At 71.3% G+C, this 57,671-nt stretch carries 46 protein-coding genes and 1 pseudogene; 29 read left to right on the top strand and 18 right to left on the bottom strand.

Features of this window, described 5'->3' with window-relative positions:
• The first annotated feature begins 54 nt into the window (after nt 1-54).
• Nucleotides 55-1,143 (top strand): redox-regulated ATPase YchF, encoded by a 1,089-nt coding sequence (gene ychF / locus ACJ6WD_RS03825; RefSeq protein WP_020929592.1) that lies wholly within the window; start codon nt 55-57, stop codon nt 1,141-1,143.
• 367 nt (nt 1,144-1,510) lie between these two features.
• Nucleotides 1,511-3,187, top strand: a complete 1,677-nt coding sequence (locus ACJ6WD_RS03820; protein ID WP_407615136.1) for an SWIM zinc finger domain-containing protein — start codon at nt 1,511-1,513, stop codon at nt 3,185-3,187.
• A gap of 24 nt (nt 3,188-3,211) precedes the next feature.
• Here ACJ6WD_RS03820 and ACJ6WD_RS03815 read toward each other — a convergent pair whose 3' ends face one another.
• Both ACJ6WD_RS03815 and ACJ6WD_RS03810 read right to left on the bottom strand, forming a co-directional pair.
• Nucleotides 3,212-4,258, bottom strand: a complete 1,047-nt coding sequence (locus ACJ6WD_RS03815; RefSeq protein WP_407615135.1) for a hypothetical protein — start codon at nt 4,256-4,258, stop codon at nt 3,212-3,214.
• Between the two features lie 113 nt (nt 4,259-4,371).
• Nucleotides 4,372-5,133 carry a PIG-L deacetylase family protein gene (locus ACJ6WD_RS03810; protein ID WP_376442463.1) on the bottom strand — a complete coding sequence of 254 codons (762 nt, stop codon included), beginning with the start codon at nt 5,131-5,133 and terminating at the stop codon, nt 4,372-4,374.
• 203 nt (nt 5,134-5,336) lie between these two features.
• Between ACJ6WD_RS03810 and ACJ6WD_RS03805 the strand changes: the two genes are divergently transcribed.
• The 6 genes from ACJ6WD_RS03805 to ACJ6WD_RS03780 all read left to right on the top strand — a co-directional run bounded on the left by ACJ6WD_RS03805 (nt 5,337) and on the right by ACJ6WD_RS03780 (nt 12,484).
• Complete coding sequence (locus ACJ6WD_RS03805; protein WP_233656921.1) at nt 5,337-6,086, top strand: GntR family transcriptional regulator; 750 nt, start codon at nt 5,337-5,339, stop codon at nt 6,084-6,086.
• A 271-nt stretch (nt 6,087-6,357) separates the two neighbouring features.
• The gene (locus ACJ6WD_RS03800; RefSeq protein ID WP_233656920.1) at nt 6,358-8,037 is read left to right on the top strand and encodes an APC family permease; all 1,680 of its coding nucleotides are present in this window, start codon (nt 6,358-6,360) and stop codon (nt 8,035-8,037) included.
• Nucleotides 8,038-8,280: 243 nt separating this feature from the next.
• On the top strand, nt 8,281-8,460 hold the full coding sequence (locus tag ACJ6WD_RS03795) for an SPOR domain-containing protein (protein ID WP_016572758.1): 180 nt from the start codon (nt 8,281-8,283) through the stop codon (nt 8,458-8,460).
• A gap of 63 nt (nt 8,461-8,523) precedes the next feature.
• Entirely contained in the window at nt 8,524-8,952 is a 429-nt protein-coding gene (locus ACJ6WD_RS03790) for a (deoxy)nucleoside triphosphate pyrophosphohydrolase (RefSeq protein WP_233656919.1), read from the top strand.
• 241 nt (nt 8,953-9,193) lie between these two features.
• A complete protein-coding gene (locus ACJ6WD_RS03785; protein WP_016572756.1) occupies nt 9,194-9,655 on the top strand; it encodes an ATP-binding protein in 462 nt (153 codons plus the stop codon).
• Nucleotides 9,656-9,934: 279 nt separating this feature from the next.
• Complete coding sequence (locus ACJ6WD_RS03780) at nt 9,935-12,484, top strand: SpoIIE family protein phosphatase (protein ID WP_233656918.1); 2,550 nt, start codon at nt 9,935-9,937, stop codon at nt 12,482-12,484.
• A gap of 72 nt (nt 12,485-12,556) precedes the next feature.
• On the opposite strand, the gene ACJ6WD_RS03775 is transcribed toward ACJ6WD_RS03780, so the two are convergent.
• The 5 genes from ACJ6WD_RS03775 to ACJ6WD_RS03755 all read right to left on the bottom strand — a co-directional run bounded on the left by ACJ6WD_RS03775 (nt 12,557) and on the right by ACJ6WD_RS03755 (nt 18,022).
• Nucleotides 12,557-13,954, bottom strand: coding sequence for an amidohydrolase family protein (locus ACJ6WD_RS03775; RefSeq protein WP_407615134.1), 1,398 nt, complete (start codon nt 13,952-13,954; stop codon nt 12,557-12,559).
• A 120-nt stretch (nt 13,955-14,074) separates the two neighbouring features.
• The gene (locus tag ACJ6WD_RS03770) at nt 14,075-14,872 is read right to left on the bottom strand and encodes a succinate dehydrogenase/fumarate reductase iron-sulfur subunit (RefSeq protein ID WP_233656916.1); all 798 of its coding nucleotides are present in this window, start codon (nt 14,870-14,872) and stop codon (nt 14,075-14,077) included.
• Complete coding sequence (locus ACJ6WD_RS03765) at nt 14,869-16,791, bottom strand: fumarate reductase/succinate dehydrogenase flavoprotein subunit (protein WP_233656915.1); 1,923 nt, start codon at nt 16,789-16,791, stop codon at nt 14,869-14,871. The genes ACJ6WD_RS03770 and ACJ6WD_RS03765 overlap by 4 nt, the downstream gene beginning before the upstream one ends.
• Nucleotides 16,792-16,878: 87 nt before the next feature.
• Entirely contained in the window at nt 16,879-17,706 is an 828-nt protein-coding gene (locus ACJ6WD_RS03760; protein WP_407615133.1) for a hypothetical protein, read from the bottom strand.
• Nucleotides 17,707-17,722: 16 nt separating this feature from the next.
• Entirely contained in the window at nt 17,723-18,022 is a 300-nt protein-coding gene (locus ACJ6WD_RS03755; protein WP_016572749.1) for a hypothetical protein, read from the bottom strand.
• A 388-nt stretch (nt 18,023-18,410) separates the two neighbouring features.
• On the opposite strand from ACJ6WD_RS03755, the gene ACJ6WD_RS03750 reads away from it, so the two are divergent.
• From ACJ6WD_RS03750 to ACJ6WD_RS03715, 8 genes are all read left to right on the top strand, one after another.
• Complete coding sequence (locus tag ACJ6WD_RS03750) at nt 18,411-20,771, top strand: ABC transporter family substrate-binding protein (protein ID WP_331248535.1); 2,361 nt, start codon at nt 18,411-18,413, stop codon at nt 20,769-20,771.
• Between the two features lie 184 nt (nt 20,772-20,955).
• Nucleotides 20,956-22,866, top strand: coding sequence for a translational GTPase TypA (gene typA / locus ACJ6WD_RS03745; RefSeq protein ID WP_233656913.1), 1,911 nt, complete (start codon nt 20,956-20,958; stop codon nt 22,864-22,866).
• Nucleotides 22,867-23,101: 235 nt separating this feature from the next.
• Nucleotides 23,102-24,724 (top strand): ABC transporter substrate-binding protein, encoded by a 1,623-nt coding sequence (locus ACJ6WD_RS03740; protein WP_233656912.1) that lies wholly within the window; start codon nt 23,102-23,104, stop codon nt 24,722-24,724.
• 18 nt (nt 24,725-24,742) lie between these two features.
• Nucleotides 24,743-25,666 carry an ABC transporter permease gene (locus tag ACJ6WD_RS03735; protein ID WP_233656911.1) on the top strand — a complete coding sequence of 308 codons (924 nt, stop codon included), beginning with the start codon at nt 24,743-24,745 and terminating at the stop codon, nt 25,664-25,666.
• Entirely contained in the window at nt 25,659-26,642 is a 984-nt protein-coding gene (locus ACJ6WD_RS03730; protein WP_016572744.1) for an ABC transporter permease, read from the top strand. Before ACJ6WD_RS03735 ends, ACJ6WD_RS03730 begins: the two co-directional genes overlap by 8 nt.
• Nucleotides 26,643-26,653: 11 nt before the next feature.
• Entirely contained in the window at nt 26,654-27,664 is a 1,011-nt protein-coding gene (locus tag ACJ6WD_RS03725; protein ID WP_233656910.1) for an ABC transporter ATP-binding protein, read from the top strand.
• Nucleotides 27,651-28,685 (top strand): ABC transporter ATP-binding protein, encoded by a 1,035-nt coding sequence (locus ACJ6WD_RS03720; protein ID WP_016572742.1) that lies wholly within the window; start codon nt 27,651-27,653, stop codon nt 28,683-28,685. The genes ACJ6WD_RS03725 and ACJ6WD_RS03720 overlap by 14 nt, the downstream gene beginning before the upstream one ends.
• Before the next feature lie 374 nt (nt 28,686-29,059).
• Nucleotides 29,060-29,533 (top strand): hypothetical protein, encoded by a 474-nt coding sequence (locus ACJ6WD_RS03715; RefSeq protein WP_376442456.1) that lies wholly within the window; start codon nt 29,060-29,062, stop codon nt 29,531-29,533.
• A gap of 84 nt (nt 29,534-29,617) precedes the next feature.
• On the opposite strand, the pseudogene ACJ6WD_RS03710 reads toward ACJ6WD_RS03715, so the two are convergent.
• The 7 genes and pseudogenes from ACJ6WD_RS03710 to ACJ6WD_RS03680 all read right to left on the bottom strand — a co-directional run bounded on the left by ACJ6WD_RS03710 (nt 29,618) and on the right by ACJ6WD_RS03680 (nt 40,201).
• Nucleotides 29,618-30,697 (bottom strand): annotated as a pseudogene (locus tag ACJ6WD_RS03710) (IS30 family transposase).
• Between the two features lie 235 nt (nt 30,698-30,932).
• Complete coding sequence (locus ACJ6WD_RS03705; protein ID WP_407615132.1) at nt 30,933-32,081, bottom strand: ABC transporter ATP-binding protein; 1,149 nt, start codon at nt 32,079-32,081, stop codon at nt 30,933-30,935.
• 12 nt (nt 32,082-32,093) lie between these two features.
• Nucleotides 32,094-33,161 carry an ABC transporter ATP-binding protein gene (locus tag ACJ6WD_RS03700; protein ID WP_376442450.1) on the bottom strand — a complete coding sequence of 356 codons (1,068 nt, stop codon included), beginning with the start codon at nt 33,159-33,161 and terminating at the stop codon, nt 32,094-32,096.
• An 11-nt stretch (nt 33,162-33,172) separates the two neighbouring features.
• On the bottom strand, nt 33,173-34,144 hold the full coding sequence (locus tag ACJ6WD_RS03695; protein ID WP_055582933.1) for an ABC transporter permease: 972 nt from the start codon (nt 34,142-34,144) through the stop codon (nt 33,173-33,175).
• 119 nt (nt 34,145-34,263) lie between these two features.
• On the bottom strand, nt 34,264-36,063 hold the full coding sequence (locus ACJ6WD_RS03690; RefSeq protein ID WP_376442447.1) for an ABC transporter substrate-binding protein: 1,800 nt from the start codon (nt 36,061-36,063) through the stop codon (nt 34,264-34,266).
• A 104-nt stretch (nt 36,064-36,167) separates the two neighbouring features.
• The gene (locus tag ACJ6WD_RS03685; RefSeq protein WP_055582935.1) at nt 36,168-37,202 is read right to left on the bottom strand and encodes an ABC transporter permease; all 1,035 of its coding nucleotides are present in this window, start codon (nt 37,200-37,202) and stop codon (nt 36,168-36,170) included.
• An 845-nt stretch (nt 37,203-38,047) separates the two neighbouring features.
• Nucleotides 38,048-40,201, bottom strand: a complete 2,154-nt coding sequence (locus ACJ6WD_RS03680; protein WP_331248545.1) for a prolyl oligopeptidase family serine peptidase — start codon at nt 40,199-40,201, stop codon at nt 38,048-38,050.
• A 233-nt stretch (nt 40,202-40,434) separates the two neighbouring features.
• Here ACJ6WD_RS03680 and ACJ6WD_RS03675 point away from each other — a divergent pair, with 233 nt between their 5' ends.
• From ACJ6WD_RS03675 to ACJ6WD_RS03635, 9 genes are all read left to right on the top strand, one after another.
• The gene (locus ACJ6WD_RS03675; RefSeq protein ID WP_016572735.1) at nt 40,435-40,629 is read left to right on the top strand and encodes a hypothetical protein; all 195 of its coding nucleotides are present in this window, start codon (nt 40,435-40,437) and stop codon (nt 40,627-40,629) included.
• 120 nt (nt 40,630-40,749) lie between these two features.
• The gene (mshB, locus tag ACJ6WD_RS03670; RefSeq protein ID WP_233656905.1) at nt 40,750-41,742 is read left to right on the top strand and encodes an N-acetyl-1-D-myo-inositol-2-amino-2-deoxy-alpha-D-glucopyranoside deacetylase; all 993 of its coding nucleotides are present in this window, start codon (nt 40,750-40,752) and stop codon (nt 41,740-41,742) included.
• Nucleotides 41,739-42,269: a DUF6113 family protein gene (locus tag ACJ6WD_RS03665; protein WP_407615131.1), complete on the top strand. Its 531-nt coding sequence runs from the start codon at nt 41,739-41,741 to the stop codon at nt 42,267-42,269. The genes mshB and ACJ6WD_RS03665 overlap by 4 nt, the downstream gene beginning before the upstream one ends.
• A 464-nt stretch (nt 42,270-42,733) precedes the next feature.
• Complete coding sequence (locus ACJ6WD_RS03660; RefSeq protein ID WP_407615130.1) at nt 42,734-44,797, top strand: hypothetical protein; 2,064 nt, start codon at nt 42,734-42,736, stop codon at nt 44,795-44,797.
• A gap of 175 nt (nt 44,798-44,972) precedes the next feature.
• Entirely contained in the window at nt 44,973-45,932 is a 960-nt protein-coding gene (locus tag ACJ6WD_RS03655) for an ABC transporter ATP-binding protein (RefSeq protein WP_233656902.1), read from the top strand.
• The gene (locus ACJ6WD_RS03650; RefSeq protein ID WP_016572730.1) at nt 45,929-46,666 is read left to right on the top strand and encodes an ABC transporter permease; all 738 of its coding nucleotides are present in this window, start codon (nt 45,929-45,931) and stop codon (nt 46,664-46,666) included. The genes ACJ6WD_RS03655 and ACJ6WD_RS03650 overlap by 4 nt, the downstream gene beginning before the upstream one ends.
• Entirely contained in the window at nt 46,663-47,928 is a 1,266-nt protein-coding gene (locus ACJ6WD_RS03645) for a sensor histidine kinase (protein ID WP_331248548.1), read from the top strand. Before ACJ6WD_RS03650 ends, ACJ6WD_RS03645 begins: the two co-directional genes overlap by 4 nt.
• A 98-nt stretch (nt 47,929-48,026) precedes the next feature.
• The gene (locus ACJ6WD_RS03640) at nt 48,027-48,632 is read left to right on the top strand and encodes a response regulator transcription factor (RefSeq protein WP_233656900.1); all 606 of its coding nucleotides are present in this window, start codon (nt 48,027-48,029) and stop codon (nt 48,630-48,632) included.
• 142 nt (nt 48,633-48,774) lie between these two features.
• Nucleotides 48,775-49,896, top strand: a complete 1,122-nt coding sequence (locus ACJ6WD_RS03635; RefSeq protein ID WP_233656899.1) for a PP2C family protein-serine/threonine phosphatase — start codon at nt 48,775-48,777, stop codon at nt 49,894-49,896.
• A 20-nt stretch (nt 49,897-49,916) separates the two neighbouring features.
• On the opposite strand, the gene ACJ6WD_RS03630 is transcribed toward ACJ6WD_RS03635, so the two are convergent.
• Nucleotides 49,917-50,813 carry a transglutaminase-like domain-containing protein gene (locus ACJ6WD_RS03630; RefSeq protein WP_233656898.1) on the bottom strand — a complete coding sequence of 299 codons (897 nt, stop codon included), beginning with the start codon at nt 50,811-50,813 and terminating at the stop codon, nt 49,917-49,919.
• Nucleotides 50,814-50,829: 16 nt separating this feature from the next.
• The gene (locus tag ACJ6WD_RS03625; RefSeq protein ID WP_331248549.1) at nt 50,830-51,885 is read right to left on the bottom strand and encodes a GNAT family N-acetyltransferase; all 1,056 of its coding nucleotides are present in this window, start codon (nt 51,883-51,885) and stop codon (nt 50,830-50,832) included.
• A 142-nt stretch (nt 51,886-52,027) separates the two neighbouring features.
• Between ACJ6WD_RS03625 and fdxA the strand changes: the two genes are divergently transcribed.
• Together fdxA and dapC are read left to right on the top strand one after the other, a co-directional pair.
• Nucleotides 52,028-52,354: a ferredoxin gene (fdxA, locus tag ACJ6WD_RS03620; RefSeq protein ID WP_233656896.1), complete on the top strand. Its 327-nt coding sequence runs from the start codon at nt 52,028-52,030 to the stop codon at nt 52,352-52,354.
• A 193-nt stretch (nt 52,355-52,547) separates the two neighbouring features.
• Nucleotides 52,548-53,675 carry a succinyldiaminopimelate transaminase gene (gene dapC, locus ACJ6WD_RS03615; protein ID WP_233656895.1) on the top strand — a complete coding sequence of 376 codons (1,128 nt, stop codon included), beginning with the start codon at nt 52,548-52,550 and terminating at the stop codon, nt 53,673-53,675.
• 84 nt (nt 53,676-53,759) lie between these two features.
• On the opposite strand, the gene ACJ6WD_RS03610 is transcribed toward dapC, so the two are convergent.
• On the bottom strand, nt 53,760-54,218 hold the full coding sequence (locus ACJ6WD_RS03610; protein ID WP_016573352.1) for a hypothetical protein: 459 nt from the start codon (nt 54,216-54,218) through the stop codon (nt 53,760-53,762).
• 318 nt (nt 54,219-54,536) lie between these two features.
• The gene (locus tag ACJ6WD_RS03605; RefSeq protein WP_331248551.1) at nt 54,537-55,469 is read right to left on the bottom strand and encodes a heavy metal transporter; all 933 of its coding nucleotides are present in this window, start codon (nt 55,467-55,469) and stop codon (nt 54,537-54,539) included.
• A 41-nt stretch (nt 55,470-55,510) separates the two neighbouring features.
• Here ACJ6WD_RS03605 and dapE point away from each other — a divergent pair, with 41 nt between their 5' ends.
• Complete coding sequence (dapE, locus tag ACJ6WD_RS03600) at nt 55,511-56,599, top strand: succinyl-diaminopimelate desuccinylase (RefSeq protein ID WP_331248552.1); 1,089 nt, start codon at nt 55,511-55,513, stop codon at nt 56,597-56,599.
• 146 nt (nt 56,600-56,745) lie between these two features.
• Nucleotides 56,746-57,498 carry a TIGR00730 family Rossman fold protein gene (locus ACJ6WD_RS03595; RefSeq protein WP_016573349.1) on the top strand — a complete coding sequence of 251 codons (753 nt, stop codon included), beginning with the start codon at nt 56,746-56,748 and terminating at the stop codon, nt 57,496-57,498.
• Nucleotides 57,499-57,671 lie beyond the last annotated feature (173 nt).

Raw genomic sequence — 57,671 nt, 5'->3', positions numbered from 1 at the left:
GCCCCGGGGAGCGGCCCGCCCTTCGCCCACCTCCAGCTCCGGGAAGTCGCCACCGTGTCGCTCACGATCGGAATCGTCGGTCTGCCCAATGTCGGCAAGTCGACCCTGTTCAACGCCCTGACCAAGAACGACGTGCTGGCGGCCAACTACCCGTTCGCCACCATCGAGCCGAACGTCGGCGTGGTCGGCGTCCCCGACCCCCGCCTCGCCAAGCTCGCCGAGATCTTCGGCTCCGCGCGGGTGCTGCCCGCCACCGTCGACTTCGTCGACATCGCCGGCATCGTCCGGGGCGCCTCCGAGGGCGAGGGCCTGGGCAACAAGTTCCTCGCCAACATCCGCGAGTCGGACGCGATCTGCCAGGTCATCCGCGCCTTCAAGGACGAGAACGTCGTCCACGTCGACGGCAAGGTCTCGCCCAAGAACGACATCGAGACCATCAACACCGAGCTGATCCTCGCCGACCTCCAGACCATCGAGAAGGTCCTGCCCCGCCTCCAGAAGGAGTCGCGGATCAAGAAGGACGTCGCCCCGAAGGTCAAGGCCGTCGAGGAGGTCAAGGCCATCCTGGAGGAGGGCCGCACCCTCTTCGCCGCCGGCTTCGTCCAGGGCACCGAGAAGACCGAGCTGCTCCACGACCTCCACCTCCTCACCACCAAGCCCTTCCTCTACGTCTTCAACGTCGACGAGGAAGAGCTCACCGACGAGGACTTCAAGAACGAGCAGCGCGCCCTGGTCGCCCCGGCCGAGGCGATCTTCCTCAACGCCAAGCTGGAGGCCGACCTCGCCGAGCTGGACGACGCCGAAGCCCTGGAGCTCCTGCAGTCAGTCGGCCAGGAGGAGCCCGGCCTCGCCACCCTCGCCCACGTCGGCTTCGACACCCTCGGCCTGCAGACCTACCTGACCGCCGGCCCCAAGGAGACCCGGGCCTGGACGATCAAGAAGGGCGCCACCGCCCCCGAAGCCGCCGGCGTCATCCACACCGACTTCCAAAAGGGCTTCATCAAGGCCGAGGTAATCTCCTTCGCCGACCTGGTCGAAACCGGCTCGGTGGCCGACGCCCGCTCCGCCGGCAAGGCCCGCATGGAGGGCAAGGAGTACGTGATGCAGGACGGGGATGTGGTGGAGTTCCGGTTCAACGTATGACGATCGCCGCCACATCGGCGTAGCGATCCGGCACATACGCAGGTCAATCGGGGTCAGCCTCTTCTGAGGCCGGCCCCGTTGTCGTGCCGGGGGCCGGATCGGTGCGGGATGTTCTGGAGGTCTATTCGTCACCTGTCGTCATCCGGGGCGTCCGGACCGGCCTCCGGATTCTGGGTTGCTGGGGGAGAGGCGGGTGTAGTCGTTGCCCGCAGTGCGTGCAGGGCCGTGCAAAATCCGTGCCCGGCGTGCAGTGCGCGGTACGGAGCGCAGCGATGGGGACGTTGTCTCGGATTGACGGATCGGTCTGTCCGGTGGTCATAGGCTGGCGGCTGTGGTGGACAGGGGCAGGGGCAGAGTGAAGGACGGCATGCGCGGCCTCACCGAGGCGGACCTCAAGGCGTTGGCCGGTGCCCGTTCCTTCGAGCGGGGGCGCGGGTACGTGGACGCGGTGTCCGGGGTCGAGGTCGGTGACGGCTGGATCGGCGCGAGCGTCCGCGGCACGGAGCGGTATGAGGTGGAGTTGGTCCTGGACGGGCCCGGCGGGCTGTCCGGCGAGTGCGACTGCCCGTACGGCCTTGAGGGCAACTTCTGCAAGCACCTGGTCGCCCTCGGCCTGACGGTGCTCGCCCGGCAGGAGAGCCTGCCGCGGCAGCGGAAGGCGGCACGGGACCGGGCGCAGGACCTCGACGGGTGGCTGTCGGCCCGTTCCAAGGGCGAGTTGCTTGCTCTGGTGCGGGAACTGCTCGGCGAGGACCGGCAGTTGCGCCACCGCTTGGAACTGCGGGCCGCGAGCGTCCGCGGGGACCTGGCCGTGGTCCGGGCCCGTATCCGTGACCTGCTCGGCATCGGCCCGTTCGCACAGTACGGGTACGTCGAGTACGCCGATGCCCGCGCGTACGCGGATCAGGCCGGGCAGGCGGTGTCGGCCATCGGCGCGCTCACCGGCTCCGGACGGGCGGCGGACGCGATCGTCCTGGCGCGGGAGGCGATGGAGCTGCTGGCACAGGCGGTGGAGTGCATCGACGACTCCGACGGGTGGCTCGGCCAGGTGGGAGCCGGTCTCGTCGACGCCCACCTCGACGCGTGCCGTGCGGCGCGCCCGGACCCGGGAGAGCTCGCGCGCTGGCTCATCGGCCATGCGCTCGGCGGGTTGGGCGACGGCCTCACCGACATCGATCCGCTCGACTACGAGGACGTTCTCGGTGCGGAGGGGACGGCTCTCCTGCGACAGCTGGCGGTCGAGGCGTGGCGGGGCAACCGCCGCGGCTGGGCGGAGAAGTACCTGATGGAGCGTCTGGCCAAGGCGGGCGGCGACGTCGACGCGGTGATCGCCGTGCACGGGGCCGACCTCGCGCCGAACGGCCACACGCACCTGGTCATCGCCCGGGAACTGGACACCGCCCGGCGCCCCGACGAGGCTCTGGGCTGGGCGGAACGCGGTATGCGGGAGGCTCGGGACCTCGCTGACGTCGACACCGCCCTGGTCGACTACCTCGGTGACCGCTACGCGCAAGCGGATCGGCTCGTGGACGCCGTCGCCCTGCGCCGCGACCACTTCGGTGCCCGCCGCACCCTGCTCACGTACCAGCAGTTGCGGGCCGCCGCCCGGGCCGCGGACCGCTGGCCGGCCGAGCGCGAGGGTGCGCTGGCCCTGTTGAGGGCCGACGCGGGGCAGCGGAAACGGGGCGGATACGGCAGTTCGGTCCTGGTCGACGTCCTGCTCGACGACAAGGACGTCGACGCCGCCTGGCAGGCCGCCACCGAGGCCGGCGCCCACGACCGGCAGTGGCTCTCCCTGGCCGACCAGGCCCGTGCCACCCGCCCCGCCGACGCGCTCGGCGTCTACCTGCGCCTGGCGGAGCCGTTGACCCAGCGGACCGGCAACCACGTCTACGAGGAGCTCGTCAGCCTGCTGCTGAGCATCCGGGACTGCCACCGCCGCCTGGGCTCGCCGGAGGAGTTCACCGGGTACGTGACCGCCCTGCGCACCGCCCAGAAACGCAAGCGGAACCTGATGCGCCTGATGGACGAGCACGGTCTGTGAGTCGGGCGATGAACGACGCCCCCCTCAACACCCCAACCGCCCCCCGCCGAGAATCGTGCATTCGTGGACGAAGGGGCCGTAGGAGCGGACCTCGAAGGCCTGTTGGGGGTGGGCGGAGAGGCCGTGGACGGTGAAGTCCTCGCCGTTGTTGGTGATGTCCTGGGTGTGCTCGCCGTTCGCGTCGACGTAGTGGGTCTCGAACGCCTTCCAGGAGCAGTCCTGGGTGCCGGAGGTGACCTGGACGCGGAGTCCTTCGGGGGCCGCGCCGTTGCCGAGGTCGATCTTCTTGTACTTGAAGAACGGCTCTCCGTAGTGCTGTTCCTCGTCCCCGGTGATGAGCGGGGTGGAGGGGGAGCGGGCCAGGTCGAAGAACATGCCCTCGTAGCTGCCGCCCGCCTGTCCGCGTACCGAGATGACCGTGGTGGCCTTGGCGGGGGTGCAGGTGAGGCCCTTGATGCGCAGGTCCGTGATGACCAGGCTCGCCTTCCGGTCGCTGAGGAGGTCCATGAGCCACTCCTCCGAGTACCCGGGCGAGACGACCTTCATGGCCGGGTGGTGGACGTCGGTGAACGAGACGGCCCGGGCGTGGTGTGCCGCGTAGAAGGGGGTGAGCGGGTCGCCCTTGGGCTGCATCGCGAGGAGGGTCTTCTTGTCCTGGGGGGAGAACGGCGCGTCGAAGATCCGGGCCTCGGGGTACTGGGTGTCCAGGCGCACGGACGCCGAGAACGCCGGGCCGGCGCGGTCGGCCTTGTCGTCGGCTTCGCTGGTGACCCGTGCGTCGTGCTCGGAGGTCAGCCAGTCGGCGCCCTTCGTCGCGACGAGCGCGACGAGTGCGGCCAGGACCGTCCAGGAAAGCCTGATGAGCACCTTGCGGTTCCGGCGACGGCGGTCGGGGTCCGCGGCTTCCGGCATCACGCCGTCGACCAGGTCGTCGAGGAGCGAGGGGGTGGGCGGACGGTGCTGGTCCCGCCTGGCCGGCGCGGGGTCGTGGCCCGAGGGGCCGGTCTGTCCGCCGTCCCCCGACGGGGGCGTGGGCGGCGGGGACGCAGGGGGTGTCCCGCTTCCTGTCATGGGAACCGCCTTACGGTGATAAGTGACCGTCGGAGACGGGGTGTTGATGGTACGACATGGGTGCCCGGCAGGCCGGGTGAGCTGAGGGGGCGGGATCGGTGCGGGTGGCCCGCCTACTGCGGGAACACCTCGAACAGGGTGGCCGGGCGGCCGCGGTGGTGGGTGGCGCCGGTGCGCAGCGAGCGGTCGATGAAGGCGCGGGCGTAGGCGTGGGGGTCCTGGTCGGGGGCGGTGAGGGCCCGGATGTAGGTGGTGTGGGCGGCGAGCGAGGCGACGGCGCGCGGGATGCCGGGGCCCACCTCGACGGCGTGGGTGGGGCGGGGCGAGCCGGCCACGGCGGTCCAGCGGACGCCGGACCAGGGGGCCAGGCCCTCGGCGTCGGCGAGTTCGGGGAAGATCCAGCGGTTGGCGGCGTCGCCCGCGGCGTCGAGGACGGCGCGGCCCACCACCCGGTGGTCGGGGGTGTTCCACTGGGTGCCGAACCAGGTGTCGCGGTGGTTGAGGGTGATCAGGAGTTCGGGGCGGTGCCGGCGGACCGCCGCGGCCAGGTCGCGGCGGAGCGGCAGGCCGGCCTCGATGACGCCGTCCCGGTGGCCGGTCAGGAACTCGACGGTGCGGACGCCGACGTGGGCCGCGGAGGCGCGCTGTTCGGCCTCGCGGACGGCGGCGCACGCGGGCGGCGCGAGGCCGTCGATGCCGGCCTCTCCGCGGGTGACCAGCAGGTAGCGGACGTCCCGGCCGGCCTCGGTCCATTCGGCGATGGCCGCCGCGGCGCCGTATTCGAGGTCGTCGGGGTGGGCCACGACGGCCAGCGCCCGCTGCCAGTCGTCGGGCATCGGGCGGAGGGAGCTGACGGCGGCGTTCTCGGTCGGCATCGCGGCCCCTTTCTGCTCGGTGACGATCGTGACACGGACGGACACGGAACGTGGTGGAACGCTTGTTTCAGTGCGGTCACTGCGTGGCGCGGATGGTGGCTGAACTGCGTTCATTACTTTGGGTGAAACTCAGGTCTTGGGTTGCGGTCAGCAACACGCGGTTGTCACGCTGTTGCTGACTGTCAAGCTGTTGGGAGGGGCACGTGCCTTTCGGTGAGCAGCCCGCGTACCTCCGCGTCGCCGGCGACCTGCGCCAGAAGATCGTCGACGGGGTGCTGGCCCCGCACACCCGCCTCCCTTCCCAGGCCCGCATCCGCGAGGAGTACGGCGTCTCGGACACCGTCGCGCTGGAGGCGCGCAAGGTCCTGATGGCCGAGGGCCTGGTGGAGGGCCGGTCCGGGTCGGGGACGTACGTGCGGGAGCAGCCGGTGCCGCGCCGGATCGCCCGCGGCGGCTTCCAGACCCGCGGCTGCACGCCGTTCCGTCAGGAGCAGACGGACGAGCGCGTGCGGGGCACCTGGGAGTCCAACAGTGAGCAGGAGCCGGCCGGTTCGGTGGTGGCGGCGCGGCTGCGCATCCCGGTGGGTGCCCGCGTGATGCGCACGCGCTACGTCTTCCGCGCCGAGGGCGAGCCGTCGATGCTCTCCACCTCCTGGGAGCCGCTGGAGATCACCGGGCGGACGCCGGTGATGCTGCCGGAGGAGGGCCCGCTGGCCGGGCGCGGGGTGGTCGAGCGGATGGCCGCCATCGACGTGGTGGTGGACAACGTCGTCGAGGAGGTCGGGGCGCGCCCCGGACTGGCGGAAGAGGCGATGGCGCTGGGCGGGGTGCCGGGGCACGCGGTGCTGGTCATCTCGCGGACGTACTTCGCGGGCGGCCGGCCGGTCGAGACGGCGGACGTGATCGCGCTCGCGGCGCGGCACCGTATCGCCTACCACCTTCCGGTGAAGTAGGGGTGTCGCGAACTCCCCGTGCTCGCCAAGTCGACGCCGCGTAGGGGGATCCTGCGGGATTCGTAGGGTCCGGTGGTGCGAATTTCGGCCGAGATGCGCGTCCCATTTAGGCCGGTTTCGTTACCTATGTCGTCCGGATATCGGTGTTGGAAACCTCACAGAGGCTCAACTGGGCGGGATTTTTTGGCCGGTGTGGGAACCGGATCTTCGGATTCGCTCATACGATGGCGAAGTTTGTGCACGGCACGGGGGAAGACCAGGAGACCAGCACGTGAGCACGACGAAGACAACGAGTGCGGAGCAGGGTTCGCATTCGAATTACCGTCGGTCCCTCGGGACCATCGCCCTGACCGCCACTGGTCTCGGGTCGATCATTGGTTCCGGCTGGCTGTTCGGTGCCGAGCGGGCCGCCGCCATCGCCGGTCCGGCCGCGATCCTCGCCTGGGTCATCGGCGCGGTCGTCGCGCTGACCATCGCGCTGACCTACACCGAGCTCGGCTCGATGTTCCCCAAGGCCGGCGGCATGGTCCGCTACGGCCAGTACTCGCACGGCTCACTCGCCGGCTACCTGGCGGCCTGGGCCAACTGGATCGCCATCGTCTCGGTGATCCCGGGTGAGGCCACCGCCTCCGTCCAGTACATGAGCAGCTGGGACTTCAGCTGGGCCAAGGCGCTCTTCGACGGCAAGGAGCTCACCGGCTCCGGCGTCGCGATCGCCAGCGTCCTGCTGGTCTTCTACTTCTTCATGAACTGGTTCGCGGTCTCGTTGTTCGCCAAGACCAACACCGCGATCACGGTCTTCAAGGTCGTCGTGCCGATCCTCACCGCGGGCGCGCTGATCCTGTCCCACTTCGACACCGGCAACATCGAGCGCGCGGGCGGCTTCGCCCCGAACGGCTGGAGCGCGGTCCTCAGCTGTGTGGCGCTCTCCGGCATCGTGTGGGCCTACAACGGCTTCCAGTCGCCGCTGAACCTCGCCGGCGAGGCGCGCAACCCGGGCCGTTCGCTGCCCAAGGCCGTCGCCTTCTCGATCGTCATCGCGCTGGTCATCTACCTCGCGCTGCAGGTCGCCTTCCTCTTCGCGGTGCCCGGCGGGGACCTGAGCAAGGGCTGGGGCGGCCTCTCCTACCACTCCCCGCTCGCCGAGCTGGGGCTCGCCTGGGGCCTGAACTGGCTGGCGCTGCTGCTGTACGCGGACGCGTTCGTCTCGCCGTCCGGCACGGGCATGATCTACGCCGCGACCACCTCGCGCATGATCCAGGGCGTCCAGGAGAACGGCCACCTGCCGGGCATCTTCGGCAAGGTGGACGCCAAGACCGGCATCCCGCGTCCGGCGCTGGTGCTCAACCTCGGCGTCGCGTTCCTGTTCCTCGCGGTCTTCCGCGGCTGGGGCTCGCTCGCCGAGGTCGTCTCGGTCGCGACGGTCATCTCGTACATCACCGGCCCGGTCGCCGTGATGGGCCTGCGCCGGCTGTCGCCGCAGATGAAGCGGCCGGTGAAGCTGCGCGCCATGCCGGTGATCGCCCCGATCGCGATGATCTTCGGCTCGCTGGTCCTGTACTGGGGCAAGTGGCCGCTGACCGGCAAGGTCATCCTGATCATGGCCGTCGGGCTGCCGGTCTGGGCGTGGTACGAGATCGGCCGGCCGTGGAAGCAGGGCCGCAGCCCGCTGCGGGAGCTGCTGCCGCACCTGAAGGCCGGTGCCTGGATGGTGATCTACCTGCTCGTCATGGCGACCGTCTCCTACCTCGGCGGCAAGGAGTTCGGCGGCAAGGGCTACCTGCCGCCGGGCCTCGACCTCGTGGTGGTCGCCGCGATCGCCCTGGCCTTCTACTTCTGGGGCGTGCGCAGCGCCTGGCGCAACCCCTCGCTGGTCGCGGTCGAGGCCGAGATGGCGGCGGCCGAGGCCGGCGGCGAGGCGACCGGCGAGAAGGCTCCCACCGGCGCCTGAGCGACCGTTCGCGGCCCCTGCCGCCCCGTACGACCGCCCGAGTTCCTCGGGCCGAACCGGCCACTCGCGGGCCGAACCTGGTCTTCCAGGTTCCCGCGGGTGGCCGGTTCGGTGTCTCTTTGTGTAAATCCATATCCGGTGCGTAAAGGTCGGGCGTAGGCTCGGGCATATGCGGATTGCGATTTCGGCATCAGCACAGGAGGGGCGCGCCGCGGCGCGCTGCACGGCGGACGGAGGGGCGCAATGACGGAGAACGAGACCGCCTTGCCCTGGCTCGTCATCCGCCAGGACGAAGGCGGCAACCGCTATCGCGTCGGTCGCTATGCCACCCGAGCGGAGGCGGAGCGGGTCGCCGACCGCCTCGACACCCGCGGCAATCAGCGGCTCTACGCGGTGGAGCGGGTCGGCCAGGGCGCGGTGTGAGGAGGTCGGTGACGGGAGCGGAGCGGGGAGCGGGAGGCGAGCGGGGGACGTAGGCTGCCGCGCATGACGACGGTGCGCGTAGTGGTGGGCGGTGCGGTGTGCGAGCGGGGCCGGTTGCTGGCCGCCCGGCGGAGCGCGCCGCCCGCGCTGGCCGGCCGCTGGGAACTGCCCGGTGGCAAGGTGGAGGACGGCGAGACGCCGGAGCAGGCGTTGGTCCGGGAGCTGCACGAGGAGCTGGGGGTCGACGCCGCGCCCGTGGAGCGGATCCCGGGCGAGTGGGTGCTGCGTCCCGGCTATGTGCTCCAGGTGTGGACCGCCCGGCTGGTCTCCGGCCGGCCGGAGCCGCTCCAGGACCACGACGAGCTGCGGTGGCTGCGCCCGGGTGAGGAGCGCGAGGTCGACTGGCTCGACCAGGACCGCCCGGCGGTCGCCGAGGTGATGCGGCGGTTGGGCTCCAAGCCGGCGGTCGGGATCCCGGGCGCGCGGCTGTGAGGGCGGGGCCCGGCGGTCGGTGTGCGCCCCTGGTGGGCGCGGGTGGCGCATTCGCGCCCAGCGGTCGCTCATGTCCGCCCGCTCGCCGGGTGTGCCCACCCTTCCTGGGTATTGCTCCGAGATGCGCCATTTGTTCCACAGTGCACGGTTGAAGGCGGTACTTGCCGCTCGATATCGGGTATGTCCTGATTGGCCCTATTCGATGGGGCCGGGTACGACGGGGGACCCCTCGGCCTGGGAAGTGATCGGCGTGAGCGACAGCGCAGCGGCAGAGGTCCCGGAGCCCGGTCCCCCCGATGTCCGCAGGCGCGGCAAGACGTCCGGTGCACCGAGCGCCGAATGGAGCTTTCCGGCGGACCCCGGTGCGGTGCGCACCGCCCGCACCATGGTCCGTCAGGTGCTCGCCGACTGGGGGTTGAACGGCGCCGCCGACGTCGCCGTGCTGCTGGTCAGCGAGCTCGTCACCAACTCCCTGCGGTACGCCAGCGGTCCCATCGGCGTGCGCATGGTGCTGTTGGGTGCCGGGGCGCTGCTCGTCGAGGTCTCCGATCCGCTGCCCGATCCGCCGCGGACACGCACCGCCACCCCCGATGACGAGGGCGGACGCGGACTCCAACTCGTCGCGCACACCTCGCGGCGCTGGGGGACCCGGCAGGGAAAGAGCGGCAAGACAGTGTGGTTCGAGCTGTCGGTGGCTGGTTAAGAGTCATGTGGGGGCCTGATCGTTGCCATTTCATCGACATTTTGTAGATGGCCTGCGATCGAGACTGTGCTGTGATCGTGAAGACCGTGTTCCGGATAGCCGAGGTGCTGGAATACTCGGCAGGTCCGGTCCGGGCACGATGAGCTGGAGGGGACGGGGCTCGTGAGCGAGAAGTCATCTGGCGGGGTGGTACCTGCGCAGAACGGTGGCCGGGGCGGCACGTACGGTCCGGTGGAGCGGAGCGGCCATCGCCATGCCCGCGAGCCGGAAGGCACGCCCGTGTGGCAGAGCAGTCGGCCCGGATCGATCTACGACTACATCAAGGTCGCCTCCTTCTCGCTCGGCCCCGACGGGCGCATCGACCAGTGGAGCGAGCGCGCCGAGCAGATGCTCGGCATCCCCGCCCGCCACGCCCTCGGCAAGGACCCCGTCGAGGCGTTCGTCCCCCGGGAGTTCCGCGAGACCGGCCGCCGCAAGGTGTCCGAGATCCTCGACGGGCGGGAGTGGACGGGGCTGGTGCCCTACCGCCGGGAGACGGACGGCGCGGTGGACGGGCTCGCCGAGATCTACGTGATGCCGGCCGAGAACGAGGACGGCGAACGCGGCGCGGTCTGTCTGGTCGTCGACGTCCGGGCGCTGCGCGGGATCGAGACCGACCTCGCCGCCGCGCAGGCCGTTTTCGGTCAATCCCCCATGGGCTTCACCCTGTTCGGCACCGACCTGAAGCTGCTGCGGGTCAACGAGCGCTTCGCCACCGTCTTCGGCGGCCCGCCCAGCAAGTACCGGGGCGGCACCCCGCACGACTTCCTGCCCCGCCCCGAGGCCGAGCGGATGACCGCCGCGCTGCGCCGCGTCCTGGAGACCGGCGAACCGGTCAGCGAACTGCAACTGGTCGGCCACGTCCCCGGCGAGGGGGACCGCCGCCGCTGGTCGATCTCGCTCTACCGGCTGCACGGCGCCAGCGGCCGCCCCATCGGCGTCGCCGCGCTCGCCTCCGACGTCACCGGCCGCCGCCGCGCCGAACGCGAGGCCGCCAACGCCCGCCGCAACCTCGCGCTGCTCAACGAGGCCGGTGCCCGGATAGGCAACTCCCTGGACTTGGAGACCACCGCCCGCACCCTGCTCGACGTCGCCGTCCCGCAGTTCTGCGACCTGGCGTCGGTCGACCTCTACCAGGGACTGCTGGCCGGCGACGAGGAGCAGCCGGGGATGAGCGACGGCAGCGCTGAGCTGCGGCGGGTCGCCTTCGCCAGCGCGGTCTCCGACGTGCCGCTGCCCGGCGGCGCTCCCGAGGAGGACCCGGTCACCGTCGGCGCGGTCCACCGCTACCCCTTCAACTCCCCGTGCGCGGCCGCCCTGCGGACCGCCCAGGCGCAGATCGTCCCCGGTCGGGAGGGCGACGAGGGCCCGGAGCTGGGCGCGGTGGTGCACTCCACCCTCGCGGTGCCGATGGTCGCCCGGGACACCGTCGTCGGCCTGGTGCGGTTCTCCCGCACGAAGGGCAGCGAACCGTTCGGCGAGCGGGACACCGCGCTGGCGGTGGAGCTCGCCGCCCGGGCCGCGGTCTGCATCGACAACGCCCGCCTGTACCGCCGGGAGCACGAGCGCGCGCTGATACTGCAGCGCAGCCTGCTGCCGCCCGGCGACCCGGAGGCGGCCGGCCTCGACATCGCCTGTCGCTACCTGCCCGGCACCACCGCGACCGAGGTCGGCGGCGACTGGTTCGACGTGATCGAACTCCCCGGACACCGCACCGCGTTGGTGGTCGGCGACGTCATGGGCCGGGGACTGCGCGCCGCGGTGGCGATGGGCGAACTGCGCACCGCGGTGCGCACGTTGGCGCTGCTGGACCTGGAGCCGGCCGAGGTCCTGGGCGCACTGGACGAGATCGCCCGGGGGCTGGGCGGCAGCGGCGACCGGGGGGCCATGGCGCGCACCGCCCGCAGCCGCTCGGGCGCCCCGGCCGGCGGGCCCCAGAACCGTTCGGCCCGCACCGCCGACCTCTCCGAGGTCTACCTCGCCACCTGCGTCTACGCCGTCTACGACCCGATCACCCGGGTGTGCACCTTCGCCAACGCGGGCCACCTGCCGCCGGTGCTGGTCGAGGAGGGCGAGGAGGCGCTGCTGCTGGACGTCCCGCCGGGGATGCCGCTGGGCGTCGGCGGCGAGCCGTTCGAGGAGATCGAGGTCGAGGTGCCGGACGGCGCGCTGCTCGCGCTGTACACCGACGGCCTGGTGGAGTCCCGGCACCATCCGCTGGACGAGGGGCTGCAGGCGTTCCGCCGTGCGCTCTCGGACGCCGACCGGCCGCTGGAGGACGTCTGCGACCACGTCCTGTCCGCCCTGGACACCTCGCACGGCGAGGACGACATCGCGCTGCTGATGGCCCGGGTGCACGGGTTGCCCAAGGACGCGGTGGGCGACTGGAGCCTGGCTCCGGAGCCGCGTTCGGTGGCCCGGGCCCGGGAGCTGGCCCGCGACCAGCTGACCGACTGGGGACTACAGGCCCTGGTCGACACCACCGAGTTGCTGGTCAGCGAGTTGGTGACGAACGCCCTGCGGCACGGGCACGGGGAGATCCGGCTGCGGCTGCTGCTGGACCGGACGCTGGTCTGCGAGGTCTGGGACGCCGATCTGGCCCAGCCGCGGCGGCGACGGGCCCGGGACACCGACGAGGGCGGCCGCGGCCTGCAACTCGTCGGCCTGCTGAGCGAGCGCTGGGGGAGCCGGCGCACCCCGCGCGGCAAGACCGTCTGGTACGAACTCGCGCTGCCGGACGGCGATGCGGCGCCGGTGGACCCGGCGGAGGCCTTGCTGAGCCTGTTCTGAGGGGCGTGGCCCGGGGTGCGCGGCGGGCGGCCCCGGGGACCCGGGTGGACGGACCCGGGTGTGGTGGTGCGGTCAGGCGTCGCGGAGGTGCGCGGCGGCCAGTTCGGCCTCGCGGACGATGCGTGCGGTGTCGACGTGCAGCAGTTCGCCCTGCGACTTGCGCAGGTGGCCGTCGACGAAGACCTCGCTGACGTTCGGCGGCTGGCCGTTGAGGACGATCTGGCTGGTCCAGTCGAAGCGCGGGGCGAAGTTGAGCGTGCCGGGGTCGAGGACGACGACGTCGGCCCGCTTGCCCGGGGTCAGCGAACCGACCCGGTCCGCCATGCCGATGGCCTCCGCGCCGCCCAGCGTCGCCATCCGGAGCACCGCCGGGAGCGTCGGGTGGATCGCGGCGTCCTCATGGCGGGCCCGCTGGAGTCCGACGGCCGCCTTCATCACGTTGAACATGTCCGAGGTGTCGTTGGTCCCGCCGTCGTGGCCGAGGCCGGCCTTGACGCCCTGCTGGTGGAACGCCGGCAGCGGGCAGATCCCGGACGCCAGCCGCATGTTGCTCAGCGGGCAGTGGGCGATCCGCACGTCGTGCTCGCCGGTCAGTGCGATCTCCTCGTCGGTGAGGTGGATCGCGTGGTTCATCAGCAGGTTCGGGCCGAACGCGGCGATCTCGCGCAGTGAGCGGATCGGGTCGTCGGCGCGGTCGCCCTTGTTCTCCAGGACGTGCGAGTTGAACATCACGCCCAGGTCGCGGGCGACCTCGTACAGCGCGCGCAGCTCCTTGATCTGGCCCATCCCGGCGTGCGCGGAGACCTGGACGGAGGCCAGCGGCAGCGGGTCCAGGAAATCCTTCTTGATCTTCGGGATGAGGTGGGCGTCGGCGGCGCTCTGCGTCGAGGCGTAGACGAAGCGCAGCCCGGAGTCGTCCAGCGCCTTGATGTAGCGCGCGCTGGTGTCGTACGGGATCGGGTGCACCCAGTCGACGAGGGTGGTGACGCCCGCCTGGAGGGCGTCGAGCGCGGCCAGGTGGACGAAGCGGTACATGTCCTGCGGGCCGATCTTGGGGAGCGTGACGCGGTTGCAGTCGCTCAGCCAGCCGTAGAGGTCCTCGTTCGAACAGCCGCCGCGGATGCTGGACTGCCACAGGTGGTTGTGCAGGTCGACGAAGCCGGGCAGCACGATCTTGCCGCGGGTGTCGAGCACCCGGGCGCCGGCCGGCGCGGTCAGGCCGTGGCCCACGGCGGCGACGGTCCCGTCCTTCAGCAGCACGTCGACGCCGTTCTCCAGCTGCCCGAGTGTGCCCTTGCCCAGGTGGGGGTCCATGGTGAGGACCAGGTCCGCGCCGCGCAGCAGGGTGGTGCGACGGTCGCCGGGGGCCTCGGTCGGTCGGGCGGGGCGGTCCTGGGCCAGCGCGGGGAAGCCGGCCGCGGCGGCCAGCGGGACGGTGCCCAGGCCGGCCAGGACCCGCCGTCGGTTCATTTTCGGAAGATTCATTCCGCTCTTATACCGCGGCTGTTCGAATCCACCGTAAGGAGGTTTCCAGCCATGTGATGTGGCATCAGAAATGCTGCATCCAGGGCCAGTTGGGCGTCAGGCGGGTCATTCCGTCCGCCGTCGGATCTTGTTCCCGAGCCACACCAGAGGGTCGTACTTGCGGTCCGCCGCGCGCTCCTTCAGCGGGATCAGCGCATTGTCGGTGATCTTGATGTTCTCGGGGCAGACCTCCGTGCAGCACTTGGTGATGTTGCAGTAGCCGAGCCCGTGCTCGTCCTGCGCGCTGACCTTGCGGTCCAGTCCGCGGGCCGGCGCGGCGTCCAGCGGGTGCATGTCCAGCTCGGCGATCCGCATCAGGAACCGCGGGCCGGCGAAGGCCGCCTTGTTCTCCTCGTGGTCCCGGACGACGTGGCAGGTGTTCTGGCACAGGAAGCACTCGATGCACTTGCGGAACTCCTGCGACCGGTTCACGTCCTCCTGTCGCATCCGGTACTCGCCCGGCCCCAGTTCGGCGGGCGGGACGAACGACGGCACCTGGCGCGCCTTGGTGTAGTTGAAGGAGACGTCGGTGACCAGGTCGCGCAGGACCGGGAAGGTCCGCATCGGGGTGACGGTGAGGGTCTCGGTGCGGGCGAAGACCGACATCCGGGTCATGCACATCAGCCGCGGTCGACCGTTGATCTCCGCGCTGCACGAACCGCACTTGCCGGCCTTGCAGTTCCAACGGACCGCGAGGTCCGGCGCCTGGGTCGCCTGGAGGCGGTGGATGATGTCGAGCACCACCTCGCCCTCGTTCACCTCCACCCGGAAGTCCTCCAGCGCGCCGCCGTCCGCGTCGCCCCGCCACACCCGGAAGTGCGCCTGGTAGGCGCCGGAACGCTGTTCCGCCTGCCGCTCGCTCACCGGCTCAGCTCCTCGTCCGTCAGGTACTTCACCAGCTCGTCCTTGTCGAAGAGTTCCAACAGGTCGCGGCGGATCGGCGGGGTCTCGCGGCGGGAGAGTCGGATCTGCCCCAGCGCCGGGTCCGGATCGCCCGCCGCGTCCCGGTCGTCGGCGAGTCGGCAGACCAGGTTGACGTTGCGCCAGCGCCGGTCCATCTGCGGATGGTCGTCCCGGGTGTGCCCGCCCCGGCTCTCCGTGCGCTCCAGCGCCGCCCGCGCCACGCACTCGCTGACCAGCAGCATGTTGCGCAGGTCGAGGGAGAGGTGCCAGCCCGGGTTGTACTGCCGGTGGCCCTCCACGCCCGCCCGGCGGGCCCGCACCCGCAGCTTCGCCAACCGCTCCAGGGCCTCGGCCATCTCGCCCTCCCGGCGGATGATGCCGACCAGGTCGTTCATCGACTGCTGGAGCTCCTGGTGCAGGGTGTACGGGTTCTCGGCCGGGCCGCCGCCCTCCTCGGCGCTGAACGGGCGCAGCGCCTCCGCCTCGGCGGCGTCGATCCCGCGCGGTTCGGGGATCGGCCGGGTGTGCAGCCCGCCGACGTACTCGGCCGCGTACAGCCCCGCGCGGCGCCCGAAGACCAACAGGTCGGACAGGGAGTTGCCGCCCAGCCGGTTCGAACCGTGCATGCCGCCGGCCACCTCGCCGGCGGCGAACAGGCCCGGCACCCCGGTCGCGGCGGCGGTGTCCGGGTCCACCTCCACCCCGCCCATCACGTAGTGGCAGGTCGGGCCGACCTCCATCGGTTCGGCGGTGATGTCCACGTCCGCCAGCTCCTTGAACTGATGGTGCATGGACGGCAGTCGACGGGTGATGACCTCGGCCGGCATGCGCGTCGAGACGTCCAGGAAGACCCCGCCGTGCGGGGAGCCGCGGCCCGCCTTGACCTCGGCGTTGATGGCCCGCGCCACCTCGTCGCGGGGCAGCAGCTCGGGCGGGCGGCGGTTGCGGTCGGGGTCCTCGTACCAGCGGTCGCCCTCGGCCTCGGACTCGGCGTACTTCTCCTTGAAGACGTCCGGGACGTAGTCGAACATGAACCGCTTGCCGTCGCTGTTGCGCAGCACCCCGCCGTCGCCGCGCACCGACTCGGTGACGAGGATGCCCTTGACCGACGGCGGCCAGACCATCCCGGTCGGATGGAACTGGACGAACTCCATGTTGATCAGCGGTGCGCCGGCCAGCAGGGCCAGCGCGTGGCCGTCACCGGTGTACTCCCAGGAGTTCGAGGTGACCTTGAAGGACTTGCCGATGCCGCCGGTGGCCAGCACCACGGCCGGTGCCTCCAGCACGAAGAAGCGGCCCGACTCCCGGTCGTAGCAGAAGACGCCGGCGACCTGCCCGTCCGTCGTCAGGACGCGGGTGACGGTGCACTCCTGGAAGACCTTCAGGCCCTCCTCGTACGAGCCGGAGACCCGCTCGTCCTCCTGCTGGAGCGAGACGATCTTCTGTTGGAGGGTGCGGATCAGCTCCAGGCCGGTGCGGTCGCCGACGTGCGCCAGCCGCGGGTACTCGTGGCCGCCGAAGTTGCGCTGGGAGATCCGGCCGTCCGCGGTGCGGTCGAAGAGCGCGCCCCAGGTCTCCAGCTCCCAGACCCGGTCCGGGGCCTCGCGGGCGTGCAGCTCGGCCATCCGCCACTGGTTGAGGAACTTCCCGCCGCGCATGGTGTCCCGGAAGTGCACCTGCCAGGTGTCGTGCTCGTTGGCGTTGCCCATGCTGGCCGCGATGCCGCCCTCGGCCATCACCGTATGGGCCTTGCCGAACAGGGACTTGCAGATCACCGCCGTCCGCATCCCCGCCTCGCGGGCCTCGATGGCGGCGCGCAGCCCGGCGCCGCCCGCGCCCACCACGACCACGTCCCAGGTCTGCCCGTCCACATGCGCCATCAGCGGCACACCTTCCCTCGGATCTCTTCGGTTTCTTCGGTTCCCTCCGGGCCCTCGCGGTCCCCGAAAGCCCGCGGACGTCGTGCGTCAGAAGAAGCGCGGGTCCGCGAACGCCCCGCTGGCCAGGAGGAAGACGTAGAAGTCCGCCACCGCCACGCTGATCAACGAGGACCAGGCGAGCAGCATGTGACGGGCGTTGAGCTTGCTGACCCAGCCCCACATCCGGTACCGCACCGGATGCTTGGAGAAGTGCCGCAGCCGGCCGCCGACGATGTGCCGGCAGGAGTGGCAGGAGAGGGTGTAGGCCCAGATCAGCACGATGTTGGCGAGGAAGACCAGCGACCCCAGGCCCATGTGGCCCCAGCGGTAGTGGTCGTCGCGGAAGGTCAGCACGGTGTCGTAGGTGAGGACGCCGGCGACCAGCACCGCGAAGTAGAAGAAGTAGCGGTGGACGTTCTGCAGGATCAGGGGGAAGCGGGTCTCGCCGGTGTACTTCTTGTGCGGTTCGGCGACCGCGCAGGCCGGCGGGGAGGCCCAGAAGCCGCGGTAGTACGCCTTGCGGTAGTAGTAGCAGGTCAGCCGGAAGCCCAGCGGGAAGATCAGGATCAGCAGGGCCGGGGACAGGCCCCACCAGCTCCCGAACAGATCCCAGTTGGGACCCCCGCGCATCGTGTGGCAGTTCTGCGCCAGGCAGGGCGAGTAGAACGGCGACACGTACGGCGCGTGGTAGTAGTCGGCGTTCGCGAACGCCCGCCAGGTCGAGTAGACGACGAACGCGAGCAGTCCGGCGGCGGTGCCGGCCGGCGCCAGCCACCAGCGGTCGGTGCGCAGGTGGCGGGCGGGGATGGCGGCGCGCGAGGCATCGCGCACGCCGGTCGGGCCCGATTGCGGTGCGGGTTCGATGCCAGTGGCCAACGTTACGTCTCCGTCCTTACGGCGCGTGCCGGTCCTTGGCGCCCAGGCCCTCGTCCTCGGCGTCCGTCCACAGCGCGGAGTTGTAGGGGGTGTCCGGGATCGGCACCATCTCGTCGTCGGCCGCGGCGGGCCGGCCGGGCGGCGCGCCGGCGAGGCCCTCCTTGAGCAGCGCCAGGCTCTCCCGGAGATGGTCCGTGTCGCTGCGGACCCGACGGACGTCCAGCCCGCCGCCGATCCGTGCCTGAAGCTTCCCGACCGCCTGGACCAGGGCGTCCAGGCTGCGTTCAACCGCCGTCAAGTCGTCCTGTACGGACATCACATGCCCTCACTTCGTGACGTGTGGTGGGCGATCTCATGCGCCCGAGAGTGTCGCGCGTCACAGTAGGGCTTGGGAAGGGGGCAGGCACCACTACGACTCGAACCGGTGCGTTCCGGACCCGCCGCACGGCACGGAGCGTCGAACTCCGGTGCGACCGGGGACGCCGTTGGGGCGTACGGGGCGGGCGGTGCGCCACCGGGTCCGTCGGCCGGCCGAGCCGGCATTGGGCCGGGTGGGTGGCCTTCGCCGGGCCCGTCGACGTGTCGGTCCGTCAGGAAGCGGACGGTCACCTTCAGTGGGGAGCCCATAGATGTGATGAGCCGCAAAGTCGGCCGGACGTGTTACTGCGGCTCGGCGCGGCGCGGGCGAGCCGGAGGGAACAGTCATGACCGACCACGTCAGCCCAGGCGGCGCGGTGTGCCGGAGGCGCCGCTGTGCCGCGCTCGTCGCGGTGGGGGCGCTGCTCCCGTTGCCGGTCCTGGCCGGTTGCAGCCAGGGCGACACCGCGCCCTCCGTCGCCCAGTCCCAGGACATCGCGCCGGCCCCGCGCGGGATGGTGAAGGACGGCGGCACGCTCCGGTGGGCGATCGACGCGCTGCCCAGCACCTTCAACGCCTTCCAGAGCGACGCGGACGCGGCCACCACCCGGGTCACCGGCGCCGTCCTGCCCAGCCTGTTCACGCTCGACGCGAGCGGCCACCCGCAGCGCAACGCCGACTACCTCGGCGCGGCCGACGTCAGCGCCCGCGAGCCCCGACAGGTCGTCACCTACCAGCTCAACCCCAAGGCGCGGTGGAGCGACGGCCGGCCGATCGACGCCGCGGACTTCCTCGCCCAGTGGAACGCGCTGCGCGGCAAGGACAACGCGTACTGGACCGCCCGCAACGCCGGCTACGACCGGATCGCCAAGGTCGAGGCCGGCGCCAAACCGCACCAGGTCAAGGTCACCTTCGCCCGGCCGTACGCCGACTGGCAGTCGCTCTTCACGCCGCTCTACCCCAAGGGCGTGATGGGGAAGGCCGACGCCTTCAACGACGCGGCGCGGGAGAAGCTCCCGGTCGGCGCGGGCCCGTTCCTGGTGCGCAAGCGGGACGCCGACCGCGGCACCGTCACGCTGGTCCGCAACCCCACCTGGTGGGGCGACCGGGCCAAGCTCGACAAGCTGGTGCTGACGGCGCTGCCCCGGGACAAGCGGTCCGGGGCGCTGGCCGCCGGGACGATCGACGTCGCCGCGGTCGACCAGGGCGCCGCCAAGCAGGTCGCCCAGGCCGCCGCGCCGGCCACCGCCAAGGGCGTGGACGCCAAGGCCGAGGACGCCCGGACCGCCGCCCGCAAGTCCGCACTGGGCGGCTACGTCGTCCGCAAGGCACTGGAGCCCGCGTACACCCAGCTCGCCCTCAACGGCAGCGCCGGGCCGCTCGCCGACCAGCGGGTGCGCCGCGCGGTGGCCCGCGCCATCGACCGGCAGGCGCTCGCCGACTCCGTCCTCAAGCCGCTGGACCTGCCCGCCCAGCCGCTCGGCAACCACCTGCTGATGACCGGACAGCACGGCTACGAGGACCACAGCGACGCGATCGGCGAGGCGGACGCGGGGGCGGCCAAGAAGCTGCTCGCCGACGCCGGCTGGAAGCTCTCCGGCGGCTCCGCACCGCGGCCCGCGGAGGAGGAGCAGGCCGGCGCCGGCCGCGCGGTCACGCCGGACCGGTCCGACGACGACGGCGACGACGGGTACGCCGAGGACCCGCGGGCGGACGAGCCCGGGGACGGCACCTCCGCGGACCGGTCCGGCGACGCCGAGACGGACGGCCGCAACCCGCACCGGCCGGGCGCGGGCGCGGACCGGGACGGCGCCCGTCCGGCCGCCGCCGAGGCACCGCTGTCCTTCGCCGGTGCGGTCGGCTCCGAGGTCCAGCAGGCCGCCCTGCTGCGGCAGAGCGCGGCCCTGTACAAGGCCGAGGCCGCCGACGAGCGGGCGGCGGCCGCCGGGGACACCGGCTCCGCGGCGTACGGCAAGTACCGGCGGTACAAGAAGCGGGCCGCGCAGGCGCTGGGCGCCGCCGAGCTGATCGAGACCGGGCAGGCCCCGCACCTGCCCGGGGCAGCCGCCGGCCACGCCGCGCTGCGCACGGCCAACAGCCCGTTCCGCGCCTTGCAGGCCGGCACCGGGCACTCGCCGGAGGCGGCCGCGGGCCGGGCGCCCGGCCGGGCGCCGGTGCTGAAGAAGGACGGCCGCCCGCTGGCGCTGCGCTTCGTCCTCCCCGACGGGCCCGGCTCCGAGCAGCTGCGCACCGTGGGCCGGCGGATCGCCGGGATGCTGAACCGGATCGGGGTGCAGACCGCGATCCAGCGGGTCCCGGACGCCAGCTACTTCAAGGACCACATCGCCTCCGGCGACTTCGACCTGGCGCTGTACTCCTGGCCCGGCACCGCCTTCCCGGCGACCGACGCCCGGCCGATCTTCGCCAAGCCGCAGCCGGCCCCGGACGGTTCGCTGACCGTCGAACAGAACTACAGCCGGGTCGGCACCGACCACATCGACCAGCTCTTCGACCAGGCCGCCTCGGAGCTGGACGGGGACGCCTCGCGCACCCTGGTCGAGCAGGCCGACGCCCGGATCTGGGCCGCCGCCGGGTCGATCCCGCTCTACCAACGGCCGGAGCTGGTGGCCACCCGCAAGACGCTCGCCAACATCGGCGCGTTCGGCTTCGCCACGCCGCGTTTCCAAGACGTCGGTTACAAGAAGTAACGGCTACGCCAGAGCTAAAGTTCGGTAAGGAACCGCAGGTCAGAGGCGCTACGTACGGGCTGGGGCGGCCAATGTCGCCACAGCCCCGTACCATGGGGTGAGGCCGTGGCGTAGTTGTGCCCGGCGGGCGCGCGTACCGGACCGTACGCGCCGCCATCCACGATTCCGGGAGAAGCGCCGCACCGTGTCCGCCACACGTCACGACATCCGCAACGTCGCCATCGTCGCCCACGTCGACCACGGCAAGACGACCATCGTCGACGCCATGCTCAAGCAGGCGGGCGCCTTCGCCGCGCACGCCGCCGAGTCCCTCGACGACCGCATGATGGACTCGAACGATCTGGAGCGTGAGAAGGGCATCACGATCCTCGCCAAGAACACGGCGGTGAAGTATCACCCCAAGGACGGCGGGGAGCCCATCACGATCAACATCATCGACACCCCCGGCCACGCCGACTTCGGTGGTGAGGTCGAGCGCGGTCTGTCGATGGTGGACGCCGTCGTGCTGCTGGTCGACGCCTCCGAGGGCCCGCTCCCGCAGACCCGCTTCGTGCTCCGCAAGGCCCTCCAGGCCCGGATGCCGGTCATCCTGTGCATCAACAAGACCGACCGCCCGGACTCCCGGATCGACGAGGTCGTCAACGAGACCTACGACCTCTTCCTCGACCTGGACGCCGACGAGGACCAGATCGAGTTCCCGATCGTCTACGCCTGCGGCCGTGACGGCATCGCGTCGCTGACCAAGCCGGAGGACGGCACCGTCCCCGCGGACAGCACCAACCTGGAGCCGTTCTTCTCCACCATCCTGGCGCACGTCCCGGCCCCGACGTACGAGGAGGACGCGCCGCTCCAGGCGCACGTCACCAACCTCGACGCCGACAACTTCCTCGGCCGCATCGCGCTGCTCCGCGTCGAGCAGGGCGAGCTGCGCAAGGGCCAGACCGTCGCGTGGATCAAGCGGGACGGCAGCATCGCCAACGTCCGCATCACCGAGCTGATGATGACCGAGGCGCTCACCCGCAAGCCCGCCGAGAAGGCCGGCCCGGGCGACATCTGCGCCGTCGCCGGCATCCCCGACATCATGATCGGCGAGACGCTGGCCGACCCGGAGAACCCGGTCGCGCTGCCGCTGATCACGGTCGACGAGCCGGCGATCTCCATGACCATCGGCACCAACACCTCGCCGCTGGTCGGCCGGGGCGGCACGGGCAAGGGCGCGAGCGCCAAGGCCGCGGTCAAGGACCGCAAGGTCACCGCCCGCCAGGTCAAGGACCGCCTGGACCGCGAGCTGATCGGTAACGTCTCGCTGCGCGTCCTGGACACCGAGCGCCCCGACGCCTGGGAGGTGCAGGGCCGCGGTGAGCTGGCGCTGGCCATCCTGGTCGAGCAGATGCGCCGCGAGGGCTTCGAGATGACGATCGGCAAGCCGCAGGTCGTCACCAAGGACGTCGACGGCAAGACCTACGAGCCCGTCGAGCGCATGACCATCGACGTGCCCGAGGAGCACATGGGTGCCGTCACCCAGCTCATGGGCGTCCGCAAGGGCCGGATGGACAACATGTCCAACCACGGCTCGGGCTGGGTCCGCATGGAGTTCGTCGTCCCCTCCCGCGGTCTGATCGGCTTCCGCACGGAGTTCCTGACCAACACCCGTGGCACCGGCATCGCGCACTCCATCCACGAGGGCCACGAGCCGTGGTTCGGCACCCTGACGACCCGTAACAACGGCTCGCTGGTCGCCGACCGCTCGGGCGCGGTCACCGCCTTCGCGATGACCAACCTCCAGGAGCGCGGCGTGCTGTTCACCGACCCCGGCACCGAGGTGTACGAGGGCATGATCGTCGGCGAGAACTCGCGCTCCGACGACATGGACGTGAACATCACCAAGGAGAAGAAGCTCACGAACATGCGGTCCTCGTCGGCCGACTCGTTCGAGGCGATCGTGCCGCCGCGCAAGCTCTCCCTGGAGCAGTCCCTGGAGTTCTGCCGCGACGACGAGTGCGTCGAGGTCACCCCGGAGGCCGTGCGCATCCGCAAGGTCGTCCTGGACCAGAAGGAGCGCGGCCGCTCCGCCTCGCGCGCCAAGCACGGCTGACGCCACCCAGGCCCTTCACGGCGCCCCGTCGGACACGGTCCGGCGGGGCGCCGCCGTATGGGCGCACGGCGCGGTCGGCGGTGGTCGTCGTCGGTCATCCGAGGGGTTTCCCGGGGGTTCGGAGCAGTGGCGACCGGTGCCGGGGTGCGGTATGCGACGGTTTGGGCTCTGATGTGGGCTACGTGTGGTCCCCGTGACTACGTGTGACCCGGAGTCCGGACCGTAAGGAGGCACCATGCGCCCAGCGGTGTGCGCGAAGTGGGCCGGCTGCGCGGCGGCGGTGGCCCTCGTGGCCACCGGGTGCGGGGGCGGGACCGCCGGACCGGGCGGCTCCGCCGTCGTCAGCGCCTCCTGGGGCGACCCGCAGAATCCGCTGGAGCCGGCCAACACCAACGAGGTGCAGGGCGGCAAGGTGCTGGAGATGCTGCTGCGCGGCCTCAAGCGCTACGACCCCGAGACCGGCGCGGCCAAGAACGTCCTGGCCGAGAAGATCGAGACCACCGACGCCCAGCACTACACCGTGACCCTCAAGCGCGGCTGGAGCTTCAGCGACGGCGAGAAGGTCACCGCCAAATCCTTCGTGGACGCCTGGAATTACGGCGCGCTGCTGGACAACAAGCAGAAGAACGCGCCCTTCTTCCAATACATCGACGGCTTCGACAAGGTGCACCCCGACAACGGGAAGCCCACCGCGAAGACCCTCTCCGGACTGAAGGTGAAGGACGACCACACCTTCGACGTCACGCTGAACCAGAAATTCTCCAGTTGGCCGGACACCCTGGGCTATTCGGCGTTCATGCCGCTGCCCCAGGCGTTCTTCCGCGACCACGCCGGCTGGCTGAGGAGACCCGTCGGCAACGGCCCGTACGTGGTGGATTCCTACACCAAGGGCAGCGTGCTGAAGATGCGGAAGTGGAAGCGGTACCCCGGTCCCGACCCGGCCCAGAACGGCGGCATCGACCTGCGCGTCTACACCGACAGCGAGACCGCCTACACCGACCTGCAGGCCGGCAACCTCGACCTGGTCGACGACATCCCGGCCTCCCAGCTGAAGAACGTCCGGTCCGACCTCGGCGACCGCTACCTCAACCAGCCGGCCGGCATCATCCAGACCCTCACCTTCCCGATGTACGACGCGCACTGGGGCAAGCCCGGGATGGAACGGGTGCGGCGCGGCCTGTCGATGGCGATCGACCGGCAGCAGATCACCAAGGAGATCTTCCAGCACACCCGCACCCCGGCCACCGACTGGACGTCGCCGGTCCTGGGGGAGAAGGGCGGCTTCAAGGAGGGGCTCTGCGGCGACGCCTGCGTCTTCGACCCGGCGAAGGCCCGCCAGCTCATCAAGGACGGCGGCGGACTCCCCGGCGGCCGGATGACGATCACGTACAACGCCGACACCGGCTCGCACAAGGACTGGGTCGACGCGGTCTGCAACAGCATCAACAAGACGCTGGGGAACGACAAGGCGTGCGTGGGCAACCCGGTCGGCACCTTCGCGGACTTCCGCAACCAGATCAGCGCCCGGCAGCTGACCGGCCCCTTCCGGGCCGGCTGGCAGATGGACTACCCGCTGATCCAGAACTTCCTCCAGCCGCTGTACTACACCAACGCCTCCTCCAACGACGGGAAGTTCAGCAATCCCGACTTCGACAAACTCGTCAACCAGGCCAACGCCGCCCCGGACACCCGGCAGGCGGTGGCGAAATTCCAGGACGCGGAGCGGATCCTCGCCCGCGAAATGCCGGCCATTCCGCTCTGGTACCAGAACGGCAGCGGCGGCTATTCGGACCGGATCAGCAACGTGCGGCTCAATCCGTTCAGCGTTCCGGTCTACAACGAGATCACCGTCGGCTGACCGCGGAGGCGAGCGCGCATGGGACGTTATGTGATCCGGCGGTTGCTCCAGATGATCCCGGTGTTCATCGGCAGCACCTTCCTGATCTTCCTCATGGTCTACGCACTGGGCGATCCGGTCGCCGCGATGTTCGGCGACCGGGCGCCGGACCCCGCCACCGCGGCGCAGATCCGCCACGACCTCTACCTCGACCAGCCGCTGTGGAAGCAGTACCCGCACTACATGGGCCAGATCTTCCAGGGCGACTTCGGCACCGCCTTCAACGGGCAGCCGGTCACCGAGCTGATGCGCACGGCCTTCCCCGTCACCCTCCGGCTCACCATCGTCGCCATCGTCCTGGAGACGGTGGTGGGCGTCGCGCTGGGCGTGTTCAGCGGGCTGCGGCGCGGCCGGAGCATCGACACCACCGTGCTGGTCCTCACCCTCGTCGTGGTCTCCGTACCGACCTTCGTCAGCGGCTACCTGCTCCAGTTCGTCTTCGGCGTGAAGTGGGAATGGGCCGCGCCGACCGTCGCCATCGAGGCGCCCCTGGGCCAACTGCTGCTCCCGGGGCTGGTGTTGGCGCTGGTCTCGCTCGCCTACGTCACCCGGCTGACCCGGACCTCGATCGCCGAGAACGCCCGCGCCGACTACGTCCGCACCGCCGTCGCCAAGGGGCTGCCCCGGCACCGGGTCATCACCCGCCACCTGCTGCGCAACTCCCTGATCCCGGTGGTCACCTTCATCGGCACCGACATCGGCGCGCTGATGGGCGGCGCCATCGTCACCGAGCGGATCTTCAACATCCACGGCGTCGGATACCAGCTCTACCAGGGCATCCTCCGCCAGAACTCGCCGACCGTGGTGGGCTTCGTGACGATCCTGGTGCTGGTGTTCCTGATCGCCAACCTGCTGGTCGACCTGCTGTACGCCGTCCTCGACCCGAGGATCCGCTATGCCTGAGCCGCACGTCCCCCAGGAAGCCATCGGCCACGGCGACGGCGGCACCGCCGCGCTCGCCATCGGCGAGGCCGAGTCCCTGGCCCGCGCCCCCGGCGCCGGGCCCCCACCCCCCGGTGGCGAACCCACCGGCAAACCCCGCAGCCTGTGGAGCGACGCCTGGCACGACCTGCGCCGCAACCCGGTCTTCGTGGTCTCGGCGCTGGTCATCGTCTTCCTGGTGGTCATCGCCATCTGGCCGCAGCTGATCGCCACCGGCAACCCGTACCGCGCCGACCTCTCCAAGGCCCAGCAGGGCGCCGCGCCCGGCCACCCCTTCGGCTACGACACCCAGGGCCGCGACGTCTACACCCGGGTCGTCTACGGCGCCCGCGCCTCCATCACCGTCGGCACCTGCGCCACCGCCGGCGTCGCCCTCCTGGGCAGCCTGCTCGGCGGCCTGGCCGGCTTCTTCGGCGGCTGGTCGGACACCCTGCTCTCCCGGCTCGCCGACGTCTTCTTCGGCATCCCGGTGCTGCTCGGCGGGCTGGTCTTCCTGTCCGTCGTCACCAGCACCACCGTCTGGCCGGTGGTCGGCTTCATCGTGCTGCTGGGCTGGCCGCAGATCGCCCGGATCGCCCGCGGCTCGGTCGTCACCGCCAAGCAGAACGACTACGTGCAGGCCGCGAGGGCGCTGGGCGCGGGCAACGGGCGGATGCTGCTGCGGCACATCGCGCCCAACGCCGTCGCCCCGGTCATCGTCGTCGCGACCATCGCCCTGGGCACCTACATCGCCCTGGAGGCCACCCTGTCCTACCTCGGCGCGGGCCTCAAACCGCCCACCGTCTCCTGGGGCATCGACATCTCCGCCGCCTCCACCCACATCCGCAACGCGCCCCACATGCTGCTCTGGCCCGCGGGCGCACTGAGCATCACGGTGCTCGCGTTCATCATGCTCGGCGACGCGGTGCGCGACGCCCTCGACCCCAAACTGCGCTGAGGAGGCGTCAGATGACCAACGGCGGCGCACCCGCGACCGAGCCGCTGCTCGACGTCCAGGACCTCCAAGTGGAGTTCCGCACCCGCGACGGGGTGGCCAAGGCCGTCAACGGCGTCAGCTACACCGTGGCGGCCGGCCGGACGCTGGCGGTGCTCGGCGAGTCCGGCTCCGGCAAGTCCGTCACCGCCCAGGCCGTGATGGGCATCCTCGACTCGCCGCCGGGCTTCGTCACCGGCGGCCGGATCCTCTTCCAGGGGCGCGACCTGCTCACCCTGGGCAAGGAGGAGCGCCGCAGGGTCCGCGGCGCGAAGATGGCGATGATCTTCCAGGACGCGCTCTCCGCCCTGAATCCGGTGCTCAGCGTCGGCGCCCAACTCGGCGAGATGTTCCGGGTGCACACCGGGGCGTCCCGCAAGGACGCCCGGGACAGGGCGGTCGCCCTGATGGAGCGGGTCGGCATCCCGGCGGCCCGGGCGCGGGTCGGGGACTACCCGCACCAGTTCTCCGGCGGCATGCGCCAACGCATCATGATCGCCATGGCGCTCGCCCTGGAACCCGACCTGATCATCGCGGACGAGCCGACCACCGCCCTGGACGTCACCGTCCAGGCCCAGGTCATGGACCTGCTCGCGGAGTTGCGGCGCGAGTACCGGATGGGCCTGATCCTGATCACCCACGACCTCGGCGTGGTCGCCGACGTCGCCGACACCATCGCGGTGATGTACGCGGGCCGGGTCGTCGAGACCGCCCCCGTCGACCAGCTCTACAAGGCGCCCGCGCACCCGTACACCCGCGGGCTGCTGGAGTCCGTGCCCCGGCTGGGGCACAAGGGGCAGCAACTGCACGCGATCAAGGGCCTGCCGCCCAGCCTCACCGCCATCCCGCCCGGCTGCGCGTTCCACCCCCGCTGCCCGCTGGCCCGCGACGTCTGCCGCACCGACCGGCCGCCGCTGAACGACGTCGGACCGGGCCGGGCCAGCGCCTGCCACTTCTGGAAGGAGACCCTCGATGGCGCCCGGTGAACCGCTCCTCGAAGTCCGCGACCTGGTCAAGCACTTCCCGCTGACCCGGGGCGTGCTGATCAAGAAGCAGGTGGGCGCGGTCAAGGCGGTCGACGGGGTCTCCTTCGCGCTCCGGCAGGGCGAAACCCTCGGCATCGTGGGGGAGTCCGGCTGCGGCAAGTCGACGGTGGCCCGGATGCTGGTCGGACTGGAGCGGCCGACGGCCGGGCACATCCGCTACCGCGGCGAGGACATCACCCGACTGTCCGGGCGCGCCATGAAGGCCGTCCGCCGCAACATCCAGATGGTCTTCCAGGACCCCTACACCTCGCTCAACCCCCGGATGACGGTCGGCGACATCATCGGCGAGCCCTACGAGATCCACCCCGAGGTGGCACCCAAGGGCGACCGCCGGCGCCGGGTCCAGGAACTCCTCGACGTCGTCGGGCTCAACCCCGAGTTCGTCAACCGCTATCCGCACCAGTTCTCCGGCGGCCAGCGCCAGCGCATCGGGATCGCCCGCGGCCTGGCCCTGCGCCCCGAGATCATCGTCGCGGACGAGCCGGTCTCCGCCCTCGACGTCTCCGTCCAGGCCCAGGTCGTGAACCTCCTGGCCCGGCTCCAGGACGACTTCGGACTCTCCTACGTCTTCATCGCGCACGACCTGTCCGTCGTCCGCCACCTCTCCGACCGGGTCGCGGTGATGTACCTCGGCAAGATCGTCGAGACCGGCACCGACGAGCAGATCTACGACCACCCCACCCACCCGTACACCCAGGCGCTGCTCTCCGCCGTCCCCGTGCCCGACCCCGACGCCCGGGCGCACCGCGAACGCATCCTGCTGAGCGGCGACGTCCCCTCCCCGGCCGATCCGCCGTCCGGCTGCCGCTTCCGCACCCGCTGCTGGAAGGCGCAGGAGCTGTGCGCCCGGGTCGAGCCCCCGCTGGCGGTCCCGGCGGCGTTCCACGACGCCGCGGGCCCGGCCCGGCACGCCTCGGCCTGCCACTTCGCGGAGGAGCGGCACGTGGTGCCGAGCGAGTAGGGCGCCGGAACGGCTCAGGGACGGGCTCGTGCCGACTCCAGGACGCGAGACTGCGGTCGTGGTCGGAGAGCTGTTATGCATGTCGTCAGGGTGAACTGGGGCATTATTTCCGATTTTGGATGTTCCTTCCCATAAGGGTAATGGGCGTGTTGTGCGTGGATTCCCGGAAGGGCGAAAAGTCGTCGTTAAGTTCATTGATGTAAGAGATTGAGTTGGTGTTTAATGATCGAGTCGGCCGCTACGGGAAAGCGATTGGCGTGACACTGTCTATGAGGGTGACCACCTCAAGGGGGCGGGTTACGGGTCGTCCATAGGGGTATTTGTGGACGGGCTGCCTGCAGGTGTCAAACAGGCAAGTAAGGCGAGGGGGAAGCGTGAAGCGTAAAGCAGGAATGATGGTTGCCGGGCTGGCTGCGACGGGGTTGGCGATCCTCGGTACAACGCCGGCATCTGCTGCGCCTGTCCGGGGGTTCAATATCAAGAATATCGAGACTGGGAAATGTCTCGTGTTCAACGGAGTTGGGCACCCCGTGACCGCTGCGGCTTGTAACATCAACGTTCCGCAGCAGCGGTGGGCAAATTACAACAACGGGGTAATTTCTGCGGCCGGTAGCGCGTCGATGGGCCCCTACCTGCTGGCTAAAAAGGGAGGCGGCGGAGACGTCTACGTTAACGTCTCGGGCTTTCCTGGATGGTCTGATGCGTGGTCGGTGAGTTCCTTCCACGACAGGGAGAAGGCCATGTACGGAAACATCACTGCCGGGTGCTACCTGAAGATGTCGGGGGGCGGCGTGGTCTGCACTCCAGGCCGCAACAGCCAGAGTTGGTGGATGGCCGTCTACGGCTAGTCGGCATCCGTTCGCGATGCGATGAACCGGGGCCCATCTTCGTGTGCGGTTTCTAGGGATCGTTGCGACGCGTCGTCGTGTTGATCAGGCCGCGAGTAGTTTATGCAGGCGCTCGGCTGGGGTTTTCCAGCCGAGCGTTTTGCGTGGGCTGCGGTTGAGTTGGTCTGCGACGGCGACGAGGTGCTCGGGGGGGTCGACGGACGGGTCGGTGCTCTGGTCCCAGGTCAGTGATCGCTTCAGCTGGGCAGGCAGGGTCTGGCCGGTCGTGGTCAGGGCTCCCGGTACGGCTTCGGCGCCATGGTCGTCCGGCAGGTGCAGGAGCATTGCGTAGCGGGTGGCACGTTCGACCAGGGTTCCGATTGCGGACCCGCCGTCCTTGCCGATGATCAGGTCGCCCTCCCAGTGGCCGGGCGGGGCTCGGTCCTCTGCCTCGGCGTGCCGTTCGCTGATCACCACCAACGGCGTGGTGAAGCGGGGCTGACGGCAGTTGGCCTGCTGCTGGGGTCTACTCCGGGCCCGGCTACTGCGCAGGGCGTCGGCAGTTCTTGCCGCAGTTGGCCCCGGCCCTGGACATAGCGCGCCCGATAGACGGTCTCGTGGACCCACGTGCATCTCCGGCCGGTCGGGGAGCTGTCCGTAGAGCGTGGCAGATCCGCTCCGGGCTCCACTTCTCGTCCAGCATTGTCTGGACGGCATCCCGCAGTTCGGGGTGGGGCAGGACCGTGCGGGGCTTGGGCCGGGGCGGACGGGGATCCCGCTCGGGCCTGGGCCGGGAGCGGGCGGTAGGCCCCGCTTCCGGGGTGGCGGTTGCGCCGGATCTCACGGCTGACCGAGGACGGGCTGGGGCCCAGCTCCGCGGCGATCGCCCGCGCAGTGGCCTTCGCCTGCAGCTGGTCGGCGATGTGGATCCGCTCGTCCTCGCACAGGTACCGGGACGGCCCGGAAGCCGGTACCACCACCACATGGATCGGTGGTACCGGCTTCCGGTTCCGTTCCCCAAAGCGGACGTTGCGCCACTTGTCGCCCGTCCGGCGATCGACGCCGCCGATCCGGCACGCTCCCATCGCTGTAACCCTGCTGCAGGAGCCGGGAGTATGTCTCCCGCTCCCGTGACAGCTTCTTACGCCCCTGCGGAGCCCGGTCCGCTCGGATCTCGAAGTCCAATCGCACCCCTTGAGCCGAGGTGTTGCGACGACCACTACAACCCAAGGTGGAAGGTGGTGGCCCCGGCGCCTTGTGGCCGCGCTCTTGCGACGTCCCGCTTGCGACGTGCTTGATCCTGTATGTGCCCGTCCGCGTCGTCCGTCTTCGTCGACGGGTTGTCACATTGACGAGGAGTGCCCCGTAGGGCAGCCCGCTGAACTGCGGTACGCGTGCGGTTCAGCGGGCCCGATCCACATCAGCTCTCCGTCTGCCCTGCTCCGCTGTCCTTGTCGCCTACCGTCCCCTCGATCGCGGCCAGCGCCGGGTCCAGGACGATGTCCTCGCCGCGGGCCGCGGTCGTCGGCTCCTCCGGGAAGTGACAGGCGGTCAGGTGTCCGGCCGCATTGCCGCCGATCTGGACCAGCGGCGGCTCCTCGGTCGCGCATTTCTCCTGCGCCTTCCAGCACCGGGTGCGGAAGCGGCAGCCGGACGGTGGGTTGACGGGGGAGGGGACGTCACCGGCGAGCCGGATCCGCTGGCGCTCCTCATCGCCCTCCTCCGCCAGTTTCGGCTCGGGCACGGCCGACAGCAGGGCGTGGGTGTACGGGTGGCGCGGCCGGTTGTAGATCTCGTCGCGGGTGCCCACCTCGACGATCTTGCCGAGGTACATCACCGCGACCCGCTCGCTGAAGTGCCTCACGACGGCCAAGTCGTGGGCGATGAACACGAACGCGATGCCCAGCTCACGCTGGAGGTCCTGGAGCAGGTTGACCACCTGCGCCTGGATGGAGACGTCGAGTGCGGAGACCGGCTCGTCGGCGACGATCAGCTTGGGTTCCAAGGCGAGGGCGCGGGCCACCCCGATGCGCTGTCGCTGGCCGCCGGAGAACTCGTGCGGGAAGCGGTTGTAGTGCTCGGGATTGAGGCCGACGGTTTCGAGCAGCTCGCGGATACGCTTCTCGCGGCCGCCCGTTGGGTTGATGCCGTTGATCTCCATCGGGCCGCCGATGATGGTGCCGACCGTCTGCCGCGGGTTCAGCGAGGCGTACGGGTCCTGGAAGATCATCTGGATCTCGGACCGGATCGGCGCCAGCTCCTTGCGACCGGCGTGGGTGATGTCCCGCCCCGCGTAGGTGATCTTGCCGCCGGTGGGCTCCATCAGCCGGGTCAGCAGCCGGCCCGTGGTCGACTTGCCGCAACCGGACTCGCCGACCAGACCGAAGCTCTCGCCGGCGTGGACGGTCAGGTCCACGCCGTCGACCGCCTGGACGGCCCCGACCTTCCGCTTGAACGGGAAGCCGCCGTAGATCGGGAAGTGCTTGGTCAGTCCCTCGGCGGTGAGCAGGGGCTCGCCCTGGTCGGGCGCGGCGGCTCGGGGCGCGGGCAGGGTGTCGTTCTTGGCCATGATGGTAGCTCCCTAGCCCAGCCGGGGCTTGATCTGCTCGGTGAAGAAGGTCTGCTTCTGCTCGGCGCTCAGGTGACAGGCGGCGGCCCGACCCGGTTCCAGCGGCGGGCGCTCGCCGGTGCAACGGTCGCCGTCGACCTCGGCGGTGAACGCGCAGCGGGGGTTGAAGGCGCAGCCCGACGGTGGGTTGAGCAGGCTCGGCGGGGATCCCGGGATCGGGTGCAGTTCCTCGTTGACGTCCGAGGAGAGCCGCGGCATGGAGCTGAGCAGGCCCCAGGTGTAGGGGTGGCGGGGCTCCCTGAGGATCTCCTTGACTGCGCCTCGCTCGACCGCCCGACCGGCGTACATCACCAGCACGTCGTCGGCGGTGTCGGCGACCACGCCGAGGTCGTGGGTGATCAGGATGATCGCGGAGCCGAACTCCTGCTGGAGGTCCTTGAGGAGGTCCAGGATCTGCGCCTGGACGGTGACGTCCAGGGCGGTGGTCGGCTCGTCGGCGATCAGCAGCTGCGGGTTGCAGACCAGCGCCATGGCGATCATCGCGCGCTGCCGCATGCCGCCCGAGAACTGGTGCGGGTAGTCGTCCACCCGCAGGTTGGGCTGGGGGATGCCGACCTTGGTCAGCATCTCGATGGCCCGCTGCCGGCCCTCGCGCTTGTTGGCGCCGGTGTGCTTCATGAACGGCTCGGCGATCTGCCGTCCGACGGTGTAGTACGGCGACAGGGCGGTCAGCGCGTCCTGGAAGATCATCGCCATCTTGTTGCCCCGGAGCTTCTCCAGGGTCTTCTCCTTGGCGCCGGTCAGCTCCTGGCCGTCCAGGTGGATCTCACCGGTGATCTCCGTGGCCTTGGGGTTGTGCAGCCCCAGCACGGCGAGGTTGGTGACGGACTTGCCGGAGCCCGACTCGCCGACGATGCCCAGGGTCTTGCCGCGCTCCAGGTCGAAGGAGAGGCCGTCGACCGCCTTGACGATGCCGTCCTCGGTGGAGAAGCGGACATGCAGGTCGCGAACGGAGAGGAAGGAATCGCCACCGGGTCCGTTCGGGACCGGCTTTTCCGCGGTCTTGGTGGGTGTGGTCACGTCAGGCTCTCCTAGGACAGGCGCACGCGCGGGTCGATGAACGCGTACGCCGCATCCACGATGATGTTGAACACCAGGATCAGGGCGGCGCTGAAGATCATCACGCCCATCACCATGGGCAGGTCCAGGGTGATGACGGAGTCGACCGCCAGCCGGCCGAGTCCTGCCAGCTGGAAGGTGAACTCCGTGATCATCGCGCCGCCGAACAGTGACCCCAGGTCCACGCCGAGGATGGTGACGATCGGGATCAGCGAACCGCGCCAGGCGTACCGCAGGAAGACGTAACGTGCTGGCATGCCCTTGGCCTTGGCGGTTCGGACGTGCTCCTCCTGAAGCTGCTCGATCATCGTCGAGCGCGCCATACGGGTGTACTGCGCGGTGAAGATCGTCGCCATCACCAGCCACGGGATCAGCAGACCCATGAACCATCCGACCGGATCGCTGGTGAGGTTCACGTACTGCGGAGCGGCCATGATGCCGCTGTAGACGAAGATGCCCAGCACGACGGGGCCGAGGATGTAGATCTGCACCGAGCTGAGGATCATCGACACCCCGGTGACCGCCTTGTCCAGCAGCGTGCCGCGCTTCCAGGCCGCGAGCAGGCCGGCGCCCAGGCCGATCACCAGGAAGGCCACGGCACCGCCGACAGCCAGCGACGCGGTGAGCGGCAGCCGGTCCATCATCGTGGACCAGACGTCCTGCTTGGTGGCGAAGGAGTAGCCGAAGCAAGGAGCGCTGCAGTGGCCGAGCGTGAAGTCGCGGCCGGCGAAGATGCCGACGAGGAAGTGCCAGTACTGGACCGGTACGGGCTGATCCAGCCCCAGGTTCTTGTGGATCAACGCAACGTTGTCGGCCGTGCAGTTCTTGCCGCAGGCCATCAGCGCGGGATCGCCCACGGAGAAGAAGACGAAGAACGTGAAGGCGCTTAGCAGAACGAGGATGACGACCGCGCCGATCGCCCGGCGAAGGAGGAAGGGAAACATGACAGTTCGCTGCTCTCAGGACGGCGGCTGCAGTGGGGTGAGGGGTGGCGGGAAGAAGGCCCCGGAGTGCGCGCCCCGCCTTGCGCACGCACTCCGGAATGCCTTCGGCTGTGTACTGCTTACTTCTTGATGAACAGCGTGTTCACGTCGAGGTAGTTGGTGTCCGTGTTGTAGCGGATGCCGCCGATCTTCGAACCGTACAGCTGGAGCGACTTGACGAAGAAGACCGGAGCGGCCGGATTGACCTTCTCCACGATGTAGTGGTGGAGCTTCTGCCACTCCGCGGTCTGCTTCTGCACGTCCGAGATCTGCCGGATACGGTCGATCTCCTGGCTGATCTTCGGGTCACGGACGTGCGAGTAGTTGGAGGCGCCGTCCGCGATGATGCGGCCGTCGTACGACGGCGGGATCACCGTGGAGGCGTCCGGCCAGTCCTGGCCCCACCCGGTCAGGTAGACGTCGAAGCCGTTGTCGACCTTGCCCATCTGCTGGTACCAGGAGGAGGAGTCGACCTCCTTCTTCTGCACGTCGAAGCCGGCCTTGGTCAGGCCGTCGGCGATGGCGACCGACTCCTTCTGCCGGATCTCGGTGTTGGCGTAGGCGTAGACGAGCTTCATGCCCACCTTGCCGGCTTCCTTCAGGAGCTGCTTGGCCTTCTCCGGGTCACCGTTGGGCTTCTTCAGCTTGCCGTAGGGGTCGTAGCCCTTCTCGTAGCCTGCGACGGTCGGGGAGAGCAGACCGCCGGCGACCTCGCCGCCGTAGCTGCCGCCCTCGATCCGGACGACCTGCTGGCTCGGCATCGCGTAGGTGATCGCGTCACGGATCCGCTTGTCCTTGATGCGGTCCATGTTCATGTTCAGCTGCCAGACGTAGGGCTGGTAGCCCTGCACCAGGCGCTTGCTGGCGCTGGCGTCGCTCAGCACCTGCTTGGTCAGCGTCGGCTCCACGGCGTTGGTGAAACTGATGGCGGTCTTGTCGGCGCCCTTGTCAGCCATCAACCGCTTGGTGGAGTCGGAGAACTGGTGGTTGAAGGAGATGTTGTAGCCGTCGACGTACTGGTGACGCGCCGGGTCGCTCTTGGCGTCCCAGTTGGGGTTCTTCACCAGTGCCATGGACTTACCGGACTTGAACGACGCGATCTTGTACGGACCGCTGCTGACCGGCGCGATGTCGTAGCTGTCCTTGGTGTCCTTGGGGCTGTCCGGGACGACGCTGTAACCCGCCATCGCCAAGGCGTAGGGCAGCTGTGTCTGCGGCGCCTTGAAGTGGAAGACGATGGTCTTGTCGTCCGGCGTGTCCAGGACGGACTTGGGCAGGTGGTCGCCCTTGTACGGACCGTCCGGCAGAGCCTTGCGGTAGGTGGTGCCGTCGCCCGAGAGCCACTGCTGGATGTAGGTCGGACCCTCGGTTATGAACGGCGCGTACATCCGCTCGATGGAGTGCCGGATGTCCTTCGAGGTGATCGGCTTGCCGTCCTCGAACTTGATCCCGTCCTTGAGCGTGTACGTCCAGGTCTTGCCGCCGTCGGACATCTTGCCCGCGTCGGTGGCGAGGTCACCGACGAGCGTCTTGTTGCCCTTGTCGTCCTGGGTGTACGTGGTCAGGCCACGGAAGATCAACTTGGCCAGGTCGCCCACGTCGCTGACGTACATCTGGCCCGGGTCCAGGTGGTTGTAGCTGTCCCGCTGGTAGACGGTGATGGTGCCACCGCTCTGCGCGCCTGCAACCGCGGCCGCGGGGCCGTTGGACTGCGCCGCGGTGCCGAGCGGCACCACCTTGGACTGGGTGGCCGCGTCCTTGTCGGTCGTGGAGCTGTCCTTGCCCGCGCGACTGCCGCTGCTGCAACCGGTGAGCGCGAGCGAACCGGCCGCCAGGGCCACGATCACCGCGCGGGTTCTACGCGTGGAGAGTGTCTTCATGAGGATCCAAGCACCTGCCTGTCAGTCGTTGTCCCGATGTGCTGTCTGACGCATCCGGTGCGTCACCGGCGCGGGGGTGACAGCTGCCCCCGTCAAGAGGGCGATCAGCGCCCGGACTTGGGGTCGAAGGCGTCCCGCACCGAGTCCCCGAGCAGGTTGAAGCAGAGCACGAAGATCACCATCGCGGCGCCAGGGAAGAGGAGGAAGGTCGGGTCGTTCTCGTAGATCTGGCCGGCCGTCTTGAACAGCCGGCCCCAGTCGGGGGTCGGGTCCACGATGCCGACGCCCATGAAGGACAGGCCGGCCTCAGCCGTCACGAACAGCGGAAGCATGTAGGTGCTTTGCACGAGGATCGGGGTCACCACGTTGGGCAGCAGCTCCTTGGTGATGATCCGCCAGGGGGAGGCGCCGGTGATCCTCGCGGCCTCGACGAAGTCCCGCTCCCGCAGGGACATCACCTGTCCGCGCAGCAGACGGGCCAGGCCCATCCAGCCCAGCGCCCATTGCACGAGGATCAGTGCGATCACGCGGATGTAGGTAGGGGTCTCGTCGCCCGGCGCCACGAAGACCGCGATCACCGCGGGCATGAACGCCACGAACGTCAGCTGGCTGGGGAAGGCGAGGAGGAAGTCGATCAGACGGCCGACCCAGTAGTCGGTCTTGCCGCCCAGGTAGCCCGCCGTGATGCCGATGATGGTGCCGGTGATGACCACCAGGATGGTGACCACGAGTGAGATGCCCAGCGAGGTACGCATTCCGTACAGCAGGTTGGTGAACAGATCGCGGCCGAGGCCCGGCTCGATGCCGAACCAGAAGTCGCCGGAAATACCGCCGTTGGGCGCTGCGGGGTAGCTGAACTCGTCCAGCAGGCTGGGGTCGTCGCTCCCATACAGCGTGTACGGATTCTTGCCGTAGATCGCGGCGATCACCGGGGCCAGGGCCGCGATGACGAAGAAGGCGAGCACGACGATCCCGCAGATCATGCCGGTGCGGTCGCGCTTGAAGCGCGCCCACATCAACTGCCCGGGGGAACGGCCGACGAGCTCACCGCCCTTGCCCTTCTTCTCCTTCTTCAGACCCTTGGACGCAAGCCCCGGGGTATCGGACTTGTCTGTCGCGGTCTGGGATGGACTAGTCATCGCGAAGTGCCCCCGCGCCGAGTTCTCTTGGAACGTGAAGCGGCACCTGTCGCACCGCTGGATGAGCGCGACTTTCGCAAGTGATTTATGGCCGAGTCAAGGGTGTGAGGTGTGCTTCTGCACAGGTCGTCCGCTTCTTGAGCGAAGATTGCGCAGATCGTCGCCAAGGCGTGCTTGACACCGGGTTGTCATGTGCGGCATGAGGGACAAAAGTGCACCAAATGCTTTAACAAGACGGCAACTTGCCCGTCGCATCACCGATATACGGACGCGCCATGCTGAACACCGTACGGCCGTGCGGGTGCCGTAGGTCGGCCGGGGATGCCAGTGGCGCCCCGGCCGACCGCCGTTTTGTGGGTGTTTGGCGTTCCACTTCCCCGGTGTCTGTTGTCCGGGGGTCGAGATTGGTGTAGACCTGCGGCAGTACGTTTACGAATGCGGGGGTGCTGTGCGCGTCGTCGGGCCGCGACGTGCACGGGAGCGGTCCGGGTCTGCTGCCCCCGTGTCCACAGTGCGGTCACGCCATCTCATCCGAGGCGCGTGCGGCACCGCTGACGTGGTCGAGCGTGACGCGCGGCGATGGACGGCACGCAGGGTGCGGGCACGCCCGACGCCGTCCACGGAGGACCCGCCGTAGCCGGTGGGCGCACCCGTGGACCCGTGGACACCGCCCGCGGGAGGCGTCGCCCGACCGCCCGGGCACGCGCCGGGGCGGCTCAAGCGGGTCCGCTGGATGGGACGTTGACCGTCCCGCCGGACGTCCGCTTCCTGCCCGCCGCGGCCCGCCCGGTGCGCGCCGGACGCCCCCGCCGGCCGGTGGGCCGGCGGACGGCGCCCGGTGGATCTCAGCGAAGGCCCAGCGACCGCTTGAGGAAGTCCACCTGGAGCAGGAGCAGGTTCTCCGCCACCTGCTCCTGCGACGCCATGTGCGTCACCCCCGAGAGCGGCAGCACCTCGTGCGGCCGGCCCGCGGCCAGCAACGCCGAGGACAGCCGCAGGGAGTGCGCCACCACCACGTTGTCGTCGGCCAGTCCGTGCACGATCAGCATCGGGCGGTGCGGTTCCACCGCCTGGGACAGCCCCTCGTCCGTCACCAGGGAGTTGCTGGCGTAGACCGCCGGCTCCTCGTCGGGGTGGCCGAGGTACCGCTCCTGGTAATGGGTGTCGTACAGCCGCAGGTCGGTCACCGGCGCGCCCACCACCGCGGCGTGGAAGACGTCCGGCCGGCGCAGCGCGGCCATCCCCGCCAGGTAGCCGCCGAACGACCACCCGCGGATCGCGACCCGTCCCAGGTCCAGGGGGAAGGAGTCGGCCAGCGCCTCCAGGGCGTGCACCTGGTCCTCCAACGCCACCGGCCCGAGCTGCCGGGAGACCGCCTTCTCCCACGCGGGGGAGCGGCCCGGAGTGCCCCGGCCGTCCGCCACCACCACCGCGAAGCCCTGATCGGCGAACCACTGGGACGTCAGGTACGCGTTCTGCGCGGCGACGACGCGTTGGCCGTGCGGACCGCCGTAGGGATCGAGCAGCACCGGCAGCGGACCGTCGCCCTGCGCGTAACCGGTCGGCAGCAGCACCGCGCACGGGATCCGGCGCTCGCCGGCGAGCACCAGCCGTGGTCGAGCGGTGAGACCCGGCGTCTCGGCGTGCGAACCGATGACCGCCAGCACCTTCTCGCCGCCGTCCGGATCCAGCCGCACCACTTCCGACCGGGCGCCCGGCCGCTCCAGCGACGCCTGGGTCAGGACCGTCAACGCCCCGCCGCGCACCGCCGAGGAGACGGTCGGGTGCGGCTGCTCGCCGACCCGCTCCCAGCCGCCCTGGTCGCCGCTGCCGCGGAACCACGCCCGGTACACCCCGATGTCGTGCACGTCCGCACCGCTGGCCGAGAACAGCACGTCGTCCTCGCCGATGTCCAACACGGCCCGGACGTGCAGCGGCTGCCCGGTCAGCGGCCGGTCGCCGACGAACAGCCTGCGGGCGCCGCCCTCGTCGGCGATCCGCACCAGGCGCCCGTCCGGCGTCCACGCCGGCGCGCCCGGGTACGGCTCGACCCACACCTCGTCCTGGTCCTCGTGCACCAGGGTGGTCGCGCCGGTCTGCGGATCGACCTTCAGATAGCGCTGGGCGCGCTGGTCCCGGGTCTGGACCAGCAGGAGCGGCGGGCCGGCCGCCGACCAGTGGACGCGGGCCAGATAGGGGTAGCGCACGGTGTCCCAGCGGACGTCCGTCCGGGAGCCGTCCAGACCGAAGAACGCCAGGGTGACGTCGGCGTTGGCGCTGCCGGCCACCGGGTACGGCACCTGCGCGGGCGCCCGGTCGGGGTGCGCCGGGTCGGCGATCCACCAGCGGGTCACCGGCGCGTCGTCGACCCGCGCGGCCAGCACCCGGTCGCTCTCCGGCGACCACCAGAAGCCCCGGTGGCGCCCCATCTCCTCGGCCGCGATGAACTCGGCCAGCCCCCAGGTGACGTCGGGTCCGTCCGGCTCCGCCAGCGCCCGGTCCGCGCCCGCGGTGCCGTCGCCGTCCGCCGCGACGACCCGCAGCGCGCCGTCGGCCACGTAGGCCACGTGCCGGCCGTCGGGGGCGGGACGGGGATCCACCACCGGCCCCGCCACGGGGAGTTCGCGGGTGGTGCCGGCGCGCAGCTCCGAGACGAACAGCCGGCCCGACAGGGCGAAGGCGGCCAACTCCACGGCGGCGTCCACCGCGTAGCCGACGATGCCCGCGGACCCCTCCCGGCTGCGCTCGCGGCGCGCCCGCTCCTGCGGCGAGAGCTGCTCGTCCGCCCCGGCCAACAGCGCCTGCGGGTCGGCGGCGGCGAACTCCCTGCCGCCGTCGAGGTCCAGGACCCAGAGCTGGTGGCTGCGGTCGGTGCCGGTACGGGATCGGAGGAAGACGACGCGGTTGCCGTCGGGGGCGAGGGCGAAGTCGCGCGGGGTGCCGAGCGTGAAGCGCTGGGTGCGCGCGTAGTGCCGCGGGAAGGGCAGCTGTCCGGTCATGCCGCCGAGCCTACGGCGGCAGCGCCCGGCCGGCGCGGGGCTGTGGAAAACGGCGTGCGCCCCCACCGTGCTCCGGTGCACCGACTTATGCGCAAGGACGGAAAGTTATGATCCCTTGCGCGTGGGGGGTACGGGGTAAAGAGCCCTTGGCATACCCAGGTGCGTGGCGTCGATCCAACGACTCACGTACCGTCAACTCTGTCCGGACCATGAGTACTTGGAGGTGAGCCGCCGTGGCACTCTCGATTTCGGCGGTGGTGCTGCTGGCGATCATCGTCTTCTTGCTGATCAAGAAGTCCGGGCTGAAGGCAGTGCATGCCTTTGTCTGCATGCTGCTGGGCTTCTATCTGGCCAGCTCGTCCATCGCCCCGACGATCAAGACCCTGACGACCAACGTCGCGGGGATGCTCGGCGGCATCAAGTTCTGAGCGTTGCGCCACACCCCGGTCGGCCCGAGCCGCCCCCGCCCCGCACTCCCGCGGGGCGCCCCGGGCGACGGCCGGCGAGCGGCTGCGGAGGGCGCGGTGGGCGGCTCGTAGGCTGTCTGCATGACGTCCCACCCTGTCCCGGCCCCCGCGGGCGGAGGTGCTGCGCGGCGCAGTGACCTCCCCGCCCGCCGTCTCCTCCTGGTGCACGCGCACCCGGACGACGAGTCGATCAACAACGGCGCCACCATGGCGAAGTACGCGGCCGAAGGCGCGCTGGTCACCCTGGTGACCTGCACCCGCGGCGAGGAGGGCGAGGTCATCCCGCCCGCGCTCGCCCACCTCACACCGGACCGCGACGACGCCCTGGGCCCGCACCGCGTCCACGAGCTGGCCGCGGCGATGGCCGCCCTCGGGGTCGGTGACCACCGCTTCCTCGGCGGCCCCGGCCGCTACCGGGACTCCGGGATGATGGGCGCGCCGCAGAACGACCGGCCGGACTGCTTCTGGCAGGCGCCGGTGGACGAGGCGGCGGCCCACCTGGTGGCCGTCATCCGCGAGGTCCGCCCCCAGGTCCTCGTCACCTATGACCCGAATGGCGGATACGGCCACCCCGACCACATCCAGGCCCACCGGGTCGCCATGCGGGCCGCGGAGCTGGCCGCACGGGCGGACTTCCGCCCGGACCTCGGCAGCGCGTATGCGATCGAAAAGATTTACTGGAACTGCAACCCCCGCTCGGAGGTCGAGGCGGGCCTCGCTGCGGTGCAGGCGGCCGGCCACGGCTTCGCCGGGGTCGCCGCGGTGGACGACGTGCCGGGCGTGGTTCCGGACGACGCGGTCACCTCGACGATCGCCGGCCCGGGCGGGTACGCGGACGCGAAGGCCGCGGCGATGCGCGCACACGTGACGCAGGTCGTGGTCGACGGCGCGTTCTTCGCGCTCTCCAACGACCTCGGGCAGCCCCTGTTCGCCGCCGAGCACTACCGGCTGGTGCACGGGACGCCCGGCCCGGCCGCGGCGGGACGCGAGGACGATCTCTTCGCCGGCGTCGGGGAGTCGGCCACGTCGACGGGTGCGCAACCGCGGACCCGCAGTGAGGAGGCGGCGGAATGACGACGCCCAAGGGTGGCGGGGCCACGGGCAAGGGCCGCAACGGCGGCGCCGATGCGGACGGCGGACGGCGGACGCGGGCGGCCGGCAGTGGCGCGGACGCCCCGCGCGGCGGCACCCCCGCACCACCGACGCGCCATCCGGCGGCCGGTGCACCGCTGACGCCGGGCCGGGTGGGCCTGTACGTCCTGCTGTTGGTCGTGGCCGTTCTCGTCGCGTTCGCCGGCACGCTCCTCCAAGCGGCCTGGTTCCCGGGCGGGTTGCTGCTGGCCCTGGCCGGTCTCGTCGGCCTCTTCTACGGGGGCGCGCGGGCCACCGGCACGGCGGGCGGGGTGCTGGTGCCCGGCGCCGCTTGGCTGGTGACGGTGTTCCTGCTGCTCAGCGACGTGCGTCCGGAGGGCGATTTCCTGTTCGGGCCGGGGCTCGGCTCGTACGGCTTCCTGCTGGGCGGCATCGTGATCGCTGTGATCTGTGCCACCGGGAACCAACTGCGCGCTGCGGGCGTACCCCGGGGCCGAGTTGGCGGATGACGTGGTCCATACCGGGACGGATGCCGCGGGCTTCCGGGGGGCCGCCCGCGGTTGCGGAGCGGCCGCCGGCCGGGCGGTGTTCCGGCGCACCCAGAGTGTCGGCCGGCGGCGGCCAGTATGGTGGTGCGCGCCGCCGCGCCGCCCTGGGGGCACTTGCCGGCCTGAGGCCGGGGATCATCTCTGACGAGCGGCGGAGCCAACCGGGAGAACCTGCTTTGAGTCGTGAATCTGACAGTTCGTCCTCCGGCCCCCGGGGCCGCGGCGGAGCCGTGTACCCGTCGGGGACACCGCCCTACGGTTCGCCCAGGGGAGAAGCCGGCGAGGCGCCGGGAAGCGGAGCCGCGGACCGGCCGGAGGAACCCAAAACCGAGACCACGCTGACGACGCGGATCAAGATCAACATTCCGGGGTCCCGCCCCATCCCGCCGGTCGTCGTGCGCAAGCCCGTCGGTGAGGAGTCCGGCATGAACGCATCGGCTGCACCCGGCGGTTCCGCCGGCCCGTCCGGTTCCCGGGGGCCGTCCGGTCCCGCCTTCGGTGGTGAGAGGCCCGCCGAACGCACGGCGGAGACGCCGCGGCCGGAGGAGGCGGAGGAGGCACCCGCCGCCCCCAAGGAGAAGACGACCAGCGACTGGTTCTCGCCGCGCAAGCAGCAGGGCCAGACCGGTGGGAAGCCGCCGGCCGCCGACGCCGCCCCGGCACCGGGAACTCCCGGCGCGCCCGGCGGGGCGTCCGCGCCGCGCCCGGACCTCCCCTACTTCTCGGACGCGCCGACGGGCTCCGGACCGGCCCCGCAGAGCGGCCGCGCGCCGGGCGTCTCGCCCTACGAGAGCGACCCGCTGGGCAGCGACCCGCTGGGCAGCGACCCCCTGAGGAGCGACCCGCTCGGCGGTGCCCCCCTGGGCGGCAAGCCCTTCGGCGGCGACCCGCTCGGTGGCGACCCGTTGGGCAGCGACCCCCTGGGCGGCTCCGCCCTCGGCAACGACCCGTTGACCGGGCCCTCCCCGTTCGACGGCGGTCCCCGCGCCGCGGCGTCCCCGTTCGACGGCGGCCCGCGCGGCGGCTCGCCGTTCGACGCGCCGGCCCGGCCCACCGGCGACCGCAACCCGTTCGACGCGCCGGCCGGCGGCGCGGCCCCCAACGGTCCGACGTCCGGCCCGGCGCGCGGCGACTCGGCATTCGACCTCCCGCCCGGCTTCAGCGACCCCAGCGCCGGCAAGAGCGCCGCGGGCCGACTCAGCGACGACACCGCCGAGCTCACCCCGCAGCCGCCGGCGCCGTCCGCCGGCACCGGTGGCGGCCCCGGCGTGACCGGCGGCATCGCGGGCGGCCTGGCCAGCGGCGGTCCCAAGGGCCCGGCGGCCGGGACCGGCTCCAAGAGCGGCCCCAAGAGCGGCCCCAAGGGCGGCGGCCCGGGTGGCCGGCTGTCCGGCGACACCCTCGTCAGCGGCATCCCCAAGGTGCCGGGGAAGGACGGCCCGTCGGCCGCCACCCCGTTCGCCGGGGCCTCCGGCAGCGACGAGGACGGTGCCGCCGCCAAGCCGCGGCCCAAGATCCCCGAGCCGATCAACCCGCCCAAGAAGGGCCGCAGCAAGCTGGTGCTGATCGGCGTCGCGGTCGTCGTCCTGGCCGGTGTCGCCTACGGTGCCGGGCTGCTGCTCGACCACTCCGACGTTCCCAACAACACCACCGCCCTGGGTGTGGACATCGGCGGCAGTTCCAAGGACGACGCGGTCAAGAAGCTGGAGACCGCCCTCAAGGACCGCCGCTCCGCGCCGCTCAAGATCACCGTGGACGGCAAGTCCGAGACCCTGCTGCCGGCCCTGGCGGGCTTGGACGTCGACCTCCAGGCAACGGTCCGCAACGCGTCCGGTCGGGACTACAACCCGATCTCCGTCGTGGGCTCGCTCTTCGGCGTCAAGCGCACCGCCCAGCCCGCGGTGGTCACCGACAAGGAGAAGCTGGCGATCGCGCTCCAGGGCGTGACCGGACCGGCCAACGCCGAGATGGACGGCGGGATCACGTTCGAGAACGGCAAGGCGGTGCCCCACTACGGCGCGCCCCACAAGGCGATCGACGTCGCCGCCTCCGAGGACAAGATCGCCGCGGCCTACCTCAACCGCGTCAGCACCGGCGGCGACACCCCCGTGGTCCTCGCCGCCACCACCCAGCAGCCCAAGGTCAGCAAGGCCGCGGTGGACAAGGCGCTCCAGCAGTTCGCCGAGCCGGCGATGTCCGGGCTGATCACGGTCCGGACGGACCCCGGGCACACGGTCTCCTTCAGCCCGCAGAAGTCCATCCCGAAGTTCCTGTCGTTCAAGATCATCAGCGGTGAGCTGGTGCCGTACTACGACCGGCCGGCGCTCAAGGAGCTCTACGGCAACACCTTCGACAACGTCATGGTGACCAAGGGCGACGGGACCAAGCACCCGGTCAGCGTCGAGGAGGTGGCCAGCGCCGTGGGCAGGGCGCTGGTCGGCAAGACCCCCGCCGAGCGCGTGCAGACCATCGCGACCAACGGCAGCTGAGCCCTCCGTGGCGGCCCGTCCGGCCGCCGCCGGTTCAGCAGAAGCACAGCTCAGAGGCCCTCTCGGGCGAGTCCTCAGGGATTCCCCCAGGGGGCCTCACCCATGACATCTGTCATACCGCCTTGCGGACACCTGACACTGCCGCCCGGCCCGACGATCCGGGAAGCTGAATGGCATGACGACGACAGCTACCACCCCAGCCACCACCGCGGTCGACGCGGGACGGGCACCGGTGGTCAGCTTCCAGGGGGTCAGTAAGAGTTACGGCGCGGTGCGCGCGGTGGCCGATCTGCACCTGGAGCTGCACCCCGGCGAGACCGTCGCGCTCCTCGGCCCCAACGGCGCCGGCAAGTCCTCCACCCTGGACCTGCTCCTCGGCCTGCGCACCCCCGACACCGGGTCGGTCTCCCTGTTCGGCACCACCCCGCAGCGCGCCATCCAGTTGGGCAGGGTCGGCGCGATGCTCCAGAGCGGCGGCCTGATGGAGGGCGTCAAGGTCCGGGAGCTGGTCCGGCTCGCCCGCGACCTGCACCCGCACGGCTATCCGGTGGACCAGATCCTGGCCGCCGCCGGCATCACGGACATCGCCGACCGGGTGGTCGGCAAGCTCTCCGGCGGCCAGGAGCAGCGAGTGCGGTTCGCCCTGGCCACCGCCGGCGCCAACGACCTCATCGTGCTGGACGAGCCCACCACCGGCATGGACGTCTCCTCCCGGCAGACGTTCTGGGGCGCGATGCGCCGCCAGGCCGACGAGGGCCGCACGGTCCTCTTCGCCACGCACTATCTGGAAGAGGCCGACGAGATAGCCGACCGGGTGATCGTGCTGCACCGCGGCCGGGTGCTGGCCGACGGCACCTCCGCCGAGATCAAGGCCCGGGCCGGCGCCCGCCGGATCACCTTCGACCTGGAGGGGGCGGCCGACCGCGGCGCGCTGGAGGCGCTGCCGCACCTCACCTCCCTGACGGTGTCCCACGCCGGTTCCGGCAGCACCGTCCGCATCCAGTCCCAGGACGCGGACGCCACCGTGCACGCCCTCTACGGCCTCGGCCTCTACCCGCGCAACCTCGAAGTCTCCGGCCTCGGCCTGGAGCAGGCGTTCATCGCCATCACCACCGCCGAGGAGGCGGCCCGATGACCACCCTGATCAAGCTCGAAATCCTCCGCGCGCTGCGGAACAAGAAGTTCATGTTCTTCTCGGTGATCTACCCGCCGGCGCTGTACCTGATCATCGCCGGTGGTGCGGACAGCAAGCCGCTCCCCGGGACGGGTCTCAACATGGGGCTCTACTACATGGTCTCGATGGCCGCCTTCGGCGCCATGACCGCCGTCCTGCTGGGCAACAGCGAGCGCATCGCCAAGGAGCGCGAACAGGGCTGGGTGCGCCAGCTCCGGCTGACCGCGCTGCCCGGCCGCGGCTACGTCGCCGCCAAGATAGCCGCCGCGGCGACGGTCAGCCTGCCCTCGATCCTGCTGGTCATGATCGTTGCCGCCGCCGTCAAGGGCGTCCGCCTCGAAGCCTGGCAGTGGATCGCCATCGCCGTCGGCACCTGGCTCGGCAGCTTCGTCTTCGCCGCCCTGGGCGTCGCCATCGGCTACCTGGCCAGCGGCGACGCGGTCCGCCCGGTCTCCATGCTCTGCTTCTTCGCCCTGGCCTTCCTCGGCGGCCTGTGGATGCCGATGACGCTGCTGCCGCAGTGGGTGCAGAACGTCTCCGAGTGGCTGCCGACGCACGCCTACGCGGCCCTGGGCACCGCCGTCGAGGCCGGCGGCGCGCCGCACGTCAAGGACATGGCGATCCTGCTGGGCTACCTCGTCGTCTTCGTGGGTGGTGCAGCCTGGCTGTACCGCAAGGACACTCGGAAGGCATGAGACAGGTGCAGACGAAGAGCGCGGCCGACGACCGGAACCCGGTGCTGATCGGGCAGCGCCCGCGCAGCCGCCGCCAGGCCCTTCGCAAGTCGATGTGGGTCGGCGTCTGGCTGCTCTACCTCGCCGGTCCGGTGGCGGAGCTGACCAGTCACGCCTTCACCACCGCGCAGCGGGTCTGGGGCGCCGTCGGCCTCACGCTCTTCGTCCTCGCCTATCTCGTCCTGATCTTCCGCCACATGTGGCAGAAGCCGCCCGTCGCGCTGCGGTACGCCCCGCTGGGCGTGATGCTGGCGCTGTCCGTCGCCCTGACGTGGACGCTGGGCTACTCCTGGCTGGTGCTGTTCATCTTCACCAGCGTGGCCTCCGCGGTGGTGCTGCCCTGGCAGCGCTCCCGCTGGGCCATCCCGTTCATCACCGTGGTGCTGATAGCCATCGGCGCCCACTACCCCGAGATCCGCAACTACTACCTCTTCGCCTACGCGCTCCCCGCCCTCGGCAGCGGCTTCGTCATGATCGGCGTGCAGAACCTCGTCCGCACCAGCCAGGAGCTGCGCGTCGCGCGGGAGGAGGTCGCCCGCCTCGCCGCCAACGAGGAGCGGCTGCGGCTCGCCCGCGACCTGCACGACCTCCTGGGGCACTCGCTCTCCCTGATAACCCTCAAGAGCGAGCTGGCCGGGCGGATGCTGCCGGACCGCCCCGAGGACGCCGCCCGGCAGGTCGCGGACATCGAGCAGGTCAGCCGGCAGGCCCTGGTCGACGTCCGCGAGGCGGTCACGGGCTACCGCCGCCCCCGGCTGGCGGGGGAGTTGGCGGGCGCGCGCGCCGCACTGCGCACCGCCGACATCGCGCTGACCGTCGACCCGTCGCTGGAGGGCGAGTTCCACGGGCTGACCGCCGACACCGAGGGCGCCCTGGCCTGGGCGCTGCGCGAGGCGGTCACCAACGTCGTCCGGCACAGCGGCGCCCGCCGCTGCGACCTGCTGCTCACCGAGGAACGGGAGGCCGACGACCGGCGCTACGTCTGCCTCGTGGTCACCGACGACGGCGAGGGCCCGCTCCGCGGCCAGCACGACGGCAACGGCCTCGCCGGCCTGCGCGAGCGACTGGCCCTCACCGACGGACACCTCCAGACCGGGCAGGCCACCGGGACCAGGGGATTCGCGCTGCGCGCCTACGTCCCCGCGACCACCCCGGCGGCCTCCCCGAGCGGCCCGAACCCGGTGCCGGACACCTCTCCGGAGCCGGTGAACGGGCCGGCCTAGGCCCGGTCGGCACCTCCCGTCCGGTCGGGACCGTCGCCGGTCGCCGGTCGCACCGGTTCCGGGCCGCCGCGGCCGTCCCAGGCCGTAAGCTGGCCCGCATGATCAGGTTGCTGCTGGCGGAGGACCAGTCCATGGTCCGGGAGGCGCTGGCGGCATTGCTGTCCCTGGAGGGCGACCTGGAGGTCGTCGCCCAGGCGGCGCGCGGCGACGAGGTCCTCGCCCAGGCGCGGGCCCACGACGTCGACGTCGCACTGCTGGACATCGAGATGCCGGGCCTGAGCGGACTGGACGCCGCGGCCCGGCTGCGCGACGAACTGCCCGGTGTGAAGGTCGTCATCCTCACCACCTTCGGCCGCCCCGGCTATCTGCGCCGGGCGATGGAGGCCGGCGCGGACGCCTTCCTGGTCAAGGACGCCCCGGCGGCCCGGCTCGCGGACGCGGTGCGCCGGGTGCTGGACGGGGAGCGGGTCATCGACCCGGTGCTGGCGGCGGCCGCCCTGGCCGACGGCGCCAGCCCGCTGACCGACCGCGAGCGCGAGGTGCTGCACGCCGCCGCGGACGGCGCCACCAACGCCGAGATCGCCGCCGCGCTGCACCTCTCGCAGGGCACCGTCCGCAACTACCTCTCGCTCGCCATCCAGAAGACCGGCGCCCGCAACCGCGCCGAGGCGGTCCGCACGGCCCGCGACAAGGGCTGGCTCTGACCCTTTCGCCCCTAGCGTCCCGCCCTCCGTCCGGCCGCTGGCGGGTCCGCACCACCGGCACCGCTCCCGGGACCTTCACCCGGGGCGGGTGGACCTTCGCCCCTGTGCGCGCCCGCGCAACGTCCCGCAGGCTTGAAGTGTCATGCCAGCCCAGCGCCCCGCAGAGGGCGGCCTCCTCGCCCCCGTGCTGCTGATCCTCGCCATCCTGGTCGTCGCGACGGTCGACGCCACGACCGGCCCTGAGCTGCACATCTCCGCGTTCATGGGGATCGCCCCGCTGGTCGCCGCGCTGCGCTGCTCGTATCCCCGCACGCTGCTGGTGGCCGTCGTCTACGTCGTCTCGCTCACCTACGTCGACCTGCTGACGGTGCCCGACTGGGCTCCGGCCAGCCGGGTCGTCGGCGTCTTCGGCGCGTTCCTGGTGGGCGTCTTCGCGCTGGTGCTGTGCCGCACCCGGCTCCAACGCGAGGCGCTGCACGCCCGCACCACCCTGGTCGCCGACACCGTGCAGCGGGCCATGCTGCGCGAGCTGCCGCTGCGGGCCGGACCGCTGGAGGCGTACGGCTTCTACGTGTCCGCGCAGGAGGGCGCCCGGGTCGGCGGCGACATCTACGAGGCCGTCAACACCCCGCACGGACTGCGGCTGCTGATCGGCGACGTCCAGGGCAAGGGCATGCCGGCGATCGGCGCGGGCCTGGAGGTGCTGGCGTCGTTCCGCGAGGCGGCGCAGTACCAGGAGTCGCTGGAGGGGGTCGCCGGCCGGATGGAACAGGCCCTGACCCGCTACAACGCCCGCTCCGCCGAGGAGGGCACCGACGAGCGCTTCGTCACCGCACTGCTGGTGGAGGTCCGCGGCGCGGGCCGGGCCCGGCTGCTGTCCTGCGGGCACATCCCGTACTACCTGGTGCGCGACGGCGTCGTCCACGAGCGCTCCGACGGGGAGGGCGGGCTCCCGCTGGGGCTCGGCGGGCTCAGCAACGAGCCCCGCCGCAGCGTCCGCATCCAGCCCGAGCCCCACGACTGGGCGGTGCTGTGCACGGACGGCGTCACCGAGGCCCGCGGCGGCGACGGCCGCTTCTACCCGTTGGCCGAGCGGATCGCCGCCTGGATCGACCTGGAGCCCGCCGAACTGGCCCGCACCCTGCGCGCCGACCTGGAGCACTTCACCGGCGGCGACCTCAAGGACGACGCGACGCTGCTGGTGGTCCGCCGCGCCCCGGTGAACGACGCCGCGCCGGCACCGGCCCGGACCGCGGCGGCCTGAGGGCGGGCCCGGCCGCCCGCTCAGTTCAGCCGGGCCCGGGCCGCCCCGGCCTCCCGGCGCAGCGCGGTCGCGGCGGCCGGCTGGACCGGCTCCAGCACCCGCGCGTACTCCTCCAACTCGGCCGCCCCGGCCAGGAACTCGCCCCGCTCGACCAGGAGCTGCGCCCGCTCGTGGCGCAGCCGCGCCGGATGGCTGGGCAGCAGCAACGACAGCTCCAGCGCCCACAACTGGACCGCACTGTGCTCCGGGCGGGCCTGGGCCCAGGCCCGGATGTTGTTGAGGATGCGCAGAACGACCTCCAACGGGCCGGCCGGCGCCAGCATCCCCGGCGAGAGCGCGGCACCGCTCGCCCCCGCGACGATCATCGCCGCGTCCTGGTCGGTGAGCAGCCGCCCGCCCTCGAAGGGGTCGGCCAGCACGTGCCGCCCGCGCGGGTCGCCCAGGCCGATCACGAAGTGCCCCGGCAGCGCCACCCCGTACACCGGCGCCCCGGCCCGCCGGGCGACCTCCATCCAGACCACCGACAGCAGGATCGGCAGCCCGCGCCGCCGCCGCAGCACCTGGTGCAGCAGCGACGACTCCAGCCTGCGGTAGTCGGCGGGCGAGCCGCCGAAGCCCTCCCGGGCGCCGAGCAGCGCGGCGAGGTTGCGGGCCCATACCTCCGGTCCGCTGCGGCCGGGACGGCCCGCCGCGGACCCGGCCGGGGCGTAGGGCAGCAGGCCGGCGAGCCGGTCCAGTTCGATCTGTGCCGCGTCTATGCCGGCCTCGTCCAGGGCCGGGTCGGCCTCGGCGCCGATCAGCAGGCACAGCAGCGCGAGGTCCGGCCGTTCCTCGCGGGCCGCCGCCGCGAACTGCCGCCGCCGCTCCTCGCGCGCCGCGTCCCGCTCCGGTTCCCCGCGCTCCGCACGCTCACCCATGTCGAACGGACCCCCCTCAGGCGTCGACCCCGCCGCCCGCCGGGCCGCGTCGGTAGTGATAGCCGTGGTGTTCGACGAACCCCATCCCGTCGTACAGCGCCAGGGCGCCCGCGTTGTCCCTCTCCACCTGGAGGTACGCCGCCGAGGCACCCTCCTGGAGCGCCCGCCCGGCGAGGGCCGCCATCACCCGGGACGCCAGGCCCTGGCGCCGCAGGTCGGGCGCGGTCTCCACCGCGGCGAAGCCCGCCCAGCGCCCGTCGACGACCAGCCGCCCGATCGCCGCGGTGCCGCCGTCCGGTGTCGGCACCCGGGCGAACCACACCGAGGGGCCGCCGGTCAGCACCGCCCGCGCCTCGGGCGTGGGTGTGCCGGCCCGGTTGTAGAGGGTCAGCCAGTCGGCGTCCGGCTGCCGCGACAGCTGCACGTCCGCGGTGTCGGCGCCGGTGTCCGCGAGCGGTGCCAGGGCCGCGATCCGCACGGAGGTGTGCGCCTCGGCGGTCCAGCCGCGGGCGGCCAGCACCTCGTCCAGCCGCTCGTCGGTGTCGGCCCGGCCGGTGGCCACGGTGACCAGGGCGGGCAGCCCCCGGTCGGCGTACCACCGGGCGGTCCGGGCCAGTGCCTCCTCCAGGGGCAGGCCGGGGTCGCCGAGCGGCAGCGCGGAGTTGGCCCGCCGGGTGAAGCCCTCCCGCTTCCCGGCCGCCGCTCCGCCGGGAAGCTCCTGGACGGCCGCCCGCAGAGTCCACTCTCCGAGACGCTCCGTCTCGATGGCCGGCCAGCTGCGGGCCGCGATGGTCTGGAGCTCACGCACCGTGGCCGCCGGGACCTTCCTCCGGGCCGGTGCCGCCGGTACGACCTTGGCCGCCACCAGCGTGGATTCCTCGATCCGCACGCACTCGCCCTCGCGCCGTGTGATGCTCAACACACCATCGTTCCATGATGTGAGAACCCCGACCGCGTCGGTGAAGGCCGGCCCCTCGCTCCCGGCCCCGGTCAAGCGCCGGACGGATACCCTTTTGCCCACGTCAGCATGGGTGATCCGGACCTCTGCGCGTCCGCCGGCGAGGAATTCCATCGCTCTGTAACCGCCCCTCTTGTTCGTCTCGTGCCCGGGAACGGAGATACTAGGTGGCGGGCATCGACGACGCCGCGCTCCCGCGCGCCCAGCGGCGGTACCGACGACCGGTCCGCCGGCCCTACTGAGGAGGAACGACAGCGTGACCTACGTCATCGCGCAGCCTTGTGTCGACGTCAAGGACAAGGCTTGCATCGAGGAGTGCCCCGTCGACTGCATCTACGAGGGCTCCCGGTCCTTGTACATCCACCCGGACGAATGCGTCGACTGTGGTGCCTGTGAGCCGGTCTGCCCGGTCGAGGCGATCTTCTACGAGGACGACACCCCGGAGGAGTGGAAGGACTACTACAAGGCCAACGTGGAGTTCTTCGACGAGCTCGGCTCCCCGGGTGGTGCCAGCAAGCTCGGCCTGATCGAGCGCGACCACCCGTTCGTCGCCGCACTGCCGCCGCAGAACCAGGACCACTGATCACCCCCCGGAGGGGCGGAAGGGAGCCGGCCCGCTCCCTCGCACCTCCGAGGCCGCCGGGGGCAGCCCCGGCGTGAGCTGGGGAAGGCCGCACGGCGCCGCCCGGTCCCGTACGGCCCACCCGCCGTACGGGACCGATGCGTTTTCGCACGCCGACGTCCCCCGCGCCACCCCGTACGAGAAAGAGAGCACCGTGGGCGCAGTCTCCTCCCGCCACCCGTCCGGCGCGTCCCTCCGCGACCGGCTGCCCGCCTTCCCCTGGGACCGCCTGGAGCCGTACAAGGCGACCGCCGCCGCGCACGCCGACGGCATCGTCGACCTGTCGGTCGGCACCCCGGTCGACCCGGTCCCCGCCCTGGTCCGGCAGGCGCTCACCGACGCGGCGGACAGCCCGGGCTATCCGACGGTGTGGGGCACCGCGGCACTGCGGGACGCGCTCACCGGCTGGGCCGCCGAGCGCCTCGGCGCCCCCGACCTGGCGCACACCAACGTGCTGCCGGTCGTCGGCTCCAAGGAACTGGTCGCCTGGCTGCCGACCCAGCTGGGCCTGGGCGCCGGCGACACGGTGGCCTACCCGCGGCTCGCCTACCCCACCTACGAGGTCGGCGCCCGCCTGGCCGGCGCCGAACCGGTCGTCTACGACGAGCCGACCGAGCTCGACCCGACCGGCCTGAAGCTGCTCTGGCTCAACTCCCCGTCCAACCCCACCGGTCGGGTGCTCACCGTCGACGAGCTGCGCCGCACCGTCGCCTGGGCCCGCGAGCACGGCGTCCTGGTCGTCAGCGACGAGTGCTACCTCGAACTGGGCTGGGAGGCCGAGCCGGTCTCCGTGCTGCACCCGGACGTCTGCGGCGGCTCCTACGACGGCATCGTCGCCGTCCACTCGCTGTCCAAGCGCTCCAACCTCGCCGGCTACCGCTCCGCGTTCCTGCTGGGCGACGCCGCGGTCCTCGGCGAGCTGCTGCAGATCCGCAAGCACGGCGGAATGATGGTCGCCGCGCCGGTCCAGGCCGCCACCGTCGCGGCGCTGGGCGACACCGCGCACGTCGCCGAACAGCGCGACCGCTACGCCCGACGGCGCGCCGCCCTGCGCACCGCCTTCGAGGCCGCGGGCTTCCGCATCGAGCACAGCGAGGCGTCGCTCTACCTCTGGGCGACCCGCGACGAACCCTGCTGGGACACCGTCCGCGACCTCGCCGAGCGCGGCATCCTGGTCGCCCCCGGCGACTTCTACGGCACCGCGGGGGAGCGGTTCGTGCGGATCGCCTTCACCGCCACCGACGAGCGGGTGGCCGCCGCGGTGCGCCGCCTGGCCGGATGAGCCACTGATCCCACCGACGCGCGCGGGGGCCCGGGGGAGAGCAGTTCCCCGGGCCCCCGCGTCGTCGCGCGGCGTCTCGACGCGTCAGCGGCCGATCGGCATCCCGCCGATCAGGCCGTGCACCGGCGTCTGCGCCCCCTGGGGCGCACCGACCAGCTTCTTGACGGCGTCGGCGGCCAGCGAGTTGGTGGAGATGCCCTTCCTCGCCACCGGACGGGCCATGCCCTCCGCCTTGCGGGCGGTCTCCTGGGTGAACGGCGCGGCCTCCTCGACGACCGGGGCGAGGGTGCGCACCAGCGCGGGCGCGAGGGTCTCGGCGGCCTCCTTGCCGGTCGCGTTGACCAGGCCGACGCCGGTCCGGGCGGTGCTGTCCAGGGCCTTGCTGGTGTTCGCGGAGTCCAGGGTGGTCAGCCCGCCCAGTTCGCTGCCCGACGGAGGCAGGTTCACGGCGCTCGCGGATCCGGCCGCAGCGACCACGGGAGCGGCGCCTGCTGCGACCAGCAGGGCGGCTCGGGCGATCCGACGCGTAACGGGGAGGGACATGATGCTCCTTTTACGGAGAAGGACTCGTACTTCTGACAGATGTGCCATGTCCGCCGGGCGGACGGACGCCCTGATTACCGCGTCAGGAGTCCGAAGGTTGCGGTGAACTCCGGTAAAGAATTGGCAACGTGTCACATAATCTGCCCGGATAAAGATGAGCAATGTGCGCGTGCCCCGAAGTCGTACGGAAACGTCACAGACCTTTAAACGCACGGGAATTGGCCGAGGATACGGTCGCAACCAGGTGAAATACCGGTCAGGTAAAGGGGATTGCGGCTCCGGGCGGTCAAGTCGGCCGGCGCGTCAGGGGGAAACGCGCTACTGCGCGGTGACGATCCGCACCTCGTCCGCCGCGCCCCCGGCGCCCGCCGGGCCCTGCCAGCCCTTGTCCGAGTCGGCCGCCGTCCACGTCCGCCCGGCGTAGGTGATCCGGTCGATGTGCAGGTCGGCGGCGTGCGCCAGGGCCCAGTTCGCCAGCTGCCAGCCGCGCTGCGCGACGTCGTCGCTCGCCGTCGCGTACGCGTCGGGCCGCACCGGCACGGTCAGGTTGCGGCCCGCCGCCGGCGCCCGCCCGCCGCTGCCCCCGGTCCGCGGCAGCACCCCGGAGCCGAACTCCCGCACCAGTTGCTCCCGCACCTTCGCCGCACCGTCCGGCCCGGCACTGTCCACCGGGTGGCTCACCGTGCAGCTCAACACGTCCCCGCTCCGGCCGGTCAACGCCCCCGTGAGCAGTGCGGCGTTCGCCTCGTGCTTCGCGTACGCCTGCGGATAGCCACTGCGTTGCACCTTCTGTGCGGCAACGGTCAAAGGCAGTCGCGAATAGCCGGGAACTTTCACCAGATGGCGGTAGAACTCCCCGGACGCATAGACGGGATCCATGATCTCTTTCACGGTTCCCCAGTCCTGCGAAGGACGCTGCTGGAAAAGCCCCACCGAATCCCGGTCACCGAAATTGATGTTGCGCAGTCCGGATTCCTGCATGGCGGTTGCCAGAGCGATCGTCACCGCCCGCTCCGGCAGCCCGCGCGAGGCCGCCACCGCGGAAATCGTCGCGGCGTTCGCGGCCTGCTCGGGACTGAGCTCGTACGGATCCCCGTCGCCCTGGACCCGCACCGTGCAGCGCGGCGCCCCGGGGCCGCTGGTGACGTACTGCACCAAGAGGTACGCGATCACTCCGAGGAGGACGGCGACCGCCGCGGCGGTGCGCCACCGACGGGCACGGCGGGCCGGGGAAACGGGCTGGGCGGACACGCAGCACAACGTACCCGAGGGCTGCCGATAGGGTCGGTCCCATGGAGCGCTCCACTCACCCCCGCCTTGACCTGTCGCTGGACGCCGCCGCACTGACCGCGCAGCTCGTCGACTTCCCGTCCGAGAGCGGCAACGAGAAGGACCTCGCCGACGCCGTCGAGGACGCCCTGCGTGCCCTGCCGCACCTGACCGTCGACCGGTACGGCAACAACGTCGTCGCCCGCACGCAGCTGGGCCGCGCGGAGCGGGTGGTGCTCGCCGGACACCTCGACACCGTGCCGATCGCGGACAACGTCCCGTCCCGGCTCGACGAGGACGGCGTCCTGTGGGGCTGCGGCACCTGCGACATGAAGTCGGGGGTCGCCGTCCAGCTCCGGATGGCCGCCACCGTCCCCGCCCCCAACCGCGACCTGACCTTCGTCTTCTACGACAACGAAGAGGTCGCCGCGCACCTCAACGGCCTCGGCCGGGTCGCCGACGCCCACCCCGACTGGCTCGCGGGCGACTTCGCCGTCCTCCTGGAGCCCTCCGACGGCCAGGTGGAGGGCGGCTGCCAGGGCACCCTCCGGGTCCTGCTGCGCACCAGCGGGGAGCGCGCGCACTCCGCGCGCAGCTGGATGGGCGCCAACGCCATCCACGCCGCCGCCCCCCTCCTGGCGACGCTCGCCGCCTACGAGCCGCGCCGCCCGGTGATCGACGGCCTGGAGTACCGCGAGGGCCTCAACGCGGTCCGCATCGAGGGCGGCGTGGCCGGCAACGTCGTCCCGGACGCCTGCACCGTCACCGTCAACTTCCGCTACGCACCGGACCGCACCCCCGAAGAGGCGGTGGCCCACGTCCGCGAGGTCTTCGCGGACTGCCCCGTGGACGAGTTCGTCATCGACGACCACTCCCCGGGGGCGCTGCCCGGGCTGTCCCACCCGGCCGCCCAGGCGTTCATGACGGCCGTCGGCGGCAGCGCGAAGCCCAAGTTCGGCTGGACCGACGTCTCCCGCTTCAGCGCCCTCGGCGTCCCGGCCGTCAACTACGGACCCGGTGAGGCGCTGCTCGCCCACAAGAAGGACGAGCGGGTCGCGATCGACCGCATCGCGCACTGCGAGGAGCGGCTGCGCGCCTGGCTCACCGCCTGAGGACGCGCGGCGCCAGGTCAGCGGGGCCGTCCGGTCCCGGACGGCCCCGCTGGCGACCGCCCGGAGACCCGCCGAATTCCCCTCCGCGCCACACCGGCGGATCTACGCTGAAGTGGCAAACGATCTGTCAGCGGAGGGAGCACGTCATGGCCAACCCCGAGGGTGCGTACAGCCCTGAGGAGCAGCGGCTGGGCCCCGTACTGCGCCGGCACGACCAGGTGCAGACGGGTACGACGACGGACCAGCGGCTGCTGGACTCCGAAGGTCCCTCCGAGTGGGTGCACACCGATCCCTGGCGCGTGATGCGCATCCAGTCGGAGTTCGTCGAGGGCTTCGGCGCGCTGGCCGAGCTGGGCCCGGCCGTCAGCGTCTTCGGTTCGGCCCGCACCCCGCGCGGCACGGCGGAGTACGACGCCGGGGTGCGGATCGGCGCGGCGCTGGTGAAGGCCGGCTTCTCGGTGATCACCGGCGGTGGCCCGGGCGCCATGGAGGCGGCCAACAAGGGCGCCTTCGAGGCCGGCGGCACCTCCGTCGGGCTCGGCATCGAGCTGCCCTTCGAGCAGGGCATGAACGCGTACGTCAACCTCGGGGTCGACTTCCGCTACTTCTTCGTCCGGAAGACGTGTTTTGTGAAGTACGCACGCGGGTTCGTCGTCCTCCCCGGCGGACTCGGCACCCTCGACGAGCTCTTCGAGGCGCTGACCCTCGTCCAGACCCGCAAGGTCACCCGCTTCCCGATCGTGCTCTTCGGCTCGGACTACTGGAGCGGGCTGGTCTCCTGGCTGCGCGAGACCGTGATCGCCCAGGGCAAGGCGTCGCCGCACGACCTGGAGCTGTTCCACCTCAGCGACGACGTGGACGAGGCGATCGCGCTGGTGACCAAGGAGGTTGGGATCTAGTCCCGGTCAGCCGGGGTCCTGGTCCCGGTCGGCCGTGATCCGGCGCCCCGGCCCGCCGCGGAGAGGGGAACACCGCCCGCGCCCGCGCCGTTGTGGCCCGCAGGGGGCGCGGGCCACCCCTAGGGGATCCGTTCCCACGCCCCCGAGGGGTTCCCCCCACCGCCGGCGGGAAC

Source organism: Streptomyces sp. VTCC 41912, assembly GCF_045799175.1.
Taxonomy (GTDB): domain Bacteria; phylum Actinomycetota; class Actinomycetes; order Streptomycetales; family Streptomycetaceae; genus Streptomyces; species Streptomyces albulus_C.
Note: the sequence above shows the minus strand (reverse complement) of the source record. Positions and strands in the feature narration are given on the sequence as shown.

What these genes read in the sequence shown, in the direction of transcription:
- ACJ6WD_RS03820 (WP_407615136.1), top strand. Translation starts at nt 1,511, where the DNA reads ATGCGCGGCCTCACCGAGGCGGACCTCAAGGCGTTGGCCGGTGCCCGT.
- ACJ6WD_RS03815 (WP_407615135.1), bottom strand. Translation starts at nt 4,258, where the DNA reads ATGACAGGAAGCGGGACACCCCCTGCGTCCCCGCCGCCCACGCCCCCG.
- ACJ6WD_RS03810 (WP_376442463.1), bottom strand. Translation starts at nt 5,133, where the DNA reads ATGCCGACCGAGAACGCCGCCGTCAGCTCCCTCCGCCCGATGCCCGAC.
- ACJ6WD_RS03795 (WP_016572758.1), top strand. Translation starts at nt 8,281, where the DNA reads ATGACGGAGAACGAGACCGCCTTGCCCTGGCTCGTCATCCGCCAGGAC.
- ACJ6WD_RS03790 (WP_233656919.1), top strand. Translation starts at nt 8,524, where the DNA reads ATGACGACGGTGCGCGTAGTGGTGGGCGGTGCGGTGTGCGAGCGGGGC.
- ACJ6WD_RS03775 (WP_407615134.1), bottom strand. Translation starts at nt 13,954, where the DNA reads ATGAACCGACGGCGGGTCCTGGCCGGCCTGGGCACCGTCCCGCTGGCC.
- ACJ6WD_RS03765 (WP_233656915.1), bottom strand. Translation starts at nt 16,791, where the DNA reads ATGGCGCATGTGGACGGGCAGACCTGGGACGTGGTCGTGGTGGGCGCG.
- ACJ6WD_RS03755 (WP_016572749.1), bottom strand. Translation starts at nt 18,022, where the DNA reads ATGTCCGTACAGGACGACTTGACGGCGGTTGAACGCAGCCTGGACGCC.
- ACJ6WD_RS03750 (WP_331248535.1), top strand. Translation starts at nt 18,411, where the DNA reads ATGACCGACCACGTCAGCCCAGGCGGCGCGGTGTGCCGGAGGCGCCGC.
- ACJ6WD_RS03740 (WP_233656912.1), top strand. Translation starts at nt 23,102, where the DNA reads ATGCGCCCAGCGGTGTGCGCGAAGTGGGCCGGCTGCGCGGCGGCGGTG.
- ACJ6WD_RS03735 (WP_233656911.1), top strand. Translation starts at nt 24,743, where the DNA reads ATGGGACGTTATGTGATCCGGCGGTTGCTCCAGATGATCCCGGTGTTC.
- ACJ6WD_RS03730 (WP_016572744.1), top strand. Translation starts at nt 25,659, where the DNA reads ATGCCTGAGCCGCACGTCCCCCAGGAAGCCATCGGCCACGGCGACGGC.
- ACJ6WD_RS03725 (WP_233656910.1), top strand. Translation starts at nt 26,654, where the DNA reads ATGACCAACGGCGGCGCACCCGCGACCGAGCCGCTGCTCGACGTCCAG.
- ACJ6WD_RS03720 (WP_016572742.1), top strand. Translation starts at nt 27,651, where the DNA reads ATGGCGCCCGGTGAACCGCTCCTCGAAGTCCGCGACCTGGTCAAGCAC.
- ACJ6WD_RS03705 (WP_407615132.1), bottom strand. Translation starts at nt 32,081, where the DNA reads ATGGCCAAGAACGACACCCTGCCCGCGCCCCGAGCCGCCGCGCCCGAC.
- ACJ6WD_RS03695 (WP_055582933.1), bottom strand. Translation starts at nt 34,144, where the DNA reads ATGTTTCCCTTCCTCCTTCGCCGGGCGATCGGCGCGGTCGTCATCCTC.
- ACJ6WD_RS03690 (WP_376442447.1), bottom strand. Translation starts at nt 36,063, where the DNA reads ATGAAGACACTCTCCACGCGTAGAACCCGCGCGGTGATCGTGGCCCTG.
- ACJ6WD_RS03685 (WP_055582935.1), bottom strand. Translation starts at nt 37,202, where the DNA reads ATGACTAGTCCATCCCAGACCGCGACAGACAAGTCCGATACCCCGGGG.
- ACJ6WD_RS03680 (WP_331248545.1), bottom strand. Translation starts at nt 40,201, where the DNA reads ATGACCGGACAGCTGCCCTTCCCGCGGCACTACGCGCGCACCCAGCGC.
- mshB (WP_233656905.1), top strand. Translation starts at nt 40,750, where the DNA reads ATGACGTCCCACCCTGTCCCGGCCCCCGCGGGCGGAGGTGCTGCGCGG.
- ACJ6WD_RS03665 (WP_407615131.1), top strand. Translation starts at nt 41,739, where the DNA reads ATGACGACGCCCAAGGGTGGCGGGGCCACGGGCAAGGGCCGCAACGGC.
- ACJ6WD_RS03660 (WP_407615130.1), top strand. Translation starts at nt 42,734, where the DNA reads ATGAACGCATCGGCTGCACCCGGCGGTTCCGCCGGCCCGTCCGGTTCC.
- ACJ6WD_RS03655 (WP_233656902.1), top strand. Translation starts at nt 44,973, where the DNA reads ATGACGACGACAGCTACCACCCCAGCCACCACCGCGGTCGACGCGGGA.
- ACJ6WD_RS03650 (WP_016572730.1), top strand. Translation starts at nt 45,929, where the DNA reads ATGACCACCCTGATCAAGCTCGAAATCCTCCGCGCGCTGCGGAACAAG.
- ACJ6WD_RS03645 (WP_331248548.1), top strand. Translation starts at nt 46,663, where the DNA reads ATGAGACAGGTGCAGACGAAGAGCGCGGCCGACGACCGGAACCCGGTG.
- ACJ6WD_RS03640 (WP_233656900.1), top strand. Translation starts at nt 48,027, where the DNA reads ATGATCAGGTTGCTGCTGGCGGAGGACCAGTCCATGGTCCGGGAGGCG.
- ACJ6WD_RS03635 (WP_233656899.1), top strand. Translation starts at nt 48,775, where the DNA reads ATGCCAGCCCAGCGCCCCGCAGAGGGCGGCCTCCTCGCCCCCGTGCTG.
- ACJ6WD_RS03630 (WP_233656898.1), bottom strand. Translation starts at nt 50,813, where the DNA reads ATGGGTGAGCGTGCGGAGCGCGGGGAACCGGAGCGGGACGCGGCGCGC.
- ACJ6WD_RS03625 (WP_331248549.1), bottom strand. Translation starts at nt 51,885, where the DNA reads ATGGAATTCCTCGCCGGCGGACGCGCAGAGGTCCGGATCACCCATGCT.
- ACJ6WD_RS03610 (WP_016573352.1), bottom strand. Translation starts at nt 54,218, where the DNA reads ATGTCCCTCCCCGTTACGCGTCGGATCGCCCGAGCCGCCCTGCTGGTC.
- dapE (WP_331248552.1), top strand. Translation starts at nt 55,511, where the DNA reads ATGGAGCGCTCCACTCACCCCCGCCTTGACCTGTCGCTGGACGCCGCC.
- ACJ6WD_RS03595 (WP_016573349.1), top strand. Translation starts at nt 56,746, where the DNA reads ATGGCCAACCCCGAGGGTGCGTACAGCCCTGAGGAGCAGCGGCTGGGC.